Annotated in this window: 56 protein-coding genes; 7 read left to right on the forward strand and 49 right to left on the reverse strand. The window is 43.8% G+C overall.

Annotated features, from left to right (window positions below; genetic code table 11):
- Positions 1 to 307: winged helix-turn-helix transcriptional regulator (locus tag ACWNM1_RS19140; protein ID WP_449602235.1), on the forward strand; the 307-nt coding region annotated here is incomplete at its 5' end.
- A gap of 91 nt (positions 308 to 398) precedes the next feature.
- On the opposite strand, the gene ACWNM1_RS19145 is transcribed toward ACWNM1_RS19140, so the two are convergent.
- From ACWNM1_RS19145 to ACWNM1_RS19230, 18 genes are all read right to left on the reverse strand, one after another.
- Positions 399 to 1283 carry an ABC transporter permease subunit gene (locus tag ACWNM1_RS19145; RefSeq protein ID WP_076298894.1) on the reverse strand — a complete coding sequence of 295 codons (885 nt, stop codon included), beginning with the start codon at positions 1281 to 1283 and terminating at the stop codon, positions 399 to 401.
- Positions 1280 to 2242 (reverse strand): ABC transporter ATP-binding protein, encoded by a 963-nt coding sequence (locus ACWNM1_RS19150; RefSeq protein ID WP_449602236.1) that lies wholly within the window; start codon positions 2240 to 2242, stop codon positions 1280 to 1282. The genes ACWNM1_RS19145 and ACWNM1_RS19150 overlap by 4 nt, the downstream gene beginning before the upstream one ends.
- Positions 2239 to 3360, reverse strand: a complete 1122-nt coding sequence (locus tag ACWNM1_RS19155) for a hypothetical protein (RefSeq protein ID WP_449602237.1) — start codon at positions 3358 to 3360, stop codon at positions 2239 to 2241. Before ACWNM1_RS19155 ends, ACWNM1_RS19150 begins: the two co-directional genes overlap by 4 nt.
- Before the next feature lie 53 nt (positions 3361 to 3413).
- Positions 3414 to 3932 carry a sigma-70 family RNA polymerase sigma factor gene (locus ACWNM1_RS19160; RefSeq protein WP_449602238.1) on the reverse strand — a complete coding sequence of 173 codons (519 nt, stop codon included), beginning with the start codon at positions 3930 to 3932 and terminating at the stop codon, positions 3414 to 3416.
- 173 nt (positions 3933 to 4105) lie between these two features.
- Positions 4106 to 4423: a hypothetical protein gene (locus ACWNM1_RS19165; protein WP_449602239.1), complete on the reverse strand. Its 318-nt coding sequence runs from the start codon at positions 4421 to 4423 to the stop codon at positions 4106 to 4108.
- Positions 4424 to 4570: 147 nt separating this feature from the next.
- Positions 4571 to 6025, reverse strand: a complete 1455-nt coding sequence (gene nagE, locus ACWNM1_RS19170) for an N-acetylglucosamine-specific PTS transporter subunit IIBC (protein ID WP_449602240.1) — start codon at positions 6023 to 6025, stop codon at positions 4571 to 4573.
- Between the two features lie 48 nt (positions 6026 to 6073).
- Complete coding sequence (locus tag ACWNM1_RS19175) at positions 6074 to 6580, reverse strand: PTS sugar transporter subunit IIA (protein WP_449602241.1); 507 nt, start codon at positions 6578 to 6580, stop codon at positions 6074 to 6076.
- A gap of 22 nt (positions 6581 to 6602) precedes the next feature.
- Positions 6603 to 7469, reverse strand: a complete 867-nt coding sequence (locus tag ACWNM1_RS19180) for a PRD domain-containing protein (RefSeq protein ID WP_449602242.1) — start codon at positions 7467 to 7469, stop codon at positions 6603 to 6605.
- 219 nt (positions 7470 to 7688) lie between these two features.
- Positions 7689 to 8075 carry a DivIVA domain-containing protein gene (locus tag ACWNM1_RS19185; protein WP_042187755.1) on the reverse strand — a complete coding sequence of 129 codons (387 nt, stop codon included), beginning with the start codon at positions 8073 to 8075 and terminating at the stop codon, positions 7689 to 7691.
- Positions 8076 to 8168: 93 nt separating this feature from the next.
- Positions 8169 to 8528, reverse strand: coding sequence for a helix-turn-helix transcriptional regulator (locus tag ACWNM1_RS19190; protein WP_042187753.1), 360 nt, complete (start codon positions 8526 to 8528; stop codon positions 8169 to 8171).
- 305 nt (positions 8529 to 8833) lie between these two features.
- The gene (locus ACWNM1_RS19195) at positions 8834 to 9850 is read right to left on the reverse strand and encodes an extracellular solute-binding protein (protein WP_449602243.1); all 1017 of its coding nucleotides are present in this window, start codon (positions 9848 to 9850) and stop codon (positions 8834 to 8836) included.
- Between the two features lie 111 nt (positions 9851 to 9961).
- On the reverse strand, positions 9962 to 11044 hold the full coding sequence (locus ACWNM1_RS19200; RefSeq protein WP_449602244.1) for an ABC transporter ATP-binding protein: 1083 nt from the start codon (positions 11042 to 11044) through the stop codon (positions 9962 to 9964).
- A gap of 23 nt (positions 11045 to 11067) precedes the next feature.
- The gene (locus tag ACWNM1_RS19205; RefSeq protein ID WP_449602245.1) at positions 11068 to 12723 is read right to left on the reverse strand and encodes an ABC transporter permease; all 1656 of its coding nucleotides are present in this window, start codon (positions 12721 to 12723) and stop codon (positions 11068 to 11070) included.
- Between the two features lie 91 nt (positions 12724 to 12814).
- Complete coding sequence (locus ACWNM1_RS19210; RefSeq protein ID WP_449602246.1) at positions 12815 to 13852, reverse strand: ABC transporter substrate-binding protein; 1038 nt, start codon at positions 13850 to 13852, stop codon at positions 12815 to 12817.
- A gap of 22 nt (positions 13853 to 13874) precedes the next feature.
- Entirely contained in the window at positions 13875 to 14663 is a 789-nt protein-coding gene (locus ACWNM1_RS19215; RefSeq protein WP_449602247.1) for a DUF3919 family protein, read from the reverse strand.
- Positions 14664 to 14733: 70 nt separating this feature from the next.
- Positions 14734 to 16140: an ATP-binding protein gene (locus ACWNM1_RS19220; protein WP_449602248.1), complete on the reverse strand. Its 1407-nt coding sequence runs from the start codon at positions 16138 to 16140 to the stop codon at positions 14734 to 14736.
- Between the two features lie 3 nt (positions 16141 to 16143).
- Positions 16144 to 16809: a response regulator transcription factor gene (locus tag ACWNM1_RS19225; RefSeq protein WP_449602249.1), complete on the reverse strand. Its 666-nt coding sequence runs from the start codon at positions 16807 to 16809 to the stop codon at positions 16144 to 16146.
- Positions 16810 to 17025: 216 nt separating this feature from the next.
- On the reverse strand, positions 17026 to 17601 hold the full coding sequence (locus tag ACWNM1_RS19230; protein WP_449602250.1) for a GNAT family N-acetyltransferase: 576 nt from the start codon (positions 17599 to 17601) through the stop codon (positions 17026 to 17028).
- A 121-nt stretch (positions 17602 to 17722) separates the two neighbouring features.
- Between ACWNM1_RS19230 and ACWNM1_RS19235 the strand changes: the two genes are divergently transcribed.
- On the forward strand, positions 17723 to 18613 hold the full coding sequence (locus tag ACWNM1_RS19235) for a GNAT family N-acetyltransferase (RefSeq protein ID WP_449602251.1): 891 nt from the start codon (positions 17723 to 17725) through the stop codon (positions 18611 to 18613).
- Positions 18614 to 18726: 113 nt separating this feature from the next.
- Here ACWNM1_RS19235 and ACWNM1_RS19240 read toward each other — a convergent pair whose 3' ends face one another.
- The 6 genes from ACWNM1_RS19240 to hrpB all read right to left on the reverse strand — a co-directional run bounded on the left by ACWNM1_RS19240 (position 18727) and on the right by hrpB (position 24657).
- Positions 18727 to 19671, reverse strand: coding sequence for a GNAT family N-acetyltransferase (locus ACWNM1_RS19240; protein ID WP_449602252.1), 945 nt, complete (start codon positions 19669 to 19671; stop codon positions 18727 to 18729).
- A 337-nt stretch (positions 19672 to 20008) separates the two neighbouring features.
- The gene (locus tag ACWNM1_RS19245) at positions 20009 to 20203 is read right to left on the reverse strand and encodes a hypothetical protein (RefSeq protein WP_094874120.1); all 195 of its coding nucleotides are present in this window, start codon (positions 20201 to 20203) and stop codon (positions 20009 to 20011) included.
- A gap of 24 nt (positions 20204 to 20227) precedes the next feature.
- A complete protein-coding gene (locus tag ACWNM1_RS19250) occupies positions 20228 to 20356 on the reverse strand; it encodes a hypothetical protein (RefSeq protein ID WP_449602253.1) in 129 nt (42 codons plus the stop codon).
- A 26-nt stretch (positions 20357 to 20382) separates the two neighbouring features.
- Complete coding sequence (locus ACWNM1_RS19255; protein ID WP_449602254.1) at positions 20383 to 21249, reverse strand: NAD-dependent epimerase/dehydratase family protein; 867 nt, start codon at positions 21247 to 21249, stop codon at positions 20383 to 20385.
- 234 nt (positions 21250 to 21483) lie between these two features.
- Positions 21484 to 22068 carry a general stress protein gene (locus ACWNM1_RS19260; protein WP_449602255.1) on the reverse strand — a complete coding sequence of 195 codons (585 nt, stop codon included), beginning with the start codon at positions 22066 to 22068 and terminating at the stop codon, positions 21484 to 21486.
- A 96-nt stretch (positions 22069 to 22164) separates the two neighbouring features.
- Entirely contained in the window at positions 22165 to 24657 is a 2493-nt protein-coding gene (gene hrpB, locus ACWNM1_RS19265; protein WP_449602256.1) for an ATP-dependent helicase HrpB, read from the reverse strand.
- A gap of 157 nt (positions 24658 to 24814) precedes the next feature.
- On the opposite strand from hrpB, the gene ACWNM1_RS19270 reads away from it, so the two are divergent.
- Positions 24815 to 25234: a GNAT family N-acetyltransferase gene (locus tag ACWNM1_RS19270; protein WP_076286431.1), complete on the forward strand. Its 420-nt coding sequence runs from the start codon at positions 24815 to 24817 to the stop codon at positions 25232 to 25234.
- Between the two features lie 119 nt (positions 25235 to 25353).
- On the opposite strand, the gene ACWNM1_RS19275 is transcribed toward ACWNM1_RS19270, so the two are convergent.
- Positions 25354 to 25752, reverse strand: a complete 399-nt coding sequence (locus tag ACWNM1_RS19275; protein WP_449602257.1) for a DnaJ family domain-containing protein — start codon at positions 25750 to 25752, stop codon at positions 25354 to 25356.
- A 248-nt stretch (positions 25753 to 26000) separates the two neighbouring features.
- Between ACWNM1_RS19275 and ACWNM1_RS19280 the strand changes: the two genes are divergently transcribed.
- Positions 26001 to 26480 carry an SRPBCC family protein gene (locus tag ACWNM1_RS19280; protein WP_449602258.1) on the forward strand — a complete coding sequence of 160 codons (480 nt, stop codon included), beginning with the start codon at positions 26001 to 26003 and terminating at the stop codon, positions 26478 to 26480.
- Here the strand turns inward: ACWNM1_RS19280 and ACWNM1_RS19285 are convergent.
- The 4 genes from ACWNM1_RS19285 to ACWNM1_RS19300 form a co-directional block, all read right to left on the reverse strand.
- On the reverse strand, positions 26469 to 27278 hold the full coding sequence (locus tag ACWNM1_RS19285; RefSeq protein WP_449602259.1) for an SDR family oxidoreductase: 810 nt from the start codon (positions 27276 to 27278) through the stop codon (positions 26469 to 26471). The genes ACWNM1_RS19280 and ACWNM1_RS19285 overlap by 12 nt on opposite strands.
- A 138-nt stretch (positions 27279 to 27416) precedes the next feature.
- The gene (locus tag ACWNM1_RS19290; protein WP_449602260.1) at positions 27417 to 28283 is read right to left on the reverse strand and encodes a transglutaminase family protein; all 867 of its coding nucleotides are present in this window, start codon (positions 28281 to 28283) and stop codon (positions 27417 to 27419) included.
- Positions 28280 to 29233 (reverse strand): alpha-E domain-containing protein, encoded by a 954-nt coding sequence (locus tag ACWNM1_RS19295; protein WP_042127228.1) that lies wholly within the window; start codon positions 29231 to 29233, stop codon positions 28280 to 28282. The genes ACWNM1_RS19290 and ACWNM1_RS19295 overlap by 4 nt, the downstream gene beginning before the upstream one ends.
- A 72-nt stretch (positions 29234 to 29305) precedes the next feature.
- Positions 29306 to 30769 carry a circularly permuted type 2 ATP-grasp protein gene (locus ACWNM1_RS19300; RefSeq protein ID WP_449602261.1) on the reverse strand — a complete coding sequence of 488 codons (1464 nt, stop codon included), beginning with the start codon at positions 30767 to 30769 and terminating at the stop codon, positions 29306 to 29308.
- A 353-nt stretch (positions 30770 to 31122) separates the two neighbouring features.
- Between ACWNM1_RS19300 and ACWNM1_RS19305 the strand changes: the two genes are divergently transcribed.
- Positions 31123 to 32010 carry a DUF1835 domain-containing protein gene (locus ACWNM1_RS19305; RefSeq protein WP_449602262.1) on the forward strand — a complete coding sequence of 296 codons (888 nt, stop codon included), beginning with the start codon at positions 31123 to 31125 and terminating at the stop codon, positions 32008 to 32010.
- 127 nt (positions 32011 to 32137) lie between these two features.
- On the opposite strand, the gene ftsY is transcribed toward ACWNM1_RS19305, so the two are convergent.
- From ftsY to ACWNM1_RS19365, 12 genes are all read right to left on the reverse strand, one after another.
- On the reverse strand, positions 32138 to 33136 hold the full coding sequence (gene ftsY, locus ACWNM1_RS19310; RefSeq protein WP_042187710.1) for a signal recognition particle-docking protein FtsY: 999 nt from the start codon (positions 33134 to 33136) through the stop codon (positions 32138 to 32140).
- Between the two features lie 105 nt (positions 33137 to 33241).
- A complete protein-coding gene (gene smc, locus ACWNM1_RS19315) occupies positions 33242 to 36811 on the reverse strand; it encodes a chromosome segregation protein SMC (RefSeq protein ID WP_449602263.1) in 3570 nt (1189 codons plus the stop codon).
- Positions 36812 to 36982: 171 nt separating this feature from the next.
- Complete coding sequence (gene rnc, locus ACWNM1_RS19320; RefSeq protein ID WP_042127220.1) at positions 36983 to 37687, reverse strand: ribonuclease III; 705 nt, start codon at positions 37685 to 37687, stop codon at positions 36983 to 36985.
- Positions 37688 to 37699: 12 nt separating this feature from the next.
- Positions 37700 to 38938, reverse strand: a complete 1239-nt coding sequence (fabF, locus tag ACWNM1_RS19325; RefSeq protein ID WP_076282776.1) for a beta-ketoacyl-ACP synthase II — start codon at positions 38936 to 38938, stop codon at positions 37700 to 37702.
- A 218-nt stretch (positions 38939 to 39156) separates the two neighbouring features.
- Positions 39157 to 39390 (reverse strand): acyl carrier protein, encoded by a 234-nt coding sequence (locus ACWNM1_RS19330; protein ID WP_036686493.1) that lies wholly within the window; start codon positions 39388 to 39390, stop codon positions 39157 to 39159.
- 224 nt (positions 39391 to 39614) lie between these two features.
- A complete protein-coding gene (gene fabG / locus ACWNM1_RS19335; protein ID WP_449602264.1) occupies positions 39615 to 40364 on the reverse strand; it encodes a 3-oxoacyl-[acyl-carrier-protein] reductase in 750 nt (249 codons plus the stop codon).
- Positions 40365 to 40416: 52 nt separating this feature from the next.
- The gene (gene fabD / locus ACWNM1_RS19340) at positions 40417 to 41340 is read right to left on the reverse strand and encodes an ACP S-malonyltransferase (protein WP_449602265.1); all 924 of its coding nucleotides are present in this window, start codon (positions 41338 to 41340) and stop codon (positions 40417 to 40419) included.
- A 37-nt stretch (positions 41341 to 41377) separates the two neighbouring features.
- Positions 41378 to 42367 carry a beta-ketoacyl-ACP synthase III gene (locus tag ACWNM1_RS19345; protein ID WP_139328492.1) on the reverse strand — a complete coding sequence of 330 codons (990 nt, stop codon included), beginning with the start codon at positions 42365 to 42367 and terminating at the stop codon, positions 41378 to 41380.
- An 8-nt stretch (positions 42368 to 42375) separates the two neighbouring features.
- Positions 42376 to 43365 carry a phosphate acyltransferase PlsX gene (plsX, locus tag ACWNM1_RS19350; protein ID WP_449602266.1) on the reverse strand — a complete coding sequence of 330 codons (990 nt, stop codon included), beginning with the start codon at positions 43363 to 43365 and terminating at the stop codon, positions 42376 to 42378.
- Positions 43349 to 43945, reverse strand: coding sequence for a transcription factor FapR (gene fapR / locus ACWNM1_RS19355; protein ID WP_042127208.1), 597 nt, complete (start codon positions 43943 to 43945; stop codon positions 43349 to 43351). The genes plsX and fapR overlap by 17 nt, the downstream gene beginning before the upstream one ends.
- 423 nt (positions 43946 to 44368) lie before the next feature.
- A complete protein-coding gene (gene rpmF, locus ACWNM1_RS19360) occupies positions 44369 to 44542 on the reverse strand; it encodes a 50S ribosomal protein L32 (protein WP_019911234.1) in 174 nt (57 codons plus the stop codon).
- A gap of 69 nt (positions 44543 to 44611) precedes the next feature.
- Positions 44612 to 45124 (reverse strand): YceD family protein, encoded by a 513-nt coding sequence (locus tag ACWNM1_RS19365; protein ID WP_449602267.1) that lies wholly within the window; start codon positions 45122 to 45124, stop codon positions 44612 to 44614.
- 175 nt (positions 45125 to 45299) lie between these two features.
- On the opposite strand from ACWNM1_RS19365, the gene ACWNM1_RS19370 reads away from it, so the two are divergent.
- Entirely contained in the window at positions 45300 to 46538 is a 1239-nt protein-coding gene (locus ACWNM1_RS19370; RefSeq protein ID WP_449602273.1) for a nucleotidyltransferase, read from the forward strand.
- Here the strand turns inward: ACWNM1_RS19370 and ACWNM1_RS19375 are convergent.
- Positions 46528 to 47565 (reverse strand): SepM family pheromone-processing serine protease, encoded by a 1038-nt coding sequence (locus ACWNM1_RS19375; protein ID WP_449602268.1) that lies wholly within the window; start codon positions 47563 to 47565, stop codon positions 46528 to 46530. The genes ACWNM1_RS19370 and ACWNM1_RS19375 overlap by 11 nt on opposite strands.
- A 152-nt stretch (positions 47566 to 47717) precedes the next feature.
- Between ACWNM1_RS19375 and ACWNM1_RS19380 the strand changes: the two genes are divergently transcribed.
- Positions 47718 to 48944 carry a nucleoside recognition domain-containing protein gene (locus tag ACWNM1_RS19380; protein ID WP_449602269.1) on the forward strand — a complete coding sequence of 409 codons (1227 nt, stop codon included), beginning with the start codon at positions 47718 to 47720 and terminating at the stop codon, positions 48942 to 48944.
- On the opposite strand, the gene coaD is transcribed toward ACWNM1_RS19380, so the two are convergent.
- From coaD to ACWNM1_RS19415, 7 genes are all read right to left on the reverse strand, one after another.
- Positions 48916 to 49434: a pantetheine-phosphate adenylyltransferase gene (coaD, locus tag ACWNM1_RS19385; protein ID WP_076282781.1), complete on the reverse strand. Its 519-nt coding sequence runs from the start codon at positions 49432 to 49434 to the stop codon at positions 48916 to 48918. The two genes, ACWNM1_RS19380 and coaD, sit on opposite strands and share 29 nt — an antisense overlap.
- Entirely contained in the window at positions 49418 to 50026 is a 609-nt protein-coding gene (gene rsmD / locus ACWNM1_RS19390) for a 16S rRNA (guanine(966)-N(2))-methyltransferase RsmD (protein WP_060624086.1), read from the reverse strand. Before rsmD ends, coaD begins: the two co-directional genes overlap by 17 nt.
- Before the next feature lie 492 nt (positions 50027 to 50518).
- Complete coding sequence (locus ACWNM1_RS19395) at positions 50519 to 50974, reverse strand: DUF6773 family protein (RefSeq protein WP_449602270.1); 456 nt, start codon at positions 50972 to 50974, stop codon at positions 50519 to 50521.
- 375 nt (positions 50975 to 51349) lie between these two features.
- The gene (locus ACWNM1_RS19400; RefSeq protein WP_081951108.1) at positions 51350 to 51454 is read right to left on the reverse strand and encodes a sporulation protein YjcZ; all 105 of its coding nucleotides are present in this window, start codon (positions 51452 to 51454) and stop codon (positions 51350 to 51352) included.
- A 121-nt stretch (positions 51455 to 51575) separates the two neighbouring features.
- Entirely contained in the window at positions 51576 to 51998 is a 423-nt protein-coding gene (locus ACWNM1_RS19405; RefSeq protein ID WP_449602271.1) for a hypothetical protein, read from the reverse strand.
- Between the two features lie 111 nt (positions 51999 to 52109).
- Positions 52110 to 52394 (reverse strand): holin, encoded by a 285-nt coding sequence (locus tag ACWNM1_RS19410; protein WP_076282784.1) that lies wholly within the window; start codon positions 52392 to 52394, stop codon positions 52110 to 52112.
- Positions 52395 to 52414: 20 nt separating this feature from the next.
- Entirely contained in the window at positions 52415 to 53224 is an 810-nt protein-coding gene (locus ACWNM1_RS19415) for a glycoside hydrolase family 73 protein (RefSeq protein WP_449602272.1), read from the reverse strand.
- Positions 53225 to 53363: the final 139 nt, after the last annotated feature.

The following is a 53363-nucleotide window of genomic DNA, read 5'->3' on the forward strand; positions in this document are numbered from 1 at the left end:
TCCTCGCTTTGAAAAAGCGGTAGACTTGCTAAGTAAACGTTGGGTCGCGCTGATCGTTTTTGTGCTCATGTCAGGTCCACGTCGTTTTGGCGAAATAGAAAGCTGTCTGTCCAATCTAAGTGGTAAAGTGTTATCTGACCGATTAAAAGAAATGGAAATCGAAGGAATTATTGAGCGGACCGTATATCCAGAAATGCCAGTACGCATTGAGTACTCCCTTACTCCAAAAGGAACCGCGTTGGCTCCTATACTCGGTGAAATTGGAAATTGGTCTACGGACTGGATTGAGCTTGGTGTTACAAATTAATCCGACTTATACTAACTTGAAGAGCCCTTTTTGTTCCGTAAATCCGGCAACAAAAAGGGCATTTTAAGTTCTTCGATATATTGTTAAACTGCTATAGATCTTTCCGTTGAAAACGATACAAGCCGATTAAGAACGCGATTAGTGTATAGAAGATCGCATAGACGATAAATGTATTAGATGGGACTGAGGTGAAGTTATCTAACCCAAATAGACTATTGGAAGCGTTAAACATCCCGTTCATTTCGTTAATGCTAAACAGTTCAGCAGTCATTCTGCGCTGTAACCCATCTACAGGCATAAGTAAGGACATTATACCCGTCATATTATTTAGGGTGCTAAGTGCTTCGGGCTTAGATAATAAAGAACTACTTACCTTATCAATCATTCCTCCTAGCCATCCTGCTCCGTAAAGCATCGTCATAAAGACTCCATTCCCAAGGGCTGAGAAGAATCCTGAACCCAGCATAGAAACAGTTATTAGCAACGGTACGATGGAAGAAAAGAGCAAAAATGATTTGAATAACGCTAATCCATCTCTTGGAATTGCGGTATGGGCTTGCGTAATTAGCAATATAGAAACAAATAAAATAAGTGCATAACCTATTCCTAGTGTTACATAACCAAGCCAGCGACCTGCGTACCATTTCCAGCGTGGAATGGGTCTTGGAAGCAAGGCTTGCATCACTCCCTGCTCTGCCTCACCTGAAATGGCGGAAAACGAACTAAAAATAGCTAAAAAAGCAATTACAAATGCTCCGAAGAAAAATCCAAACGATAAAATAAATAAACCATTTGTAAAACGAATAAGGAGTTCTTCTCCGCTAGGAAAACTCGATCCGTGAGACATAGAACTTTGCCCGATCGTACCCGCAATAAACCAAAACCCAATAAGAAAGACCACGGTCATAATTAATGTCAGTACCATTACTCTTTTGCGCATCAGTTCTTTCCAGGTCATACCCATAATAATTCTCATTCGTGTTCACCTCTGTGGCTTAGTCCTGATACAGCATTCATAAACCACTCTTCTAGACGTTCTTGCTGATGTGAAACTTCATATAAGGTCATCCCTTGTTCTACAATTAGTGTATTCAACCACCCCACCTGCTCTTCACTTTCCAGCTCTGCTTCCAACCAAACCGTACTACTGTCTATGGATTCTTCGGTATGGGAAGACACCCGGATCTTCAAGCCTGTCTGATCTTTTAGCCACGACAATAAAATAGGTGCAAAGCCGCCTACTTTAAATCGCCAGCTCATACGCTTGTTTAACACCTCGGACACTTTACCATGCCGGAGAATAACTCCGTTATTAAGTAGCGCCATTCGGTCGCAAAGTACTTCAACATCCTCTAACAGATGAGAGTTTAGAAATATCGTAACCCCTTTTTCTTTTAGATTCTGTAATATACGCCGGACTTCCTGACGTCCGATTGGATCTAGTGCCGATGAGGGCTCATCCAAAAAAACGATAGCCGGATCATTAACAAGTGCACAAGCTAAACCCAGTCTTTGCTGCATTCCCTTAGAGTAATGCTTCACGCGGTCACGTCCACGCTTACCAATTCCAACCTCATCAAGAAGTTGTGGAATTCTCTTATCTGCTACAGACCGCTGCATTCCGCATAGTCTTGCATGCAGCCTCACAACCTCCTCACCCGTTAGCCATTCCTGATAACGATACAATTCGGGTAAATAACCGATTAGTGATTTAGCTTCTAGCGAACCAATCTTATGCCCGAACAGAGTTCCACTGCCACTTGATGGATGAATAAGACCTACAAGCATTTTTACAAAGGTGCTTTTACCTGCACCGTTAGGGCCGAGGAAGCCAAAGGCTTCCCCTTTCCCTACAGTAATACTTACATTTCGACAACCGCGTCCGTTATCATATTCTTTAGTTAGGGACTTGGCTTCAATTGCTGCAGTACTCATGATTCAATCAGCTCCTGAACCTTGGTCATAAGCTTCTCTTTACTCGAATAGAGCTCACCGGACAAATTGAATAGCTGTCCATCCTGAATCCATGTAGCTTGATATACAGGACCGCGGCTGTATTCATAATTGTCAACTATAACTAAAGTGTCACCCACAGTTATTTGCTCCGTATTTTCACCAGCGATTAACGGCATTGGGATTTCTCCGGATAAGACCCTGCTTTGCATTAAGCTAGTCTTCAAGTAATCTGGGAGCAGTGGGAAATTCATTACAGCTTCCAAAGCCTCTTCCACCTTAATAGAAGGATCAACGTTAAGTACAGGCGCATTCATCTGCGACAGACTTGCCCAGTGCGTTTCGTCAGATGAGAGATTGTAATTCACAAATTCCGGGATATGAAGTGTAATTGGTTTACCGTCAATCGATTCGGGCAGCAGATGTTCTGCTCCAATTTTTTTCAGGGCTTTGTTCACTTCGTCCACTTTCAGATTAAGCGTGATATCTTGTGAAGCACCCACCGTAACTGAATTATGCCCTTCCACTAAAGCAGCGGTTTTCGCTGGATAGCCTAGGGTAGCCTTCAGTTGATCCGCAGGCAACTCACCAATGTAAGCCCCGCTAGCGTTTGTAAACTCACCGAATTGATTAATTGATCGATTAAGTTCACCGTCTTCAGCCACCTGTGTGAAAATATTACGCAGATCACTTTCATGAACAACCGTAACCTGCTCCATCCGGAACTGATTCAGAATGGATGCCATTGCTGTGTTTCCTATTGGGGTCGCGAGTATGACTGCAAAAACAGCTACACTTGCAGCTACAACTCCTAGTTTCCGACGACGGTTCATACGCAGTCGACGCGGACGTTGTACTTTCTTATCATGGGTAGTTACAAGTATGTCCTGTACTAACGTGGGAGTTGACTCTGATTCAAGGTTCTCTAGATTTTCTGGCTGACTTAAGTTAACAGAATCCTCAGTTTGGGCTTCCGTATTTTGACTCCATTTTGCCCATTGAGGATTATAAGGCTCATTCTCTAACTTAGTCTGCAGCTTGACCCAGGCTTCGTCTGTACTTTGCTTATCTTTATCTTGCTTTCCTGAATAGTTATTCATTATTGTACCTCCTGATTTTAAAGATTACTTCGTAACTTCTCCTTGAAAGAAGTCTACTTCGTCTGGGGTATCGCCTTCGTTGCATTTTGTCTTAGTTTTTCTGTCGCTCGGTGAAGCAGGGTCCCTACTACTGGAGGCCTTACTCCAAGCTCTCCCGCGATTTCCACATAACTGTACCCCGAGTAGCGAAGAAGAAGCGCTTGTCTGTCTCTTTCAGGCAATTCATTCAGCCAGATGTGTACATCTTCCTGATCTAGCTTACTAATTATGACTTCTTCACCTGAAGGGGGAGTTTCACTAGCATCATAAAGCTGCTCTTGTTTATTCTGCAGTCGCCGTTCCCTTGCTTTTTTGTCCAAATAATCATATCCAATACGAGTAAGGACTCTATGAAGCCAGGCACCCAGCGCTGCTGGATCATCTGGTGGATTACGGTACAATCTCAGAAAAACTTCTTGAGCTAAATCATCAGCCGCCGATTCATCACGTACCAAAGCGGCAAGCTTACGGCGGACAACAGGGTAATGTTCATAAAATATTGTTTTAAAAACTTCAGATTCCGGAATTTCCATCGTGTAAATCCTCCTTATCAGCTGCAGCTATAAGTAAGACGACTGTCAGTACATTTTTGTATCAGAATTCTTCATAATTATCATAACCCAATATAAAACATACAAAAAGACAGCCCCTAATTAATAAGGTAACTGTCTTCATTATTGGTCTTACCTATCTGTTTTGATTCCAATTATCGAATTCGAATATATCGGTTAAGAATCTTCTTGGACAAAATACTCCGCTCCAACTTAAGCTCCAGCAGTTGTTTTTTCCAATGTAACACTTCATCTGATTCTTCATTTTCACGTAACTTCTCAAACAATTTCATGATTAAGATGTTAATGGAATCAAAACGTGACCATAATTCTATCACACTTTCTTCTTGAACCTTAGGTTCTTCCGATACTGTGTTAAGATTCTTTAAGCTCTCTATGATGTCAGCCTGCCACTGTCCATCGTTAATTGCTTTGGCATAATTTAAAAGGTCCAGATAATCGTCGACTGACATATGTACCGACTCCTTTGTATAGTTATACCAAGTATTATACTAGGCATTGTGTATATTGCAACACTTTATACCTGTAAGTATACAAAAAAAACAAGGGCTAGTATGCGGACTAGCCCTTGCTAATAAATTTAAACGGAGAACGTTAAGTTAAAGCAACTTCTCGATTTCCTCTTTGTATTGCTCCGATTTCGGACCAAATACGATTTGTACAGCACCTTGACCAAGTCTCATCACACCGGAAGCGCCGAGTTGTTTCAGTGCGGAATCTTTAACGGCTTTCTCGTCTTTAACGATCAGACGAAGGCGTGTAATACAAGCATCGATATTCTCGATGTTTGAAGGTCCTCCGATGTGCTCAAGAATTTGAGCTGCCTTGGAAGAAGCAGCTGAACCTGTTGCGTTACCTCCAGTTGTTGCTACAAGCGCATCATCATCATCTTCACGACCTGGGGTCTTAAGCTTGAACTTCGTGATGATAAAACGGAACAACACGTAGTACAGAACGAAGAAAGCAAGACCTACAGGGATAAGAACCCATGCATTGGTGGAAAGTTTCATATTCACTAGGTAATCGATCAAACCTGCAGAGAATCCGAAACCAAGCTTGACATCTAGAATGTACATTAACGCCATAGAGAAACCTGTTAACAATGCATGCACCAAGTACAGTAATGGTGCCAAGAACATAAAGGAGAACTCCAGTGGTTCGGTGATCCCTGTCAAGAAAGAAGCGATAGCGGAACCGATGAAGATGGAAGCAACCATCTTACGTTTTTCGGGTTTAGCTGTATGAATAAATGCAAGTGCTGCACCTGGAAGCGCAAACATCATGATTGGGAAGAAACCAGTCATAAACATCCCAGCAGTTTTGTCTCCTGCGAAGAAGCGATACAAGTCACCGTGTACCAACTCACCAGCTGCATTCGTAAAGTCACCAATTTGGAACCAAGCAATCGTATTAAGTACGTGGTGAAGACCAATCGGAATCAATAAGCGGTTAGCTGTACCGAAGATGAATGCTCCAACTGCACCCAGGGATACAACCCAGTTTCCGAAATCACTAATTACATCTTGTATTGGGCTCCAGATCATACCAATTAATACGGCAAGGACCATTGTGGATGCTGCTGTAATGATTGGAACAAACCGTTTACCTGCAAAGAACCCAAGCCAATCTGGCATCTTGATATTGTGATATCTCTTATATAGGAATGCTGCCCATGCTCCGGCAAATATACCTCCAAGCACACCCATGTTCAACACTACATCATCATTGATGAAGGAGAACTGAAGGGGTACGACAGCCAGAATCTTAGTCAGTACCATATATGCAATTACTGCTGACAAGGCTGCTACAGCATCCTTAGCAAAACCAATCGCGACCCCGACCGCAAAGATCAAAGCAAGATTTCCGAAGATAGCATTTGCACCGGCGTTTAGGAATGGAGCAAAATATTGATTAAGGAATCCCCCTACTGTAGCTCCTAGATGCAAATCTTTTTCATAGTTAAGCAAACCAAATCCTTGAAGAATAGCTGCCGCTGGCATAGTAGCAACTGGAAGCATAAGCGACTTACCTAATTTTTGTAGAAAAGCCAACATAACAATATCATCCTTTCGATTCAATAGTAGTAATGCTCTATCAGCCTATTACTTTGAAGCCACTGTTAGAATCAGATCCTGTCCTGCTGTAACCTGACCATAATGTCCGTTCACTTGAGGTGGTGTTTCCTCCGTACTAGTCACGATTACAGGTGAAATTGTGTCACAGCCTGCTGCGCGAATAACATCCAGATCAAATTCGATTAAGGTTTGACCTGCCTTCACTTGATCTCCAGAGGCAATATGACTGACAAACCCGTTACCCTTAAGACTGACAGTATCGATTCCGATATGTAACAGCAATTGCACACCGGAGGAATGTTCCAGAATAACTGCATGACTCGATTTCACGATATGAGCAACCGTGCCATCAAAAGGAGCTTTTAGGATCCCCTCGGAAGGTCTAATTGCAACTCCGCTACCCATATGACCACCAGCAAAGGTTTCATCCGGAACCTCTGTTAATGAAACTGCCTCTCCGCTGATTGGTGCCATGATTTCGATTGTATGTCCAGTAGGTTTCTCTTCTTTTTTTGATTTCCATTTGGAAAACATATGCTCCACTCCTCTAAAGATGTTAGTTTTGTTTAACTAAAGTCTGAAATAACCGGTGTAAGTGCATCGCCAGGAAACACAGCTCTTCTTCCGGGATATCTACACCAAGAGATTTTTGCATCACTTTACCGAGCTTTTGAGATAACTTGTATTCCTCTTTGTATTCCTTCTTAATATGTTTCACAAAAGGATTATCTATTAGTGATCCCTTCAAAATACGTTCCAGAGAAAACCGCAAATGGATCATTAATCGAATATGATTCATACTGCCATGCTCAAAAGTTATATTTCGTTCTTGCTGTATCATGTCCAAAAGTTCACTTACAATATTAGATGCTTTTACTAACTGACCCACCGATACATTGTTAACTGCGGAGTACACATGATAAGTTAGAAATCCAACCTCGTCTTCGGGAATTTGCACTTGAAATTCAGCATTAATCTTCTCTGATGCCTTGTAAGCGATATCAAATTCCTTCGGAAAAGACATCTTAGTTTCTTGTAAAAAAGGATTAATAATATCCATCCCGTTGCGCAGACGGTAAATGGTGAACTGAATGTGGCTCGGGAGTGCCAAATAAATCTTGTCGTTTAATTTGTCAGGAAATTGACTTTGGATATCAGCAATTATTTCATCAGTTATTCTCATCACTTTGGGATCTATGTCTTCCAGCAATATTTGATACTGACTCCAGGATTCGCGGTCTTCTAGACGAAACAATTTCTCAATACGAGGATCGTTTCCATCAATCACACCTGAACCTTTCACAGCAAAACCAATGCCTTTACCGATGATGACATATTCCTTGCCGTTCTTGCTTCCCTGAACCATTACAACGTTGTTCCCAATCACACGCTGTACTTGAAATTGCTCGATCTCCCGCGACAAGCTCATCACTCCTTTCCCATATTATCGTCAATTAGGAACAAAAAAAGCCAAGAAATGTCTCATCGAGATGAAGACAATCCTTGGCTCATGCCCTTAACGGTAACACGCCACTAAAATATAAATGATCATTTATAAACATATCATAAATCATGAACTGTAACTCGTCAATGGTAAATTTATAAATGTCAAGCGCAGCTCCTGAACTCAAAAATTCACGAGTTATAAATAGCTTTCAATTTGGGGAAGCTTTTCTTTAAGCTGACGGACATTGGTCTCCAGTTTTAGAATGACCTCTTCTAATTCCTTAGGGTCGATGCCTCGAAGTACAGGAACCTGAATTACCTCAGTGGCTTTGGTTTCTGATTTTAATTCTCGCATCTCCAGCTGCTGTTCTTGCCATTTATCCATCAGATCAGCAATTGTCGCATAGAAACGCTCGTAATCCTTGATTACGCTATCTAAAAATGTATCCACTTCCTCCGCATCGTAACCACGAAGCTTCATACTGAATTCTTTTTCATGTATGGTTAGAGCATCTAAAGTGATGCCAAGTTGGCTGAAGAGCTTGCGTTGCTTGTCCAACCGACGTTTCATATGTTCATCCATCATTTGTTACCTCCAAGTATATACTGCAATTATCCGGCAGTAACCATTATAACAGGGTGAGCGCATCCTGAAAATATAACTAAAGTTCCAGTTCTAGAAGTTATCCGCAACCGCTTTGTTCAAAATACCTAAGCAGCGGTCAAGATCCGTCTTCACCTGCTTCTTATATAGCTTTGCTTTCTCTTCTCCATCAGTTGTGAAATGGTATAAGACGATTTCTTGAAAATCCACCTTCGGGTCATTTCCTTTTAGCTGTTTAGTACGATATAAAATCCCTTGCTGTACCAGCTCATGTAAGGCGCGATAGATTTCGCTCTGTGGGGGGGAATATCCATGTGCCTTGAAATCTCTACGTAAATCCTCAAGCATTTGGTATCCATACCCGCGATGTTGTTCCACCATCGTTATAAGATACACCTTGATAAAAGCCCGTTGAGCAATCATAAACGCCATATAAACCCTCCTCATGTTGTATTCTTGTTGGTTAATCTTACCTTCTATAACTCTAGTATAAGCACTATTTTCCAACTTTCACAACCTGAAATTTGGTAGGGGTTCACTTTTTCTAATAGGAATAGAAATTTAATAGGGATAAATGATGATTCTCTATAAGAGTTGCTAGATAGAGTTGCATCTTAAGGTTTTCTATTGTGAATTTTTCATATGATGAAAGTTGGTTTTATTGAGTAATAATAACGGCCATTGAGAACTTAACTATAAAGTTCTCGATGACCGTTGAATAATGAGTGAACAATACCTTAGCGTTTATTGGCCTCGTGCCATTTAGCGAGTAATTTCTCTCGGTTCGCAGCAGCGATATCGAATCGATACGTCATCATTAATTTTTCCAGCTTAACAGAAGACAATAGCGGATGAATCTTAATATTCGGCATCACAGGTAAGGAAAATGCGGAATTCATATAATCAGTTTGAGCATCTGTTGACAGTACAAAATCCACCAGCTGCTTAGCAGCCGTCACGTTGTTCCCACCTTTCAAGATCGACACTGCACCTATCTCCCATCCAGCTTGTGGAGGAATAGAAGATTGTATAGCATATCCCGAATTCTTAAATCGAAGCTGGTCGCCCATAAAGCTGATTACAGCAGCAACTTCACCTACTGCAAGCCGCTGCGCAGAACTAATTCCTGAGAATGTAGTTGATGAACTCTGCTTCTTAAGAGCACTCACCAATGCTAGAGCTTGCTCCTCCCCACGTTCTTGTGCAAGTGAGGCTAGCAATGTGTATCCTGTACCTGAGGTTTCTGGGTCCGGAATTTCAATTTTCCCCTTGAGCTCTGGACGTAATAAGTCTTCGTAGCGTTCCGGAAGAGGTAAAGATACAAGCTGAGGATCTTGATTCCAGACCTGCTCATTAACACCAATAGCCAATGCTCCCATGTATATACCTGTCCAATAGCCCATTTTATCTTTATAAATGTCGGGGATCTCATCAGCTACATGCGATGAATAGCGAATTAATTTCCCTTTGCTCTTAAGCTGCTCATGAAGATCAGCAGGCCCACCGAGAACAACATCAATGCCAGTCTTATTGATCGACATCAAATGGTAGCTTGCCTCACCGCCAGACATGCGAATAAGCTCATAAGACTGTCCCGTCTTCTTCTTATATTTCTCCAACAGAATACGCGCTTCATCCTCTTGAAAAATTACATATACTTTGAGAGGCTGATTACTTTTCTGTCCAGGATATAAATATATTAGAAGAAGTATTATTACCGCAACCAATGACATGATAATTACCTTTGTTCTCAATTTAGAACGTCTCCTCCCGCTAAACTAGCCTATAGCCGCCGTTCTATTTAAAATAAGATACGCCAAAAAAGGAAAACGACTGTTTTCCTTTTTTGGAACATCTACTTCAGTTTACGACCTACCCTTTTTAATAATATGAATTTTGTCTATTGCCGCACTCATCCGAACTTGACCATCGAAAGTCTTTTGACCAATATCATATGCATCGACAATCCATTCTTTACCCCATTGATCTGCAAGGAAATATCTTTCCTTTTCTCCTAGAAACATCGAGGATTGAACTACTCCCATGATGTTAAATCCACTAATGTCCGGATGATTTAGTCGCAGTGATTCGGGGCGAACACTCAGAAGAACTTCCTCACCCTCTGTCAGCTTCTCATCTGTAGTAATAGTAACGTTATCCCCTCCAAAACCGTAGCTGACTGTTGCCGTACCCTCTTTACTTTGCACGACTACTGCCTCAATAAAATTGGTAGTACCAATAAAATCAGCTACATATTGTGTACGAGGTTTATAGTATATTTCATGCGGCGTACCATACTGATCAATAGCTCCTTTATTAAAAACCACGATCTGATCTGACATCGACAAAGCTTCCAATTGATCATGTGTAACATAAATTACGGTTAGACCAAGTTCCTGTTGAATCGTCCGCAGTTCAACGCGTACCTCTTCACGTAATTTAGCATCTAGATTACTTAGGGGCTCATCCAGCAGAATAATCGGCGAATTCATCACTAAGGCACGAGCCATAGCCACACGTTGCTGTTGTCCACCAGACATTTCATGGGGATATCGCTCTTCAAGTCCGGATAATTTGACTTGGGCCATAACAGCCATAACACGCTCTTGTACCTCTGCTTCAGGTCTTTTCTTAATATCTAGTCCATAAGCAATATTATCAAATACCGTCATATGCGGGAATAAGGCATATTCCTGGAACACCATTGGAGTGCCCCTTTTATATGGCGGTAGTTCATTAACCAATTTCCCGTCAATCCACACCTCACCATCATCGATGGTATAGAAACCTGCGATGGAACGTAATAAAGTCGTCTTCCCACAACCACTCGGACCAAGGAAGGTGATGAACTTCCCCCGTTCAATTTTTAAGTTAATATTTTTCAAGACATGGTTATTACCGAACACTTTATTCACATTTTTCAAATCTAGTAGTATGTTGGATTCCATCGTGCCCGCTCCCTTCAAAATCATTAGAAATCAAATATTTTCACTTTGGAATGGAAGATCAACTTGATCACTCCCAGTGTACCAAGCGTTGCACCCATCAAGCCCACTGCCACAGCGGCAGCCCAATAATAGGTTCCTGTTTCGGCATAGTTAAAGATCGATACTGCTGCAACAACCCATTTAGGGGTAATTAGGAAGATTATCGTGCTCAAGGTATTCATATTTTTCATAAACGCATAGACAAAGTTCGCTACGACGGTTTTTTGCAACATTGGAAATACAATCGTTGTTAGCGTCTTACGGCTACTCGCACCCAGATTGGTGGCTGCTTCTTCGATCGATTTATCCACTTGTTTAAAAGACGCAGTCAAGCCGCGATAGCCTACAGGCATCTGTTTAAGTAACATCGCAATGACTATCAATGCTGCAGATCCCTGCAAAACAATCGGACCTTTACTAAACGCAACAATCAGTGCAAGACCAACGAATGTTCCTGGAAGCGCAATTGGAAGAACCGCGCTGAAATCTAGTAATTTTTTACCTGGAAAAGGTTTGCGGACTACTATATAGGCGAGCACTAATGCAAGAGCCACCGCCAGTAACGCACTAATTAGCGATAACACTAAGCTGTTCAAAACGGCTGGACTGGATGAACTAAAGACAACTTTCATTATATGATCCAGTGTGAACGTATTATCTCGACCAAAGTTTTTCGTAAAGGCGAAAAGAATGGTGATCGCAAACATCGAAATAATGAACAATGAGATTAAACTGTTAAAAGAGAAAAGTAATGCATCGGTCCTCTTAGATGTAGTGATCCGTTTCAAGCCAGATACCGGCTTACCAGTTATCGTTGAGTAGGAGCCTTTAGATAGAATCTTATTCTGAACCCAGAATACAATCAGTGCAGGAATTACTAGGATAATCCCCATTACCGAAGCTAATCCTGCCTCGTTATTAATGATTTCTCCGTAGATCTCAACAGCTAAAAGTGAATAGTTACCACCAATCAGCTTTGGATTCCCGAAGTCAGCGAAGCAGTTAATTGCCACCAACAAGAATGCGTTAATGACACCTGGAAGTGCAAGTTTCAGCGTAATCGTCCTGAATAATTTAAACCCTCTAGCTCCAAGATTCTGTGCTGCTATCTCCAGATTCGGTGATATAGCGCGGAGCACACCCGTTATAGTCATGTAGGCAAGTGGAAAATAGGATATCGTCTGAACAATCCACAGCCCTGGTAATCCATACAAATCAAGCTCAAAATTAAAGTTGGTATTTAACCATTGTGAGATCATTCCCCCACGTCCAAAAAGCAATAGGAATGCTAAACCACTCATAACCGAAGGAGCTAATAATGGAATAAAGGCTATAAATCGAAAGAACTTCTTTCCTCTGATGTTACTGTAGTGAATCGCATACGCGTATATAAAGCCAAACACTGTTGCTGTAAAAGCGGATAATGATGAGCTAACTACCGTATTTAATAGAGCTTTTCCATAACGGGCTTTACTAAAAAACGTTGCCCAATTATCAAATCCAGATGTAAACACAACGACTACTAGCGGATAAATAACAAATAGAATGAGAAATGCAAAGCTAGTCAGTACAAGTACAAGTGACGATGGATCTTTAAAGAGCCTGTTGATCGACTCCCCAATGCCTTTTTTTTCTTTCATAGGGGGCGACTCCCACCTTTCTGCCATCCAATTTGAGGGGCATTACAGTCACCATATATGGTGCAGCCATGCAATACCCCTACTGGCTCTTTTATTTCAAATCTTTTAATGCATTTTGCAACTCTTTACGCTGCGATGCTGCTTTTAACAAATCATATGCCTCGTTGTATTTCGTTGTTTTAATATCAATGCCACCTTTAGGAATCGGTACTGATGCTTTAACAGATACTGCGTAGGCAGATTGCGTATACAACTCACCCGGTTCATTCGTAAGCATATAGTCCATAAGCTTCTTCGCAGCCTCTGTGTTAGGTCCGCCCTTAACAATGGATAAGGCTCCAACTTCATAACCTGCAGCTTCTGGTACAACACTAACAATTGGGTTGCCTTGGTATTTAATCTTCAACTGATCTCCAAGGAAGGTCACACCAATTGTATACTCTCCTTTCGCAGCTTTCTGAATGGGCTCAATACCAGACTTAGGTCTTTCCTTAAGGTTAGGCAGTAACTGTTTGATATAGTTCAACATCTCATCATCACCCCATACTTGAGCTAGAGAGGCTACTGCTGTATATGCTGTACCCGATGTTGCTGGATCGGACATACCGATTTCACCTTTGAATTTAGGATCGAGTAAATCCTTAAAAGATTCAGGGTATGGATCACTACCGTATTTTTCTTTCCACCGTTCTTCATTAATACCTATAGCGATTGGATTTAAATAAAACCCTGTCCAGAAGCCATCTTTGTCTTTCATATTGTCAGCGATGTCAGAAGCATTCGGAGAAGTATAAGCTTCCAATGAACCTGCCTCTTTCAGTACTTGGTGCGAATCCGCTGGCCCTCCCATCAGAAAGTCGGCTTGTGGATTCGACATTTCATTTTGTACACGGGATACCGCTTCTCCACTTGGCAATCGTAGGATGTCATAGTCAATTCCGGTTTCAGCTTTGAATTTATCCAGAATTTTACGAGCCTCTTCCTCTTGAAAAATGGAATATACGGTAATTTTCTTGATTTCTTTACCGCCAAATACCCCTGATTTATACATGAAGAACCCCGCTACCAACACAACTACTATGACTGACAATAAAATGACTGACTTACTGTTTTTTTTCTTTCTCGCCATAGACTAAACCATCCCTTCAAGATCAGTATGAGGCATTATTTAGTTTGAAATAGACTCTTTGATTAGTCTCATCCAGAAGGTCATAGACCACGAAGTAAGCGCCGTTATAGCGATCCACATGGATCCAGTGCTTTTTCACTCGATAATCATTCGTGAGCTGAATGACAAAGTGAGCATCGGGTGTACGTTGCAAGTCATCAAAATGGCTGAAATCGATAATACGCTCTGCTGCACGAATCTGCGATATCAACGCCTTCCTCTCAACCTGAGTGAGAGCTGTAAGTACTCCCTGCTGTAGTGTGAACACATCATTAATCTTGTTTTCCACAGCAGATCCAATACTCGACGTTGTTAACATCTTATCTATAAGTGTGCTTTGCAGCTTGCGGATAGTTGCACTTACATTAAGCGAATTAACTGACTCCGCACCGAAGTGAAACGCATTCGTTTCCACTTGAAAAGGAATATCTTCTTGATCCAGATAGGCCATCGTTCCCGTCAACAGCAATCTCGGAACCAACTGTTGTGGACGCTGCACTCCTGATGATAACAACCCAGAAAAAGTAGATCTCAATTTCAGTAATTCCTTCGGATCCTCAATGGATATCGTCCCTAAGCCTGGATACGTAATATCCACGCGCATCGGAACGCCTGCAATCCGGTCAAGCTGATCCTCCTGTCGAGGTACAACATGCACTTCATCAAGAGGTATTCGAAAAGTGTAAGCGCACATGCCGATTAGCAGACTGCCTATGATGACTTGTAACAAGATGAGGCGAAACCATGAAAGCCCTTTCTTATCCTCTGGCACTTACTTTAACCTCCTCATATATCAGAAAAATTTTAAATTTGTATCAGTTTTGTAACAGCGCTTACATTTGTTATGTTAAGGGGAATCTCAGCTGAATCTCTGTCCCCTTCTTCTCCAAGCTAGTAATGACGATACTCCCTCCTTGAAGTTCCATAAACTGTTTACATAGCGGTAATCCTAACCCATGTGATTCGTTTGAAATCATACGATCCTGTTTCTCTGCTGAAGGAAGAAATAATATACTTTGCAATTGTTGCGATATCCCTCTCCCGTTATCTATGATACGAACCAGCCCAAAGCCCTCATGCTCTGTTAACTCGATATAGAGATTTGTGCATTCGCTATGCTTGATGGCGTTATCAATCACGTTAAATAGAACTTGCTGAGTTCTCTTGGGATCTAAATTCACTTCACAAGATGAGATCTTTAGCGTGGTAACAATCGCGGATTTTTGAAGGGTCGGCTCTAAGATACGTAGACTATCCATAATGACAGCCCCTAAATCAGTACATTCCAGCTTGATACGCCAAGCCTCATCACCAATCAGGGAGGTCTGTAACAAATCCTCAACCATATTTAACAACCGAGTACTCTCTTTGCGAATATAGGTATTACACTCCTGTATATCATCCTTCTTATTCATTCTCTCCATTAAATCCGAAAACCCGATAATCGAAGTTAATGGTGTTTTTAATTCATGAGTTATGTTATCGTAGAAAGCTTTCTGCTTTCCCTGTTCATACTTTAACATTTTGATATGATGTTGCAGCGCATCCGACATATGATTGAAATCCTTGGCTAATTCTCCTACCTCATCCTGACTACTCGCCTGTATCTTTCTGCTAAAATCGCCAATGGATACAAGCTTAAGCGCCTGCTGCAAGGCATGTAGAGGCCTCACCAACAAAGATGAGAATGAATAGCTGACCATAAGCGAAAAAATTAAACATCCTACAGCTGCAGCGATGAACCATATGCGCATCTGGTTTAATGTCTGTAAATTCTCATGGAGGTCCATTAAATATCGAAATCCACCCACAATTTCACCCTCATACCAGAAGGGAACGGAGTAAATTAGATATTGTGTACCTTCACCTGCAGTTATGACCGTGGCAGCATTCCCGGTAAGCGCTTTCTGAATATCGTTACGTTTAAGTAAGTTTTCTTTATCACTGCTGTTCCCAACAATCGTCTCATCCAGTGCGAATAGTTGTACTTGAAAATTGCTGTTTGAGGCCAAATGCGACGCAATAAAGGGGGCGTACTTACCTGAAAATAATTGTTCTATATTAATTTTCTGATCACTGACAATCTTCAATGCCTCAATACGATGCAAGCCAAAATACTGACTTAACGTCTGGGTATCCCGTTTAATCATACTTTGGTTAAGCGTATAATTAACGATAAAAAACATCGCTGTGAGCAGCATAATAATCGTAACGGCATGCTGAATAAACATTTTATTTCGCAGCCCCATCTTCTATACCTCCAGCTTATAGCCTGTCCCATGTATAGTGGCGATCAGGTGCTCGTTGGGTTTCATTTTCTCCCGAAGACGGTTTACCACCATGTCCACGGATCTTGTATGCCCATAATAGTCATAACCCCAGACCTGATCAAGCAAGTCTTCGCGAGTAAAAACCTTCTTAGGATGAGCACATAAAAGCCACATGAAGTCAAACTCTTTACTAGTTGTCTTAAGCCATTGTTCTCCTATCTTGCAGGTACGTCCATTCTTATCAATTTCAATAGGTCCAATCTTGATCACTTCAGGAGGCGCTACCCTCTTCATTCGTCTCATAACTGCCTTAATACGTTCGATAAGTTCCCTTGTCTCAAAAGGTTTTGTTAGATAATCGTCTGCTCCCAATTGAAAGCCAAGGATTTTATCATTCATTTCATTCTTAGCGGTGAGCACGATTACCGGGACTGACTTATACTGTTGTTGAAGCATTTGAAGAAGCTCGAACCCGGAACGGTCAGGTAACATAAGATCTAACAGTATTAAATCGGCAGACCCTGTTCCAAGTTCATTCCACGCCTTAGTCACCGTTCCTACAGCTTTCGTCTGATACCCTTCCACCTCTAAGCTCAATTTTAGCAGCATTTGAATGCTGGGATCGTCTTCAATAATTAAAATATTCATATGCAGCCCTCTTTTCATTAGATGCTATTTTACACTGAACTTTCACATTTTTAGTTACCCTCTTATAATAGCGGATATCATTCAATACGAAAACGCTTTCCATTTATGTACAAATAGAAATACAAATCAAACAATGAAATAAAAAAACCCCCATTAAATGGGAGTGTTAAATTTGTACTATATTTACTATTTAATATGCCGAATCAGCGATTGCGCTCATAATTGTTCATCTCTGTTTTTCTCTATAAACTCATCCTTCGTCAATCCGAACAATATCAAATCATAATATCGTCCATTTGTGTAAATGACTTTCCGCCGCACGCCCTCTTGAACGCAGCCGACTTTCTTTAACATCGCTATAGAACCTTCATTGCCTTCAAGCGCACATTCATTGAATTTATTTAGTCGTCGCTCGAAAAAAGCATATCTTAAGAGGATGGATATAGCTCTCGTTCCATACCCTTTACCTCGATGATCTCTATCCACTTGCACGCCAATGCTGAACGTACCATTTTTCTCATCAATGCTATTCAGATTTACGCCTCCGACATTTTCACCATGTAAGTCTTCGATCGTAAACATTAGTCTATTCGATGAGAATTCAGCGTAAGTCTCCGCAAAATTTTTAGCTTCGGCAATGGTGGGTGGTAGTTCAACTGCACATTGTAAGAGTCGTCGTGCTGGGGTATCAAAACGATTCGTATAATAGCCTTCCCAATCCCCTTCTTGTATTGATCGTAATCTTATTTTCTCGTCTTTCCAGTAATAATTACTATAATCTATCTCTCTCATTTTCTAGCCTCCAAATCATTTCAGGATTGTTTTTTTATAATAAACATTACTTAAGAACGGTGTAGTAAGATATAACCATTAAACGTGACTATGAAAAACACTTTGGAAAAGAGGCCTACTTATGAGCAACTACCCATTGGTCAGTGATTATAAGCATATCGAAAAATATAAAGAAAGCTTTAATGCCTTAGCTAAATCGATCTTCGGGATTGATTTCTCGCCATGGTATGAACAAGGAGGCTGGAGTGACAAGTATATTTGTTATTCCTACATCGATAGGGACCATGTGATCGCAAATGCGTCCATAAACAAAATGACGATTCTTTTAAATCAAAAAGAGTATAACGCCATTCAAATTGGCACTGTAATGACACATCCTGATTATCGCATGCAAGGATTATCCAGGAAATTAATAGATCATATTATCGCGAAGTACGAACATGAATATGACTTCATCTACTTATTTGCAAACGATAGTGCTTTGGACTTTTATCCTAAATTCGGATTTGAGCGTATGCAAGAAAGCAGCTTTTCTATTAACACTTCTCATCTTAGAAATCAAACATCTAAAACCCACTCTGTTCGGCCCTTATCTATGAATAACTCCGTTGATTTCAGCATGATAAAAAAGTTCGCTGAAGAAAGAGTACCTGTGTCCTCTATACTCAGTGTTATAAACAATGAACATCAGCTGCTGTTTTATTTTATCCTTCCTTTCCATGATTCTTTTTACTATATTGAAGAAGCCGACGTCGTAGTGATCTTTAGACATGAGGAGCATCAGCTTCATATTTTCGATATTATTAGTACTACAAGTAAGGATATCAACGCGATATTGAATAGCATTATTTCTCCTGAAACTGAGGCTATACATTTTTATTTCACACCAGATTATGCCCTTGATCACATGGAGGCAGCATTAATTCACCAGAGTGAGGATACGTTATTTGTACGTCCACTTATAAAAGAACTACCTAAACAATTCATGTTTCCCATAACTTCACATGGCTAGATAGGATGAAGAAGGCTGCCATCCGGCAGCCCTTTTTTAAATTTTAGAAATTATAAATTCCCCGCCTATACTCGCTTAAACGCTTACCGCCCTTATAAGGACGCCGAAAATGTTTATGCTTGATCGTTCACTGGAATATACATGTTCTGTATCTCTTGTACTCCTGGAACAAATCCTAGATTTGTATAAACAGACTCCGCATCATTACCTTCCATGACATATAATCTAAGGAAAGGATACTTATCTTTAAGGAGACTTAGTCCTCTTTTCAACATCAGTGTCGCTATCCCTTTGCCTCTATAACCGGGCATTACACTAATACTATAAACTGCTGCGTAATCCCCTTGTAAGCCCAAGAGACAATTCGCAATTAACTGTCTAGATTTCCTATCATACACAAGCGTTGACGCGGTAAGTAATGCTTCATTCGTATAATTCGGTTCTTCACTTGGAATAAAATCTTCATAGGAAAATTGCTTTCTTCTAGTCGCTTCGAGACTTCCGGCAAAGCTAGCGTAGCTACATTCGGCGATCTGATCTTCAAGAATAAAGCGTTTAGCTCCTTTTCCATCCTCTTCGATCTGTGGACTTTCAATTCTAAATTCTTCGTTCCATTCCACCTCGAAATGATCTGTAGGACGCTGCATCCAGCGACATCTGAACTCATCAGGCCAAAATCCTGCCCGCGCAAATAAATGAACTTGATCCGGTAGAACCTCGAAGGTTTTTATAGGCTCCGTTCGGTCAGACCAATATATCAAAAGCTTTTTGAGAAGTTTAAGCACTACAAATGTATCGTTAAAAGGTGGAATAACAAATAAATGATAAATCCGATTAGGTGACATCCTTACTCCACCTATTTTCGCCTCCCCTTTATAGATCCAAAAAGCATTCTTTTGGGCAGAATTGAACCCATCTTCTCTAAAAAAGCCAATATATTGAATATTATAATAAATGGAGCAATACACTCCCCACTCTTCCGATTCAGCCCTACGAATTGAATAATCATTACTTAGCTCATACGATATTTCATCCTCAGACCATCCCAATAATTGCATGTACAATTCCTCCTCGCTGCTACTTCACCTTCTATTTTCTATAGTATCACTTCTTAAAGTTAATGATTGGTAATAAACACTTATAATGATTATTTACTAAACTACAGCAAGTGTTGATCTCTGATTATAGAAATAGAAACGGCTTGCAATTCGTTATTAAAAAGACCTCAATTGATTAACACAATCATAACCAGAACCTGCGCTCTGATCCGATAAATAACATTGCAGCAATCGGATGAGCGGCATGCCTTCGTTAAGAAAGATACGGATATAACCCTCTAGCTCAGCAAGCTGAAGTCCAATCTATAAAAAAAACTGCCTATTGGCAGTCTTTTCCTTAATAAATTCTAGAGCATAGCCAAATGGCGGTTCCCACAGCGATAATACCTGCTAACGTTACAAATAGGACATACCCTCTCTTTGTTGTAGTAACCGTGTGATTATCATAAAATTCAGGTTTTCGTACGATTCCAAACCATAGATCCGCGATTAAATTCACGACCACTAGAGAGAAATTTTTTATTACCCCCACGTCATCACTCCTTTTCAACGTTAGCTAACCCAGTTTATTATTAATTTCACTTAGTGACTCATTCATTTCGTCCATTTTCTTGATCATCTCATATTGATTGCTAATCATCATGATTAAACCAATAAAGAACAAAATCACAAGAAGTAAACTCATACTGCACTTCCTTTCAGTAGCTGAAATCATTCACTCTGGACATTCAAGCTCCGAGCAAATCCTGACCTCCATGACGGGTACAGTGGACTCCATTCGTACTCCATTCGAGCTTTCGTATTGCAGGCTCCGCGTTCCCATCCTTCTCTGCCTTCTTGAACATTAGGAGCAGGAGCACCTATGGTATCTGAATAAGCTGATAACCACTCCAATCCTTTAGCAGGCTCGTCGTCTACGATGTTCACAGGGCCTGAAGGCCAGTTCAGAGCAAGCACAGCTGCGTTAGCTGCATCCTCCACATGTAGGAATGATACAACTGCATCTGTCGCTGTCATTCGTTCTTGACGAATTTCCTCTGCCATATAGCCATTAGTGTCATACCATGTTCCTTGGCCGTACAACATTCCATACCGCAAGATCACATGATTGGGGATCTCGGCAACTGCTTTCTCTAGTGCGTATATACCTTCAATCGTTCTTCTCCGAGGCTCTAAAGCCTTAAGATCTAAAGGAGTTTCCTCCGTAGCTGGCTCCTCTCCAGCTTCATAAGCCCATGAAATACTTTGTGCAATGATTTGTTCCACGCCAGCTGCAAGGGATGCATCCACAATATTTCGTGTTCCTTCTATTCTTATCCTGGAATTATCTGAGAAATTCCGCTGACTTAGTGAAGTTAGCTGATGGATAACCACTTCTGGCTGCGCTTTGTGAATGGATGCAAATATAGCCTCTCGATCGAAGACATCCGCGATTACCGCCTGTGCTCCACACTGCTCAATAAATACTCTATTTTCTTCCTTATGGGTCATTCCGACAACCTCATGCCCCGCTCCTAATAACTTAGGCAGCAATAGCCGTCCAATTACGCCCGCTGCACCGGCTACAAATATCTTCATCTAAGCCCTCCTTAAGAACAGCCTCTAAATATAAACATGGCTATGTACATCAGACATAACTGCCATGGTATCTGCTTTGTGCATTTTTCAGTTACTTCTCAAAAGGCCCAATTATAATTTGGATTATTATCCATATCATACCACATGTATAATAAAGACTGCACCTCACAGCTTATCGCTAGGAGGTGCAGTCTTTAATGGTTTGTTTATAGTAAAAGTAGGTCGATTTACATTTTAGATTTTATCGCGGTTGTAAACTTCAGCCGTTCGGTCTGCTCTGTTAGCCATCGAATTACCTAGTCGAGTGTCTTCGTTATACAAGCCTTCGTAACGCTGAGCATTTAGTGAGCGGTTGTCTCGGAACACATCATGCGCTTGATACCCTCGTCCATTATCCTCAACAAGCACAAGGATCTTGCCACTTTCAACGTATCCTTCGTACTCTTTTGCCTCATCCTCAGGAATGCCAAGACCGATCAAGCCGCCAACTAAGCCACCTGCACCAGCACCCACGGCTACACCTGTTAACGTTGCCACAATAGGTCCCGCTGCCAGAATAGGACCAATCCCCGGAATTGCGAGCGCTCCGATACCGGCTAGCAGTCCGGTAACACCACCCAATACGCCGCCTGTAGCTGCACCTGTTGCAACACCCTCGGGAGCTTTTGTGCCTGTATCATCCGAAATATGTCTTAGCTCATCGCGATCACGTGTGATTACTGATATTTCATCATTACTGAACCCTTGATTGTGAAGTCCTTCAATTGCTCTGGTTGCTTCTTGTTCTGTATCAAAGATACCTACGATTTTTTTAGTCACTTGAAGCCCTCCTTAGTAATTGTCTTCGTTAGTTAATTACCCTGTAAGCTGAAGACAAAACATCTAATTAAAATTTCAAGTGCACGAAGGACCCTATTATTTCTTGGGACGTGTTCGATTGGTCGGAATAGCTTGCAAGGGGTCGTCTGGCCAATAGTGCTTTGGATAACGTCCTTTTAAATCCTTTTTAACCTCAAAATAAGTGCCACGCCAAAAGCTTGCAAGGTCAGAAGTCACCTGCATCGGCCTTCTTGCCGGTGACAAAAGATGAAGCAATACAGGTACCTTCCCCCCTCCAATTCTAGGGGTGTCTAACTGTCCAAACATCTCTTGCAAACGCACAGCCAGAACGGGAGCAGCTGGATTAGTATAGTCCACGGGCACACGCGAACCACTAGGAACTGTTATATGTGTCGGCGCTTCCTGTTCAAGAAGCTGTCGCTGATTCCAGTCGAGCAACTCCTCAAGCGCACGGGATAACGGGATTCGCTGAAGGTCACGCAAGTTACGCATACCGTGAATGTAAGGTAATAGCCATTCATCAAGCGTCTCAATTAATGCTTCATCAGAGACAACAGGCCAATCTGAACGTAAGGCGTGCATAAACATTAGCCGTTCACGAAGCTGCAGAGGTCCCTTTTCCCACGGTAAAATATCAATCCCATCTTCTGCGATCACACTTAGCAGTACTTTCGTTGTTTCTTCTGTGGAGGGTCTTTCATGTGACGTTTCTTTTAAGACAAGAGCGCCAAGCATCGTTCGGCGGCGTTTCTTCACACTTCCACTTTCTTTATCCCAATACACGTCAGAATCCTCTGTGATGTGATCTATATGATATTTAAGCAGTTGTCCTTCTTCTAGCTCAGCTGCCAGCAAGATTGCACCTTGTGTGGCTCGATCGTCAACAGACGCGGCCACAATATAAGCGGATCGGGCCAGCGGTTGCCCTTCCCGCATGGCCACGCCACGACCGGCTGAGAGCAGAAACGCGCCATCACCGCGTTTCTGCCCGATACGGTCGGGATAGGCGAACGACAGAAGCAGCCCGCAGAGGCTGATGTCGTTCACGGTCCCGCCTGGCGCTGCTTGCAGCTGCGCCAGGAAATTGCGGCTCTCGCGCACCACCGCGCGCAGAGCCGTAGGGTCCGCTCCGCCCGTATCGGCGGAGCGTTCGAACCGGAGCAGCGCCTCTACGCGGAGCGTGAGGTCGCAATCTAGTGCCGCGGGACCCTTGAATAGGTCCCGCTCTTGCAGCAGCGCCGCCAGCCGGCAGGCGAGCGGTGCTGCGTCAAGCTCTGCCGCGCGCAGCAGCATATGCGCGGCTCGTGGGTGCGCGCCAAGCGCGGCCATGCTGCGGCCGTGCGGCGTAATGGCGCCGCCGGCGTCCAGCGCGCCGAGCTGGCGCAGCAGCGCGGTGCCCTGCGCATAAGGCGCAGCGGGCGGCGCGTCAAGCCAAGCTAGCGCGGCAGGATCGCGCACGCCCCACAGCGCCAGCTCCAAAGCGAGCTGCGCAAGATCCGTCTCCATAATCTCCGGCACATTGTCATCCGGAAGACGATTATGCTCCTCCTGACTCCACAGCCTGTAGCATACGCCCGGAGCTGTCCGCCCGGCCCGTCCTCGCCGCTGATCGGCAGAGGCTTTCGATACCGGAACCGTCGTAAGACTTGGCATTCCCGTACGCGAAGAGAAAATCTGCGTACGACGCAGCCCTGTATCAATTACCGTTCGCACACCTTCGATTGTCAAGCTTGTCTCCGCAATGGAGGTCGCTAGTACGACTTTACGTTCGCCGTTTATGGATGGAGCCACTGCAGCGTCCTGCGTAGCCTGTGGTAATTGTCCGTATAAAGGACAAAGCACTATCCCGTCAGGCAGTTCTCCATGTTCCAACTCATTTTGGGTTCTGCGAATCTCCCGTTCACCCGGCAAGAATACAAGTACATCTCCCGGCTGTTCAGCAAGCGCACGTCTCACTGCGGCTGTGGCCGATTTTTCAATCGAAAGATTTCCTGTAGTTGGGGTATAGATAGTTTCCACCGGATAGGTTCGTCCCGGACAATCAACTACTGGCGCATCACCCAGCATAACCGAGACCCGTTCACTATCTAGTGTTGCTGACATAATCAGAATCCGAAGATCATCACGCAGTACTGCCTGAGCTTCCAGCGCCAGAGCAAGTCCCAGATCCGCATGTAGACTACGCTCATGGAACTCATCAAAAATAATCAGACCCACATCCCCTAGCGATGGATCACTCTGAAGCATCCTCGTTAAGACACCTTCAGTCACTACAACAATTCGTGTATTCTTGCCTACCTTAGTGTCGTTCCTCATCCGATAACCTACCGTCTGTCCAACACTTTCTCCAAGATTGGACGCCATGTAAGTTGCGGCTGATCTAGCGGCAAGTCTTCTAGGCTCAAGCATAAGAATGCTTTTACCAGCCATCCATGGCTCGTCCAGAAATGCCGGAGGCGTTCCAGTTGTTTTACCCGCACCGGGTTCTGCGATCAGAACAGCCGCCCTTGTTGAGCGAAGTATGTGTTTCAGGTCTGGAAGCACCTGTATAATTGGAAGCTGTTTCATTATATCTCTCCATCGTTTGTAATAATATGTTATGATTTCCTTTGATGTGGTCTAAACCCTATTCATCATGTGCGAAAAAAATTCAAAGATCAAGACAAACTGTACTTACCATTTCAAGTATATCTTTCTTATATCATAAAAAAGGAGACTTTCTAAAATGCTCGTAACTAAAGCCACTACTTCAGATTTATCTATACTCAGCAAGATCGATAGCATGGTCATTGGCAGCGAAATTCGCAAACCTAAAATCGAACAATATATTCTAAATGAGCAATGTGTTGTAGCATCGATTAACAGTGAGCCTGTCGGTTTTGCTTGTTACGATACCACTTTTTTCGAATGCTGTTTTATTCAGCTCGTAATTGTGAATCCCAATTTCAGACGTCTTGGCATTGCTGGTGCACTTATTCGTTACATTGAAGAACACTCTCCAACACCCAAGCTGTTTACTTCCACCAATGAATCCAATACGATCATGCAGCAAGTATGTCTTTCTCTAGGATTTGTAAGAAGCGGAATCATTGAGAATTTAGACGATGGTGATCCAGAATGGGTATATTTCAAGCAAGTAAAATGAAATACACTTGTGAAACGAAGCACGCAAAAAGGCAGCTCTTTCGTCTCTTTATGGACTAAGAACTGCCTTTTTATCACACTATTTATCCTCATGTCCATACAACAGGACCCTAATAAGCGTTATTCTTCTTCCCTAATTATCTGTTCGTGTATTTGAACACTGTATTGCATAAAAGCAGGATTACTATCTAAGCCTCGTTCACGCAGAAGCTCCTGCAGACGCAGCCTTTTCAAAGACAATTTTGCCCGTATTGCCTTGCCTTCACTAGTTTCAGGGCCTCCGCTATTGTGGCAGGCAGCAAGCAGCCCTTCGAGGGTAACGCATTCTGCACGCAAAGATACTTCCTCGGGCACCAGCCCGGAATTCTTCATAATTTTAAAAGACATGCGTAATTCTTCTGGCACGCCCGATAAATCCTCAAGCTCCAGTGGCTTGCCATGCCCAGGTAAATCTCCAAATTCCCCATTACGCATAGATTCCTGAATCCGCTGCTCAACCAGCCAGGACATCATCCCCATATACGCACCTCCTTCACCAATACCACTACTATGATCTATCCCGCCTAAGCAAAAGTATGGTAAGCAGAATTGCGTCTATTTTAGCATAAAAAACTGTAGATTTACATCAAACTGCCGCTACATATTACAGACGCCTAATCAAACCGTACAATAGTTTTTTTTCATACGAACAATTGTTATACTCGTTTTAATAAGCCTCAACTCAATAAAAAAAGGACTACAGCAGTAGTCCAAAGGAGAAATATAACATGATAGCTAACCTCAAAAAAACAGATGATCATTATGTCGCTCGTTTCGAACGTCAACTAAAACATCCCACATTAGAAATATGGTCCTTTCTAACAGAGAATGAGAAGCTTGCTTTATGGTTCACTGAATTACGTGTTGAAGACCTGCGTGAAGGTGGATTAATCAAGTTTGATATGCAAGACGGAACCTTTGAGGAAATGACGATTACCGCCCTGCAACATGAATCTGTTCTTGAATTTACGTGGGCTGAAGATTCCGTTCGCTTTGAGCTATATCCTAATACAGAAGGATGTTTACTCGTCTTGAATGAAACGATCCGAACGCTCACGCCGCACACACCCAGAGATTTAGCTGGCTGGCATGTATGTCTGGACGTGATCCAGCATCTTCTGGATGGTACGACGCTGGAGTCACGAAAAGCTGAATGGAACGTTTGGTATGAACGATACCGAGAAGCGATCTCTAAATTAGGACAATAAGGACTCTGCTCCATCAATCACAATTTGTGCACCTGTAATATGAATAGATTCATCAGAAGCCAAAAAAGAAACTAGATCGGCAACATTATCCGGTTTACCCGGCCCATCCGCCAGCGGCTGCGCACCATCCGGAAATTCAATCGGAATGACGATCGCTTCTACTTCTTCGTTCATTTCAGTGGTTTCATCTATATTGGTAGCAATCGCCCCGGGGCAGATCACATTCACTCGAATTTTAAACTTAGCCAGCTCAAGTGCAGCCATTTTGGCAAAAGCTACTTGTCCAGCTTTGGTAGTACTATACGTAGACCACCCAAAGCTGGCAAATCTAGTATTCCCATTGATGGAGCTAGTGATAATAATGCTACCTTTCCCTTTATCCTTCAGATGAGGAATCGTATATTTCAAGGTCAAAAAGGTCCCCGTCAAGTTCACCGACATCGTGCGCTCCCAATCACTCAGGCTCAGTTCCTCTATTGGTCCCACCGCACCATTGATTCCCGCGTTAGCGAATACTACATCTAAGCCGCCGAACTGTTCGACAGTCCTGCGAACGGCTTCCTCCATCCCTTTTTCATCTGAAGTATCTACCTCTATGGCCAATGCACAATCTTTGCGAAACTTGTTCAGCTTATCCGCCAAAGATGAGGTACGTTCAAGATTCAAATCAAAAAGCGCTACATTAGCACCTTCCTTCGCCAGCTTAATAGCGGTAGCCCGACCAATTCCAGAGCCCGCTCCAGTTATAATTGCAGTTTTTCCAATAAATCTTTGTTTCTTAGCTATGTTTGGACTCATATGTAATCTCTCCTTTAAAATCTCTTAGTGATGTACTATGGATCAAGATTACCCAAATACATATACACTGGAATCATCTTCACAAAAAAACTCCCCGTTCAAAAGCTTGAACAGAGAGTTTCATCTATAATGATCCATTTAAATGTCCAGCTTCCGCACATCCACTTTCACGGTCAGAGTGCCTGCTCCACCACGATATACACCTTTTACAGGTACAATATCTTTGTAGTCCCGTCCGTGACCTAACTTAATGTAACGCCAATTGACCTCAACATTATTCGTCGGATCGAAACCAAGCCAACCTGTACCCGGAATGTGAGTCTCCACCCAAGCATGTGAAGCTTGCTCAAAATTAGCATTGCTCCCTTGCAGATCACCAACAAAATGATATCCACTTACATATCTGGACGGCAGACCGACACTACGGCAGACAGCAATCATTAGATGAGCATAATCCTGACATACACCGCGTTTAAGCTTCAGTGCTTTTTTTACCGTAGTATTTACACTTGTAGCCTCAGGGTCATAGGTGAACTGTTCATAAATCGTCGCAGATAATTTAAGAATCCATTCATACATATCCTCTGCTTCATTAAAAGGGTACTGTGAGGCAAACTCCACTAATTCAGGCGTCACCTCGGTATAACGAGTCGGCAAAATAAACTCAATATAACGGTTCTGAAATCCCTCGTCATTTAACAATCTAATTTGTTCTTCAAGAGATGTTCTCGGGAGATCTGTCCCCTGAGCTTTATCCAGTGTAACTACAGTAGCTTTAGTGTGGATGACCATCTCCGTATGCGGCTTATTAACCGAATAGGCATGGACCCGATTCCCGAAGAAATCCTCATAGGTTAATAGATTTGCTGGCGGGTAAATATCCACTTCATGGTGGTAACAGGATTGGCGATAATTCGTGCGTGGCGTGAGTCTGATCTCATTGACACTGTCCGTAACCGGCTCTGGATAGCTGTATGTGGTGGTATGATTGATTTGAATCTTCATACAGACACTCCTTCTCGCCGAAAAAAGGCGCCCTCCATTGTTTTACCAAGTTTTTGACAGGATATCACCAGCGATTTAAGCACATCTTCCACTAGCTCGCCGGACATTTCTTCTTTTTCCATATAATCCAGCTCTGCTTTAAGCTTACCCGCTTGCCGGATAACCTTCTCATGGCCTGAACCTTTCTCTGATGAATCCAGTTCAAGCTTTGCTAAATGCTCTTCCAGCTGATGAAAAGAAAAACGAATGGAACGCGGAAATTTGGGATTCGCAATTAAGAAATCTAAAATACTCTCCGGGGACATAGCATCTGCATAATAACGTCGAAACGCCTGGTATCCACTAACAGATTTAAGCACCGCCTGCAACTGAGTATAAACCGCGTTAAGCTCCTTAAATCTGCATGCGGCAATGACTGCCTGCAAGATACGAGTTGTATTCTCTGCCCGCTCTAGAAACCGTCCGCTCTCAATGAAATGCCACTCATTCCCTCTAAGCATTACCGACTGCTCTGCTCCGAGAAACATAGCTGTACGCTCCTTAACCTGCTGATAGAACTGATGTGGGCCGCTCATAATATCTGCAACAGACCGCTCACCAAGCCATAGGTTGAAGCTATTGACAACATCCCATAATTCACTTGGAAGCTGTTGACGGAGTGTTCGCAGATTATTTCTGGCATGATGTACACAAGAGAATAATGAATTAGAATTGCCTAGATCAAGTGTTATGAAAGATAGGACATCCTGTTCGGAAAAGGTTTCGAACTGCTGCATATATTCACCTCGAACGCCTAGCGCATCGATTAACCTTGACCATTTATGTCCTTCTTCATGAAAATCCTCTTCCTGCTGGATATGATAATGAACATTGATTAGCCGCGCATGATTCTCTGCCCTTTCAATATATCTGCCGATCCAGAACAAAGCTTCAGCATTTCGATTCAGCATCTCCAGCCACTCCCTTATTTAACAAATTGATGCTGCATTTTGTTAATCATCAACAAGCCTCACTAGGTTGAATCAAGCCATGACCCAAGTATCTTTTACGCCACCACCTTGCGAGGAGTTTACGACCAAAGACCCTTCTTTCATAGCCACCCGTGTTAATCCCCCAGGTATAACATGTGGCTTACGGTCAGCACCCATTAATACAAAAGCTCGAAGATCGATATGTCTCGGTGCCATTGTTCCACCTGACAATACCGGTGCTCTAGATAGAGACATGATCGGCTGCGCAATATAACGTTCCGGGTCAGCGATAATCTTCATTCGAAATTCAGCGAGTTCTTCTTTCGTAGCTTCGCTTCCGATCAACATTCCATATCCCCCGGATAAAGAGGTTTCCTTAACAACCATTTCAGATAGGTTCTCAAGGACATATAAACGTTCATCAAGCCTGCCTAGCAAATAGGTCGGGACATTCCCAAGAATCGGTTCTTCATTCAGATAATAACGAATCATATCCGGTACATAGACATACATCGCTTTATCATCAGCAACACCAGTCCCCGGGGCATTAGCAATCGCTACATTCCCTGCCCGATACGCATTCATCAGACCCGCCACCCCTAGGAGTGAATCCGGCTGAAAAGCTAACGGATCGATGAAATCATCATCCAAACGGCGATATAGTACATCTACGCGGCGAAGTCCGTTCATTTCTTTCAAATATATTTTGTGATCCTTTGCAACCAAATCTCGTCCTTCAACCAAATGTATACCCATCTGTTGTGCTAGAAAAGCATGCTCATAATAAGCAGAATTGTATTCCCCAGGTGTAAGGAGTGCTATAACCGGATCTGACTTTCGTGAGGGTGATAGACTGCGAAGAACGGATAAGAAACGATTCAAGCTATGTTCAACATCTCGGATGGAGCTGGCAAAGGACAATTCAGGAAACAACTGATTCATAAGGGTTCTGCCTTTAAAAAGATATGAAAAACCTGAAGGCGTTCGTAGATTATCTTCAAGCACATAATATTGCCCATCATGATGGCGGATCAGATCGATTCCCGAGGTAGTGAGGTAGGCTCCACCAGGCACCCTTAGACCAGCCATTTCTGGCCGGAAATAACAGTTGGAGATGATCATACGCCTTGGGACTATTCCATCCTTTACGATGTACTGCTCATGGTAGATATCATGAATGAACAGATTCAAAGCCGTGATACGCTGAATAATTCCAGCCTCTAGCCTCTCCCATTCATTCTTAGGAATAATGCGTGGAATCATATCGAAGGGAATCGTACGCTCCATGGGATGATCCTGAGCCGGATTGTATAGCGTAAAAGTAATTCCTTCCTCCATCATTCTGCGCTGCATCAAATTCTGTTTACCCTGCAGCTCTTCGGAGCTCATTCCGGAAAACATGCGATTCACATGTCTGTAATGCGGCCGGACATTTCTCTTATCTGCATACATTTCATCGAAAAAATGTTGCAGCGGATACGGAGACAGACCTGGCAGAGGATCTAATTTGGACATGAGCCCGACTCCTTTCGATAAATGTTATCTTTACTAACAACCTATACTTTAATTTCTGAAAATATCCATGAAAATATTGTTTTGTATTCCCATAATACGTAAATTCTATTGCCGATGTCAATATATATAACAGAGAAATGTGATCTCTGAATATTTCCGGGTTTTGGAATCGCTTCCTTTCTCTCTTATATAGGTTGCCGGAGCTGAAATGTAGTTTCTTCATTGAATTGTATGCAGGAGTAGTGACAAGCATTACTATTATGAATTTTTCATATGTTGGTTTTTTTATATAGTTGTCTGGGAAGGTGATTTCAGTTATATGGTATAATTTGGAGCGTTAGGAGAGTGAACAAATGAAGCACAAATATACTATGACGATGGAGCAGGAAGAGGCTAGGCGGAATCATATTTTTATTTTATTTGGCTTATCAGAAGCTGGTTCGATGAAGGTTGCACTTAGTCGTGTAGGTAGTCGTCATTTAATAAGAGTACTTTCATTTAATGAGACGTTCTCTGCTGGACCGCTGTGCAAATTACATAATGATGAAGGGTGTCATGCCCGTGAGTTATGGTTTCAGGAACGATTTCCGGATCAGGGTTATCATCTTAATCCCCAGCATAAACTGGAAGCCATGATTCAGACCTTAAAAGAAATTCCCGAGGAGAAAAAAATCACTATTTGGTGCGGAGACAACTCCCATGATCAGACAGGTTTACGATTTGCACTTTCTGTTCTTAGTGAGAGGAAGCAACCTATTCATGTTATAAATCCAATCGAAGGTTATGGGGAGCTTCCAGGGATTGTTGAACAATTTAGTATTGGCTTATCTCCCCAGTCTCTGGGTCAGCTCCCAAACGAAGCTGTGCAAGCTATTATCAAAAACACCGAAAATACAGAGCCCCTTACCTCCGCGCAGAGAAAACAGTATGAACTGGAGTGGCAAGAAATCAGCAACACTGAGGATATGCTTCGAATCTGGTCCAATGGTCAGCTAACGAATGTTCCCGAAACATACTATGACGAAGACATTCTATCCTTAATTCTGCAACTGCAAAGGAATGAACAGGGAGATCATTTCGTAAATGCAGGACTTATTGTAGGTGCAATTATAGGGCAGTGGAATTTATTTATCAGTACCTCATTTATAGAATATCGCTTCTGGAAGCTTATTAGTGAGGGAAAGCTGTTATTTAAAGGGATACCCTACGCGATGCATTTGTACTTTTTAAGAATTCCTTAGAGGTCACTACATTAACAACTAACAAACATTTTATTAAAAAGGAATGCCCTCATAAACTAAATATAGCTTCGAGGACATTCCTTGTAAATATGACTTCTTTATGATCATGTGTAGGGATGGATTACACTTACTCTTCCGATTCTTCTGACTCTTCCTCGGCAATTAATCCGGCAAAAAGAGCATGCACGAACTGCTGAGAATCAAATGGCTGCAAGTCTTCCATCTTTTCTCCGAGCCCTACGAGCTTCACTGGTAAGTTCATTTCCTGACGAATGGCTACTACAATTCCGCCTTTAGCTGTACCATCCAGCTTCGTCAAGACGAGCCCTGTTACCCCACTCTTTTCACCAAATAGCTTGGCTTGAGTAAGCGCATTTTGACCTGTGGTCGCATCTAGCACCATCAGTACTTCATGCGGAGCACTAGGAATTTCTCTTTGAATAACGCGGAAAATCTTGTTGAGCTCTTCCATCAGATTACTCTTATTCTGAAGTCTGCCTGCCGTATCGCAAATCAAGATATCTACATTCCGCTGCTTAGCCGCTTGAACAGCATCGAACATAACAGCGGCTGGGTCAGAGCCAGCTTGTTGCTTAATTACGTCTACGCCAGCACGTTGACCCCAAACTTCGAGTTGTTCAATCGCTCCGGCACGGAACGTATCCCCTGCGGCCAAAAGAACTTTTTTACCCTCTTGTTTGTAACGATGTGCTAGTTTACCGATCGTAGTCGTCTTGCCTACTCCATTTACCCCAACGAACAAGATAACTGTAATGCCATCCGGATTTTCCTTCAGGCTGTTATCGTCATCACCGCGCAGCAATTCCATGAGCTTACGGGACAAAATGGGTTGCAGCTCAGCGGCATCTTCAATTCGCTTTTGCTTCACTTCGGCGCGCAGATCCTCGACAAGTGTCATTACTGTATTAACACCTACGTCCGCACCAATCAAGATTTCTTCCAGCTCTTCGTAGAACTCTTCATCTATTTTTTTACGGCGGATAATCAGGTCTGCTACCTTCTCGACAAAGCCTTTACGGGTTTTCTCTAATCCGTCGCGGAATTGCTTGGTTACACTTTCCGTTTTGCCGGAAATGCTTTCTTTTAACTTCCTGAAAAAGCTCATTTGTTTCCTCCTAAAAGTTTTGTGAGCGACACTTCATTGATTTAACTTCGTACAAAACTCGCTTCGAAAGCAGATACTTAAAAAAATCACCATTTCGGCAAGCCGTTAAGCGATCTCTGCTTCCTCATCCTCTAAACGTACAGAGACAAGCTTAGATACTCCGCCTTCTTCCATCGTCACTCCGTAGAGCACATCCGCCTCTTCCATCGTTCCTTTGCGGTGTGTAACGACGATAAATTGCGTTTGTTCCGAGAACTCACGCAAATACTGCGCAAAACGTACGACATTCGCTTCATCTAGCGCAGCCTCTACCTCATCCAGTACGCAAAACGGAACCGGCTTCACTTGCAGGATGGCAAACAAGAGGGCCATCGCAGTTAAGGCGCGTTCCCCACCAGATAGGAGCTGCAGGTTTTGAAGCTTTTTACCCGGTGGTTGGGCTACAATATCTATACCTGTTTCAAGCATATGTTCTGGATCCAGCAGCATGAGATCAGCTCGACCGCCTCCGAACAGCTTCGAGAATACCGTACCGAATTGTTTACGGATCGCATCAAAGGTCTGTTTGAAGCGTTTGGACATTTCATCTTCCATCTCACGGATAACTTGATACAGGGTAGTCTTGGCTTCGACCAGGTCATCTTTTTGTCCACTGAGGAAGGTATAACGCTCATGAACACGCTGATATTCTTCAATCGCACCTAAGTTCACTTCGCCCAATGCAGAAATACTGCGTTTCAGACGCTGTACATCCGCTTGTGCGGCAGGCACATCTTCGGGCACAGGATAACGTTGCTTCGCTAGTTCATAGCTTAGCTCATAATCATCACTCAACTTACGAAGAATATTATCAAGTTCAACATCGAGACGACCCACAGAAACTTCAGTAGAACGCAGCTTGTCCTCCACGACTCTAAGTGCCTGACGCTGATCCTTGGTCTTGCCCTCCTCTAGCTCAAGCTTACGGGTTAACGCCGAACGTTCCGCCCGAGCTAGATCCAAAGTACCGGCTGTCTCTTCCTTCTTCAGACGATAACTATTCAAATCTTCTTTCTGTTTCACGGTTTCCAAAGCATTACTAGCCAAATCCTGTTCGATCGTATGTAACAGATTACGATTCTGGCGCAGCTCTTTATCCTGTGATCCCGCATCTTGCCTTAGACGACGTAATTGCTCCTCCAAGGAGAAAATCTCCTGATCGAGCTTGCCTTCCGAAACCTTCATACTGGTCAGCTTACCTTGCAACTCTTCCTTAGCGGATTCATTCGCTTTACGCGCCGATTCGGCATTACGGATACCCTCATGAGCTTCCTTCTCTTCCTTCTCGAGACGTTCAAGCTCAGCAGAGGCTTGTTTCCGAGTCTCCTCAAGCGTGCGGACCTCACTTTCAAAGCCGCTACGTTCCGCGCCTGTGCTCTCCACTTGTTCCTGCACATGCCCAAGCTCCTGTTCAAGCTGCTTCAAATCGCCAGAAACACGTTGCTCTTCCAGTCTCTTCTCATCACCATCACGGCGCAGGTCCTCTAGCTTCACGCTAGCGTTTTCCTGCTCTTCACGAAGTCTGGCTATGCCTTGTTTCAGCTTAACAATCTGACGCTCGCTCTCTTCGATCTCACTGCTCAGCTGATCCAGCTGGCGTTTACGACTAAGTAAGCTATTGTTCTTCTTATGCTGGCTACCACCAGTCATCGAGCCCCCGGCATTGACTACATCACCCTCTAGCGTAACCACACGATAACGATACTGGCATCTAGCGGCGATGCGGTTGGCCTGCTCCAGGCTCTCAGCAATAACTACATTACCAAGCAAACTGCCAACAATACTTGCATACTTATCATCGTATCCAACGAGTTCGGAACCAATTCCAACAAAACCTTCAGCATCTTCCACCATTCCTCGGTCGCTACCGGAAATTTGGCGTGGCCGGATAACATCGAGTGGTAGAAAAGTAGCTCGTCCCAATTGACGTTGCTTCAGGAAAGATATCGCTTGACGAGACACGCTCTCATTATCCATAACCACGTGTTGCAGCGATGCTCCCAGCGCAGTCTCAACAGCCATTTCCAGCTTCTCCGGAACGGAGATGAGTTCAGCAACCGCACCATGCACACCGTTAAGCTGCCCTTTACGAGCTCCTTTGAGAACTTCTTTAACCCCAAGCATAAAGCCATCGAAATCATCCTGCATTTCTTTCATGGTCTCGTGACGGGAGACTTGTGCTTCCCGCTTCTGTTCCCACTTTCTCAGACCTGATTGCGTCTCTTCAATCAGTTTCTGACGTTTACTAAGTTGTTCACTTTCAGTAATATAAGCACCACGAAGATTGCTTAGTTCCTTTCCAAGCTGGGCAATCTTGTCTTTTAGCCCTTTCTGGTTAGCAGACAGCTCATCATGCCGTGCAGTCCATTTGCCGCTTTCTTCTTCACTGCGGCTCATACGACGCTCCAGGTTCTCCTTCTGTTGATCCGCGTAACGAATTTCGTTACGTGCATTCGCCATAAGGTTCATTAACTCCAGGAGTGCACTTTTCAGCTTCTCCTCCTGGCTCTGACTAATACCGTCAGCGACACCTTCGAGTCTCGCCTCTTCCGCTTCGATCTGTTTCCGAAGCTCAACAAGCTTAAGCCGGGATGCTTCGAGCTTAGCTTCTAAATCTCCAAGCTCACGCTGTCGATCCGCAGAACGCTCACCTACAGAACCTAATGTAAGCATTAACTGTTCACGGTTGCTCTCAAGATTACGCTTGCGTTCCTTCAACACTTCCCCGTAACCTTCGCTCTTCTCATAAGCCTCACTATAACGGAGCAATTGCTCTTGCTGCTTCTCAATCTGTTCTTCTAACGCGCGCAGTTCAGCACGTCCGCTTTCCAGCTTCGCATCATGAGCAGAGACAACTGTAGATAGCTCTAGTTGCTCATCCTTTAAAGTTTCGAGCTTAGCGTTACCTTCCTGCCATGCTGTATGAATGCCTTCAATCTGATGCACATAGACTGAAATTTCCTGATGCTTCAGTTGTTCCCGAAGCTCTTTAAAGCGAATAGCCTTCTCCGATTGATCCTTTAGGGGACCAATCTGATCCTCAAGCTCACTAATCAAATCGTGAATACGAAGCAAGTTTTGCTCCGTGTCGTCAAGCTTTCGACTTGCATCTTTTTTGCGCGATTTATATTTTACAATACCCGATGCCTCTTCAAAGATGCCTCGCCGATCCTCGGAACGAGTACTCAGAATCTCTTCAATCCGACCCTGTCCGATAATCGAATAAGCCTCACGCCCGATACCGGTATCCATGAACAGCTCTGTGATATCCTTCAGTCGGCAGGATTGCTTATTAATTAAATATTCACTCTCACCACTACGGTGAACACGCCGAGTCACTGTAACTTCGCTGAAATCCAATGGAAGCGTGTGATCCTCATTATCGAGCGTAAGTGATACTTCACCATAATTCACAGCTTTACGAGCGTCACTACCGGCAAAAATAATATCTTCCATCTTGCCGCCACGCAGTGATTTAGCACTCTGTTCGCCGAGTACCCAGCGTATGCCGTCAGAAATATTGCTCTTGCCGCTTCCGTTCGGACCCACTACGGCCGTTATTCCGCGCACAAATTCCATTTCTGTTTTGTCGGCAAATGATTTAAAACCAGCTAATTCTATCCGTTTCAAAAACATACTTGCCTATCACCTCTGACCCATTATACCATAGCGTTTATTCGCCTAAAATAGCTTCAAAATCAAGCTTGGCTATTCTTTCGAAAAAGAGCAGCAACGGTCTGAGCTCCGCCTAAACGCCGGTATTCAGACCTTTGCTGCTCTCCTCCGCTTGTCCACATGATGCAAAATTCAGGCACCATCTTCTTTCAGATGCAACAGTGCAGCTGCTGCAGCCTGCTGCTCTGCTTCCTTCTTCGAGCGGCCGCTCCCTTTACCAAGTGAACGGTTAGTCATTAACACTTCAGAGACGAATTCACGCTCATGCGCGGGTCCCCGTTCTTCAATGATCCGATATTCCAACGTACCCATATTGTGCTGCTGAATTAGCTCTTGCAGTTCCGTCTTATAATCGGTCATCTGCATTTGCAGTTTCCCATCCGTCTCCACAAGTGGAAATACGTGATTATCAAGAAAAGACCGTACAGTTTCCAGCCCTTGGTCAAGATAAAGCGCTCCCACGAAGGATTCGAACACATCAGCCAGCAGGGCCGGGCGAGTACGTCCGCCCGTAAGTTCTTCCCCTTTTCCCAGCAGTACATAACGGCCAAAACCTAAACTCTCAGCGAACTTAACCAGCGAAGGCTCGCATACGATAGCGGCACGTAGCTTGGTCAGTTCCCCTTCAGGTCGATCTGGCAACAAATTGTACAAATATTCAGAAACCGTCAGCTCCAGTACAGCATCCCCTAGAAATTCGAGACGCTCATTGTCCTGATGCTGATTGAAACGGTGTTCATTCACATAAGATGCATGGGTAAAGGCCTGCTTCAGAAGCACAGAATCGTGAAATTGGATTTGAAGTTGCTGTTGTAACTGCTTCAGTTCTCCTTTCACCGCGCTGTCCCCTTACTGATTATATTTTTTTAGAATAACTGTTGCGTTATGTCCCCCGAATCCAAATGAATTCGACATTACAATATCAAGATCCGCTTTACGTGGAACATTTGGTACATAATCCAAATCACATTCCGGGTCTTGGTTGTCCAAATTAATCGTTGGAGCAATCATGCCCTTTTGCAAAGAAAGTCCGCAGATAATAGCTTCAACTCCACCAGCAGCACCTAAAAGATGACCTGTCATGGATTTCGTTGAGCTAATAGCTACTTTATAGGCATGTTCGCCTAATGCTTTCTTAACAGCAGCCGTTTCTGATCGATCTCCTACAGGCGTTGAAGTACCATGTGCATTGATGTAATCAATATCTTCAGGAGAGATACCAGCATCACGGATTGCCATCTTCATGCAGCGTGCTGCACCATCTGGATCCGGTTCAGTCATATGGTGAGCATCAGCGCTTAGACCATAGCCAATTACCTCAGCATAAATCTTCGCTCCACGTTTCTCAGCATGTTCAAGGGATTCCAGAATCAAGATCCCAGCGCCCTCTCCCATAACGAAACCATCGCGATCTACATCAAATGGCCGACTAGCCTTCTCCGGCTCATCATTACGAGTGGACATCGCTCTCATTGCACAGAATCCTGCCATTCCTGTTGGACGAATGGTCGCTTCCGAACCACCGCAGATCATAGCATCCGCGTCTCCACGTTGAATCAGACGGAATGATTCCCCAATGGAATGACTTCCTGTAGCACAGGCCGTCACTGTAGTCGTATTCGGTCCCTTTGCACCGAGGTTAATCGACAGCTGCCCAGAACCCATGTTAGCGATCATCATCGGGATAAAGAACGGGCTAACCCGTTTTGGCCCTTTTTCAAGCAACAGATTATGATTGTCTTCCCAAGTACCAAGACCACCGATACCCGAACCAACAGATACACCGATCCGTTCAGCATCGATATCTTCACCGATCTTAAGTCCACTGTCTCTCAATGCATCTTCACCGGCAGCCACTGCAAATTGTACAAAACGGTCCATCTTGCGGGCTTCCTTGCGGCCAAAAAGCGCCTCAGGATCAAAGTCTTTAACTGATGAAGCAATTTGCGTAGTGTATTCACTGACATCAAACGCTTCAACCATCGATACACCTGATTTACCGCTCATCAGATTATCCCAGAACGTCTCCAAGTCTTTCCCCAGTGACGTAATTACGCCCATCCCGGTTACAACCACTCTATGACTCAAACACAATCACCCCATCTATAGGCTGTATACATTATATTCAGTACTTATATACTGCAAATTATTACTATATGAACAGCGATCACCGCATCATTAAAGCTTCCGCGGTTCTGTTATAATCCCTATGAAGCTGCACATGGCAACCTGTAATACATCTTTAATGCTGTATAAATGAGGAGAAGCCCCGCCCAAGTTGGAACGGGACTCTCAATCATATGACTCTAGGTATGAGATTGTATGTACTTCACAACTTCACCCACGGTCGTAATCGTCTCTGCATCTTCATCAGAGATTTCCATGTCGAATTCATCTTCCAATTCCATAACCAATTCTACTACATCAAGAGAATCAGCACCTAAATCATCTTTGAAAGACGCTTCTAATGTTACCTCAGCTTCATCGGCACCTAAGCGGTCGATGACAATGCGTTTTACACGCTCTAATACATCGGACATCCGGTTCACCTCCTCTTTTGGTATTATACGAGATATGAGATCAAAATACCATAGACCGCAAAAAACGCTTTCCTGATCCCTCACATTTCATATTTAAAACAGCGTAATTTCTCCCAAGCATAAAACCCTTCGGCGTCTTTATAAGGACGGTAAGTGTTTAAGCGAGAAATATAAGGATAAAGTATAGTGTGAAACTTATACTTTCTTATATTTTCAAAGGAGTATTACATATACATCCCGCCATCCACGTGTAGTGTCTGGCCGGTCATATAAGCGGCGCCTTCTGAAGCCAGGAATACAACTGCCATAGCTATCTCTTCCGGACGCCCAAGGCGAGCTAGTGGAATGCCCTTCTCTAGCTCACTGCGAACCTCTTCAGAGAGCTCACGTGTCATATCTGTATCAATAAACCCAGGAGCAATACAGTTGACAGTGATGCCCCGCGAAGAAAGCTCAAGAGCCGATGCCTTCGTTAAACCGATGACACCAGCCTTAGCTGCAGAGTAATTAGCCTGACCAGGGTTACCTGTCACGCCCACAACCGAGGAAATATTTATGATTCGGCCATAGCGCTGTTTCATCATCGGACGTGTTGCTGCCTTAAGGCAATTAAACACACCTTTCAGATTCGTCTCGATCACTTGATCGAACTCTTCCTCTTTCATGCGCATAATCAAGTTGTCCCTAGTAATACCGGCATTATTGACAACAATGTCAATACGTCCCCAGGTATTAAGAACCTCTTTCACAAGGCTCTCGGCCTGTTCACTATTGCCGACATCTCCACGGAGTGCAATACCCTCCGAGCCAAGCTCGACAATACGGGCCACAGTCTCCTGTGCCGCCGCTTCACTTCCTGCATAGTTCACGGCCACCTTTACACCGTGTTCTGCAAGAGCAAGCGCGATACTACGACCAATCCCACGTGAGCCGCCAGTTACAAGGGCTGTTTGGCCCCGCAATGCTGAGAACATAGTCTAATCCCCTTTCAATCATGATGCTGTTGTCAAAATGTTAAACCATTTCTTACAAAACAGTTTGGACACTTTCAAGTGTATTAATGTTGATTACTTTGACTGTTTTATCTATTTTGCGGATGAGACCTGCCAGAACACTGCCAGAACCAATCTCTACAAAAGTGTCAACACCATCTGCAATCAACCATTCAATACTGTCCTGCCAAAGCACAGGAGAATACACCTGACGAACAAGCAGTTCGCGAATTTCTTCGGGATCTGTTACCGGTGATGCAGTGACGTTAACGATGACAGGTACATTTGGAGTATTGAAGGTTACTTTCTTCAACTCTTCTGCCAAACGATCTGCAGCAGCTCTCATCATAGAAGAGTGAAAAGGTCCACTTACTTCTAGCGGAATTGCCCGCTTGCCACCAGCTTCTTTAACACGCTGCACAACACCATTAACGCCTTCCTGAGATCCGGAAACAACGATCTGACCTGGACAGTTAACGTTAGCCAGTTCTACAACACCATTCTCTTCAGAGATAGTTTGGCATAATGCTGCCAGCGCTTCACGTTCTGCGCCAAGTACTGCAGCCATTGCACCTTGTCCTCCTGGAACAGCTTCTTCCATGAAACGGCCTCTCAAGCGTACAAGTGTTACAGCATCTTCATATGACAACACACCCGCAGCTACTAGTGCACTGTATTCACCAAGGCTATGACCAGCAACATAATCCGGCTTCAAACCTTGTTCACGTAGAGCTTCAAGATAGGCTACGCTTGCTGTAAGAAGCGCTGGTTGCGTGTTTACTGTTTGCTTCAACTCACTGTCCGGCCCTTCAAAAATCAGCTTACTTAGTGGAAATCCGAGAACTTCATCCCCTTTCTCGAACACTGCACGGCTGTTTTGAAGAGCATCATAAACATCCTTGCCCATTCCAACTGCTTGTGCTCCCTGTCCGGGAAAGACGAATGCAATTTTACTCATAAGTATGAACTCCTTCCCGTATATCGGTCTTAGCTTATTACCAGATCAATACAGATGCGCCCCAAGTCAAGCCACCGCCGAATCCAACCATCAGGACGGTGTCGCCTTCTTTCATACGTCCTTCTTCCGCCGCTTCAACAAGCGCTAGTGGAATGGAGGCAGCCGAAGTATTAGCATATTTATCAACATTAATCACACATTTCTCTGGTGGCAAATCAAGACGCTGCATAGCGGATTGAATGATACGAATATTCGCTTGGTGAGGTACGAACAAATCGATATCTTCCTTACCCAAACCAGCTTTAGTAAGCACACGCTCTGTAGCTGAGCCCATTACACGAACAGCAAATTTAAAGACTTCGCGGCCATTCATATAAATGAAATGCTTCTTATCTTCAACAGTTTGCTGAGAGGCAGGCAAGCGCGAACCGCCGGCTTCTAGCTTAAGCAAGTTCCCTCCAGAGCCTTCAGCACCCAGATCAAAGGATTGGAAACCACGACCTTCCGGAACCTCACCAATGATAACTGCACCTGCTCCATCGCCAAACAAGACACAAGTATTGCGATCCGTATAATCTGTGATGCGGGATAAAGTATCCGCACCTATAATAAGTGCATTGTTGTACATTCCGTTCTGAATAAAGCCAACCGCAGTAGCTAAGCTGTATACAAAACCAGAGCAGGCTGCTGACAAGTCAAAAGCCGCAGCGCCTTTAGCACCCAGTTTATCCTGCAAAATACAGGCTGTAGAAGGGAAAGCACTATCAGGTGTTACTGTTGCAATAATAATAAGATCCAAATCTTCGGCTTTCATTCCAGCGGAATCAAGTGCCTTGAGTGCTGCTTCATACGCTAGATCAGAAGTTGCCTCGTGAGGCGCAGCAATATGTCTCTCGCGGATGCCTGTCCGACTTACGATCCACTCATCGTTAGTCTCCACTATTTTTTCCAGATCGCTATTTGTCAATATTTTCTCAGGTACATATTTCCCAGTTCCTATAATTCCAACCGGTCGCAACTGTCTCATGTCGTCACTCACTTCCCGCTAATTTCCTTGGATATACTTGGCACAAGATCGGCTTGTAGAGCAATCCGCGCTTGTCTTACCGCATTCTTAACTGCATTTCCATCAGAAGATCCGTGACCCTTAACTACCAATCCGCTAAGACCGAGTAGTGGTGCACCACCGTGCTCTTTGTAATCCATTTTACTCTTTAAAGCTCTAAGCTCCGGCATCAGCATAGCCGCGCCAAGCTTAGTCTTCAGAGAACGACTAAATTGCTCCTTGAGCAAAGAGAACAAAGCACCCGCCGTACCCTCAAGAGACTTTAGCAAAATATTACCGGCAAATCCATCGCAGACAAGCACATCGCAATTCCCTGTCAGTACGTCACGTGCCTCAACATTACCGATAAAATTAATGCCTGGTAAGTTCTCAAGCAGCGGATAAGCTTCTTTCGTCAGTTCGTTACCCTTTCCAGGCTCCGTCCCTACATTCAGAAGTCCCACACGCGGCTTAGCAATACCATGAACCTTGCTCCGGTAAATGCTGCCCATCAGCGCATATTGTACCAGATGTTCAGGCTTCGCATCCATGTTAGCACCAAGATCAAGAGCCAGTACCCCAACATCGTCAAGCGTTGGAATCATAGGCGCCAGTGCAGGACGTTCAATTCCCTGCATCCGGCCAACTACGAGTAGTCCTGTGGTCATTAGCGCACCCGTGTTACCCGATGAAATCATAGCATCTGCTTCACCTTCACGCACCATTCGTCCAGCTACAACCATGGATGAGTCTTTTTTACGACGAACTGCCTTAACCGGCTCTTCATCAGAACCAATGACGTCTCCTGCATGACGTATTGTCAGATTAGATGGCTTGTCTTTGAGTAGCGGCTCTAATCTGGCTTCGTCACCAACGAGCACAATCTGCGTATCTTTCCATTCCGCGGCCGCGGACAACGCCCCCTCGACATTACACTCAGGAGCGTTGTCCCCGCCCATGGCATCAATGGCGATCAGCACTATGGTTACCCCCTTCACTGTGTTCATCATTTGCGGACCGATACACTATAAAATGGCCCTGAAACACTAGTTCTTCTCCGACATAGGTGAATACGTCCACCTCTGCTTTGCCACCCCTACCGGCGAGTGACCGCACCTGTGCTTTGGCAATACACTTCTCACCTAGCTGAACTGTGCGTACAAAACGTATATCGGCTGAAGCGGTCAGAGCAATTTCATCGTTGATTACGGCAACCGCAAGCGAGTTCGCTTGAGCAAACACATAGTGACCACGAGCGATCCCATTTCTAGAGAACACATGATCTTCGCGAATCTCAAATATCGAAATCCCACTCTTGTCCAATTGTAAATCCACAATGTCTCCGATGACTTCATCCGCAGGCAAAGAGCGCACCTGATCATAGGAGTGCTCTGCCATTTGCTTCATTCGTTCACGCAGTTCCGGTATCCCCAGCTCCATTCGGTCCAACCGAATCGTCTGAATGCTAACTTTTAGCTGACGAGTCAACTCCCGATCCGTTACAAAAGGATTACCTGCGATTATATGTAGCAGCTGTTGCTGACGTTCTTTCTTGGACATCCGCTCGATTGCGGCTCACCTCCTGGCACGTGCCAAGCATAAACGCCTTCGGCGTCCTTATGGACGATAAGCGTTTAAGCGAGAAATATAAGACATCAAGTATAGGTGCATAACTTATACTTTCTTATATTTTAAAGAAAGCATTCGGCCGCTTGAATGGCCGCTGTTATATTAGGTCAAATAACCTTAAACATTATTTAGAACCAGGTACTAATATGTAGTATAAAGCATGCCGCACCAAAAATAAAGCATTGACTTCTGGGCGGCTTATGTTTGGATAAGCATAAACGCCTCAGCGTCCCTAATAGACGGTAAGCGTTTGTGCAAAAAATATAAGGATAATGTATAGCGTGAAACTTATATATTCTTATATTTCAAAAAAAATAGTACTTCACCGATAGTGAAGTACTACTTATTCCGAAACTATTGTTTGATGATTTCTCTTGCTTTGTAAGTTCCGCAAACTTTACATACGTGGTGAGCCAATTTCAACTCTCCGCATTGTTCGCATTTCACCATGCCCGGCACAACCAACTTAAAGTGGGTGCGACGTTTGTCACGGCGTGTTTTAGACGTTCTACGTTGTGGTACTGCCATGTGTTCCACCTCCTTGTGATATTTCTGTCAGCCTGCTCCTCAGAGCAGAATGTGTTTTGTTGTAATGTTTCATTTGAAAAAGTCTTTCAACCCAGCGAGTCGAGGATCGATCACTGTGTTGTCGCAACTGCAGGTGCCTTCGTTCAAGTTCTGTCCGCATTTCTGACAAAGACCAAGACAGTCTGCCTTGCACAATACCGAATCCGGTAAGTGCAGTACGAAATTTTCTTCCACATAAGGAATAAGATCCACAACCTCATCCTTGACGTAAATGAGTTCCTCATCTTCGTCATCATCTGGAAGAACTGGCTGCTTAAGCCACTTGAAAGTCTCAGCAAAAGGAATGTTCAAATCACTTTTGACCTCCGTGAGACAACGTGAACATAAAATGTCCACATCTCCACTCAGTTTTCCCACCACGTTCACACAATCGGTTCCCGCGGGCAGCGCTTTAAGGTCCACTGAGAGCGGAGCAACAGCTAGAATATCCTTGCGCCCTTTGACTACCTCGCTGACATCCACAACATCGTGAATATGTAACGGTTCGTCGGCATTCGCTAATTTGCGAAAGTGAATCTGCATAACTTATCACTCCCAAACAAACAAAATTTATTATACCTAGTATTATATACCTTTGTCAACCATTTTCCCTTTATATTGTTTCAGAAATTGGAGAGAATTATGATATAACTATTAGTGTAAATCAAAATGACAGTATATGCGAACTGATAATGGTTACATACGGAGGGAAGCAGCAGTGACAACAGTTGGAATAATAGCAGAATATAATCCATTACATAACGGACATGTCCATCACTTCACCGAAGCCAAAAGACTATCTGGCGCTGAGCGCGCCATTGTCGTCATGAGCGGTCCCTTTACTCAGCGCGGCGAGCCGGCGGCGGTAAGCAAGCAAGCCCGGACAGAGATGGCGCTACGAATGGGCGCCGACCTCGTCATTGAGCTGCCGGTGGCCTATGCTGTACAGCCGGCAGAATGGTTCGCCTTCGGAGCAGTTGCACTGCTGGAAGCGACCGGGGTCGTGGACAGCTTGTGCTTCGGCTCCGAAGCCGGCACTTTGGGTTCGCTGCTTCCTCTGGCCAAGTATCTGGCAGAGGAAAGCAGCGAACTTCAGAGCGAGATCCGCCGCCGCATGGCGCTCGGAGCGAGCTTCCCCGCCGCGTACAGCGCAGCGGCGGCGGCGGCCTTTGAAGGGACTCTCCATGAAGAGGAGAGTCCCGGCGATGCTGACGAGCTGCTGCGCCAGCCGAATAACAGCCTTGGCTTGCATTATCTCATCGCTTTGCAGCGGCTAAATAGCAAGATCGAGCCGCTAACTGTTCCGCGAACGGCAGCCGGATTCCATGATCCTTTGCAAGTTGGCTCATCGATCGCAAGCGCCACTGCTATTCGCAAGCTGCTGCAAGAAGGCGGCTCTCCAGCAGCATACATGCCGGAATATAGCGTGTCCATATTAGAAAGAGAGCATGCAGCAGGTAGAGGTCCTCTGGCATTGGAGCATTTCCGAGCTCCCCTCCGTCACCTGCTCTCTACACGTAACGCTGCCGAGCTACGAACCATCCAAGACATGAATGAAGGCTTGGAGAATAGAATCCTTCGTCTTATGCCCGATCTTGAGCAATTCTCGATCTCGGGTTTGCTTCAAGCCCTTAAGAGCAAGCGTTATACGCATACACGACTGCAACGTCTACTACTACACATTTTGCTAAATCATACAAAGGAAGAAATGACCCCTTCTGTACTAGCGGAGGGGCCCGGATATATTCGAATCCTTGGTTTTAGAGAAAGTGGACGAACTCTCCTCAAAGAGATGAAACAAAAAGCAACCTTACCCATCATCATGCGGCCGTCACTGTGCTCCCATCCACAACTTGAGCGAGACCTTCAAGCCGCGTCTGCTTTCGCAGGAGCTTTTCGAGAACCTTACAGAACCGATATGTATCGCGATTATTTGGAACCTCCGGTCATGGTTTGACCGGTAGTTCCTCCATATACTTCAGTGCTTCATCCAGTGTCGATACGGGTACCAACTTCATCGATGTGCCGATTTTATCAGCTTTCGTTTTGGCTTCGTCGTAATTCTTAACAGGAACGAAAAAAATCTCCGCCCCTTCTCGATCTGCAGCAACAATCTTATGCTTCACTCCACCGATAGCACCTACCTCACCCTCAGCGTCGATCGTGCCCGTTCCTGCAACCCTATGACCTTTGGTTAAATCACCAGGCGTAAGACGGTTGTAAATCTCCATAGTGAACATCAGACCTGCAGAAGGACCGCCAACATTCGTATCCACAAAGCTGACCGCTTTGCCTTGTTCTTTAGGTTTTACCTTTTGAACTGCAGCTATAGTGACTCCAAAACCCGGTCGAACTGCAGTACCATCTTTATCTTTGATCTCAACAAGTGTCACTTGTTCCTTTACTTCCTTACCGTTTCTTTGTAAAACAACAGCGACCTGATCACCGATTTTTTTTGTTGAAAGTAAAGCAGAAAGTGCTTCTGGATCAGGCACCTTCTGGTCTTCTACACTTATGATTCTGTCACCGGGCTGGAATTGTCCTTTATTACTGGCAACCGGAACTGAAAAAACATACAAATAATCCACAACATCCTCATACGGAATTCCTGCAGCATGATAGGCCGCCTGAACGGAGTAAGATTGCGAGCTGTTCATATAAAAAACCTGCTCCGCAGCATACTCATCTTCAGTCTTATCTCCTAACCGTGTTTCTTTCCGCACAACCTCTGAATTGGAGTTAAAAACAGTGGCGACCAGCAACGCCACATTAGCATAACTAGCGGATACTGTAGTCATCATGAAGGTTCCTTCTTCAGCTGGATCAGCATTTTCCACTTTAATCATAGGGGCAACTTCAGAGGCACTACCCGGTTGATATACAATGTACGGGGTGTTCATAAAAACAAATACATACACGATAACTACAAACGTAAAGAGGTAAGCTGTGGCACGGAATCCCGGCCGATGCTTCAACTGCTTCACTACTCTTCCCTTCTTTCCCACGGCACATTTAGGATATGAATGTTTGAACTTCATTACCGCTTCGACTAGTGGTTTGGCATGATGGTTGTCTACTCTGCATAAATTGATAACACATCCGCTATGCCTTAAGTTATGAAGAGGTGATTCTAGAAATGAACAATACAAAAATTCGCCGGCTAGCTAGTCGCTCCACACCTTTTTTATCTGGGGTGATCGCAATCCTGTTAGCCATTGCCATCATCATCTCCCCAGAAAGCTCTTTCGAGGCTTCTCTCCAAGGGTTAAAGCTCTGGTGGACACTCGTATTCCCTGCACTTCTACCCTTCTTGATGCTGTCTGAGATGCTAACCGCTTCGGGCTTCGTACATGGTTTCGGAGTGCTCCTGGAACCATTGATGAAAAAGGTCTTTCGACTGCCTGGCGCGAGTGGCTGGACTTTGGCGCTTGGAATCACCGCTGGATTCCCCGGTGGGGCCGGAGGTGTAATGCAGCTTCATAAGCAGGGCAGCATTTCGGACAAGGAAGCCGCTCGTCTTGCTTCACTTACGCATTTCGCCAGTCCAGTAACCCTGCTCATTGTGATCGGTGTAGCTTTCCTACATAGTCCTACAGCAGGTTACTTTCTACTTGCTATCCACTGGGTTTCAGGACTTCTGGCCAGTTATACAGATGCTCTGTTAAATGGCCGGCTAGACAATCCGCAGCCTTCTGTAAAAGAAAGCACGAATACCAAACGACCTTCTTTATATAGTCGTGTCCAACTTGCAGCCACTGAAGCCAGATCAAGAGATGGCCGAAGCTTCGGTAGACTTCTTGGGGAGTCAGTAGCTACAGCGGTACAAAATTTGATGGTTGTGGGCGGTTACATGATTATGTTCGCCGTGGTCATCAATATCATTACTACGGTACTTCCTGCATTACCAGCTGCTCTACCAGCAGGCTTGCTGGAGGTTCATTTAGGAGCCGACGCCATAAGCAAAGGGCTCACGAGCATCGGCGCCGGATCAACAGGAGTATTAGGCTTGGCCTTACTTTCCGCTGCACTTGGCTGGAGCGGACTCTGCGCACAACTGCAAGTACTGACAATGCTTAAAGAGGCAGGTGTCCGATTCCTCCCCTACGCTGTCGTTCGACTGATGCATGGCGTTTATGCTTTTTTATTAACACTGCTACTATGGAAACCACTTTTAGTAATAAGTGAGGCTGCTTTGCCTGCGCTCGCTGATTCACAATCCATACCAAACAGAACCATTAATGTAACTGCCATATGGAGCTCTTTTCCACAGTTGCTTAGTTTGCAATCGCTTCTGCTAATCATCCTACTGGCATTATCCGCAACGATATATCTCGTTAGCGCTTTTCGCCATCGGCTCGATTAAATTTAAGCTTCATCGCCTGTTCCACCTCAGGCGTCACGAAGTCAGACACATTCCCACCAAAATGGGCAATTTCTTTTACAACGCTGGAGCTTAAATAGGAATATTTCGGATTAGTCATCATAAAGATCGTTTCCGCATCCGGATCCAGACTATGGTTGATGGATGCGTTTTGCAGTTCATATTCAAAGTCAGTTACGGTACGAATACCACGTACAATGACTTGAGCATCTTTTTGACGAACATAATTGACTAATAGATCCCTAAAGCTGTCGATTTCCACATTGGGAATATCAGCTGTTGCCTGTCTTAAAAGCTCTGTCCGCTCTTCTACAGTAAACAGCGGGTTCTTACTCAAATTATTAAGCACCGTTACGATTAAACGGTCGAATTGCTTGGATGCGCGCCGAATAATATCCATATGTCCCATAGTCACGGGATCAAAGGTGCCTGGATAGATGGCAACACGTTCTTTTCTAATTTGCTGACTCATTCTCTACCTCCTCACCAGTCTCGCTTTCCACAGAAGGATTAGCTTCATACTGATAAATAGAAATTGTCGTTTCTCCGTATACGGCCTGACGCAGCCTATAAAATCCTGGGATATCCTCAGGATAGGCATAACTTGATTCATGCTCCAGAACAATGATTGCGTCCTCTTGCAGCATTCCTTTTTCTACCATAGATAGCATCAGCTCATCTCCATGCTTCAATCGGTAGGGAGGATCTAGAAAGACTAAATCAAAAACACGTCCCCGCTTCTCCAATGCACTGAGTGCTCTTCCTGCTTCATTTCGGTACACTTGCGCACTCGCTTCAAGATTAGTCGCTTTCAAATTGGCACGAATGGTGTCAATACTCTTGGGATCCATATCTACAAATACGGCGCTTTCCATCCCCCTGCTTAAAGCTTCGATACCCAAACCACCTGTACCTGCGAACAAGTCCAGTACCGCTCCACCTTCAAAATATGGACCGATCATACTGAATACAGCTTCCTTCACCTTATCGGTTGTAGGTCTTGTTCCACTTCCCGGCACACTTTTTAGTGGTCTTCCTTTTGCACTTCCCGATACCACTCTCACCGTCAATCACCCGCTCTATGTCTCTGTTTGTTATACCCAAAAGGGCATAAGTCCACGCCTATCGTAACACATTTGCGCGATGAAATAAAAAATATGTCTAGATATGAAAAATGGAAAGATCAAGACTATTCCGATAAATAAGTCTCCCTTATGTATAAGACTGGGCTTCCAGGGACATCATGTAATTATCGACACCACAAATGTCGTAGACAACCGCGGAGCAGGCTTACGTTTCCCCATAAGCTCTTCGTCCGGTTTCTCCTCTCCCATGAAAGGGGCCCTAGAGATAGGGCCCCGAATTTATGTTAAAGACATTAAAAGTTATTTTTATATATGTAATAATCAATACAAAATTACTAGTATCGGACAATGAAAGACACCCGCCGCCCCCTTAAGGTTGACGGGTTCGCTTAATGTTGTCCTGTCTGGAAACCATCAGATCGTAGGCTTGATTCCTCGCTATCTTAAAAATCTACTAAAAATCCGCGCATTTCATTCAACTGTATCATCACTACCTAATTCATCATCGATTTGCTGTTGTCTTTTTTTGTTTATATTCCGTAACACTAGGTGTGTAAGAAAATAAACAATTGTAAAAGATACAAAGATTAAAATATTATTCCTTACATTTCTTTCTCCCGCCAAAACTATAAGCAACGAAACACAAATTCCGCCTGAAATAATGCTGTTTATAAGCAGCTTTTTGTTTGTGTTTCTTTGGGAATCCCAAATATCAACACCAACAGACAAGTGCCGTATCGTTATATATATTCCACTACCAATCAAACAGAAAAACTCGACTGCAAATTGCTCAAACGGAGCATTCATTATGAATTGTTGAATCAGTACTGAAATCAGCAAACAATATACTAATATTTGATAAGCATCACTCTGAATCGTTCTTCTTTGAGATACAATTCGTTCATCATTCATTTTACTTTTTTTCATTATTATCCCTCCCTATAACCAGAATTATAATATATTTATTACATAATGCAATTTATATATTGCATCTATATGTGAATAAAAAGCAAACTCACACAATAAATTCGCTAAAGAGTATATACATCACAAAAGGACTACCTTTCGGCAGTCTTTTGTCAGACAGTCATGTTCGGGGTTACATGATAGAAATAAAAGCTTCCCACCGATACGACAATGATTAATAATACAATAATGGAAGAAATCCCGATCAGCATTTTTTATGTACTTCAATACGAGAGTAGAATCCTAATTACTTTTGCTGTGCATGGCATAAATTGAAAAGTACCATAAAGAAAGTCTGCTTCCAGCACGAATGCCAGAAGCAGACTTTTTATATCTTTAGAATATGCATGCGCTCGTAATAATTACCAATAAGATGAACAATACCAAAATCGCGCCTGTGGAAGTAAAAGCGCCACCAACCCCGCCAAATTCTGCACCCATGAGAAGACCTCCTCCGTATTTTAGAATACATCATAAGATATGTAATCATCTTCTTAGAAGATTGGGCGAACAGTTAAAAAAAAGACCCCACTGGCAACCAGTGAGGTTAAATGCTCTGCAATTAATCAGAAACTAAAATACCGTCAAAGCTTTCTGGACCCACACGAACTGTGCCGAGTAGATTAGATGAAACAAATGCTGTATAAGTGAGTTGAGGTGTGATTGCAGGTAAGAAATCGTCTGCTGAAAAGGTTATGACTTGCGGAGCCAAAATACTTAGACCAAAAGTTGAAGTAGCAGAATATATAAGCGGATCGGTTGGCAAGGTTCCTCTTACAATCGTAATTGTGATTCCTACTAAAGCTAAAGGAAGCGTTACAGAGATCGTTCCTTTAAGCAGCACACGCGGATTTGTAGTCACTCCAGCAGTTAACAACCCAATCTGTCCAAACAACTGTGGAGTATTTAGAACTGTTATAGGAATAGCTATAGAGTTGGCTAGGCTGGCATTTTGCGACGTTCTTCCATCAAGATAAGTTCCCATCGTTGCACCCCCTTTATAATTGACATAAGATAATATATTAGGGTTCTCGATAGATTGCATAGTCACAATACCTGTATAAAACGATTGTTTTATATACCTGATAGGCTGAGTCTATTTATCGTCTGTTTTAGTTCCATCCCTTTTGTTAAAAGCAAGCTCGAATAACCCCGTCGCCGAAAGTCCTGCTAGCCCTCCAGCCCAAAGCCGCAGGATCAGATTCATATCAGTGAACGGATAGGCCACTGCTCCAACCAGCAAGCCAATAGCTAATCCAACAACCGGTACAATATTCCGCGGAAGTTGCACGCTATTCTTCACAAGTTGTACAAGTGCCATTACAAAAACAGCCAGCACAGAAGCAAAGGCAAGCACACTGTTGAGAGCATCATTATACATGGTGTTTAATCCTCCTTATTTCATTTTCCACTACCAGAAACAAGTAAGCCTGCACGGTTCAGCACTGTTATTATGCGATAGAAGTCATAACTGCCACCTGACGGTGTATCCAGCAGCCCTGCAGCACTCGCTGCTTTCACTGCCGCTTCAGCCCATGGAGGTACATTCATCACTGCTCGGCCTTCGATTAAAGTCACACGATCTGAAAGCTTAGTAATCGACTGGCCTTGTTCCTGCATTCCTGTTTTTAGCGTATCCTTGCTATCCGTAAGGCTCACAATAACAGCACGCAATTCCTTTATTTCCATTTCCAGACTAACCAGCCTTTGTTTATCCTCTGCCGACATTTCGTCATCACCTTCCTTAGCTTCATCATCATATTTATACAGATTGTAGGTATTCATGATTTGGATTAGCTTTGCTGCATAGTTTGGGTCGGAAGCATAGCCAGCGGCAGCAATCTCTTGTGCGGCTACCTTGCCACTAGCACCAAGCACTTTGCTGTAAAGATTACGATTCCACGAAACACCATTCACAATCAACACGGAATGATCCGCAACAGATTCTCCCCAGTTGTTATAGGCCCGAAAAAGAGCTTCTACTTTAACAGCTTTACCATTAACATATTCAGTAGTTTGCACAGTAATACTACCGGCTGGTCCGCTACCTTTAATCCCAAACAAATTGTTGGCCTTAACAGTCAATCCGCTGCTGCCAAAGCCTGATTCTAGCGCCGCTTGAGCTATCGTTAGCGATGCCGGAACCTTGCTGATCTGCATGTCCTTCACAGCAAAATTTGCGATCTTCGCAATAAACTCGGTCTCCGTCATTTCATCACTTCCTCTCCTTTTATTAAATGCTGAGCATAATGAAATGCGTGTGCATATCCCTACTAATAGAGCGTCATTGCTAGATTCCATTCAAAATAAACGTCAAAACACGCGCCCAAAGAGCGCGTGTTTTTATTTG

The sequence above is a fragment of the Paenibacillus sp. Marseille-Q9583 genome (assembly GCF_976954365.1).

Coding starts and splice junctions, on each gene's coding strand:
- ACWNM1_RS19145 (WP_076298894.1), bottom strand. CDS start 1,283: ATGAGAATTATTATGGGTATGACCTGGAAAGAACTGATGCGCAAAAGA.
- ACWNM1_RS19150 (WP_449602236.1), bottom strand. CDS start 2,242: ATGAGTACTGCAGCAATTGAAGCCAAGTCCCTAACTAAAGAATATGAT.
- ACWNM1_RS19155 (WP_449602237.1), bottom strand. CDS start 3,360: ATGAATAACTATTCAGGAAAGCAAGATAAAGATAAGCAAAGTACAGAC.
- ACWNM1_RS19160 (WP_449602238.1), bottom strand. CDS start 3,932: ATGGAAATTCCGGAATCTGAAGTTTTTAAAACAATATTTTATGAACAT.
- ACWNM1_RS19165 (WP_449602239.1), bottom strand. CDS start 4,423: ATGTCAGTCGACGATTATCTGGACCTTTTAAATTATGCCAAAGCAATT.
- nagE (WP_449602240.1), bottom strand. CDS start 6,025: ATGTTGGCTTTTCTACAAAAATTAGGTAAGTCGCTTATGCTTCCAGTT.
- ACWNM1_RS19175 (WP_449602241.1), bottom strand. CDS start 6,580: ATGTTTTCCAAATGGAAATCAAAAAAAGAAGAGAAACCTACTGGACAT.
- ACWNM1_RS19185 (WP_042187755.1), bottom strand. CDS start 8,075: ATGGATGAACATATGAAACGTCGGTTGGACAAGCAACGCAAGCTCTTC.
- ACWNM1_RS19190 (WP_042187753.1), bottom strand. CDS start 8,528: ATGGCGTTTATGATTGCTCAACGGGCTTTTATCAAGGTGTATCTTATA.
- ACWNM1_RS19200 (WP_449602244.1), bottom strand. CDS start 11,044: ATGGAATCCAACATACTACTAGATTTGAAAAATGTGAATAAAGTGTTC.
- ACWNM1_RS19205 (WP_449602245.1), bottom strand. CDS start 12,723: ATGAAAGAAAAAAAAGGCATTGGGGAGTCGATCAACAGGCTCTTTAAA.
- ACWNM1_RS19210 (WP_449602246.1), bottom strand. CDS start 13,852: ATGGCGAGAAAGAAAAAAAACAGTAAGTCAGTCATTTTATTGTCAGTC.
- ACWNM1_RS19220 (WP_449602248.1), bottom strand. CDS start 16,140: ATGGGGCTGCGAAATAAAATGTTTATTCAGCATGCCGTTACGATTATT.
- ACWNM1_RS19225 (WP_449602249.1), bottom strand. CDS start 16,809: ATGAATATTTTAATTATTGAAGACGATCCCAGCATTCAAATGCTGCTA.
- ACWNM1_RS19230 (WP_449602250.1), bottom strand. CDS start 17,601: ATGAGAGAGATAGATTATAGTAATTATTACTGGAAAGACGAGAAAATA.
- ACWNM1_RS19235 (WP_449602251.1), top strand. CDS start 17,723: ATGAGCAACTACCCATTGGTCAGTGATTATAAGCATATCGAAAAATAT.
- ACWNM1_RS19240 (WP_449602252.1), bottom strand. CDS start 19,671: ATGCAATTATTGGGATGGTCTGAGGATGAAATATCGTATGAGCTAAGT.
- ACWNM1_RS19250 (WP_449602253.1), bottom strand. CDS start 20,356: ATGAGTTTACTTCTTGTGATTTTGTTCTTTATTGGTTTAATCATGATG.
- ACWNM1_RS19255 (WP_449602254.1), bottom strand. CDS start 21,249: ATGAAGATATTTGTAGCCGGTGCAGCGGGCGTAATTGGACGGCTATTG.
- hrpB (WP_449602256.1), bottom strand. CDS start 24,657: ATGAAACAGCTTCCAATTATACAGGTGCTTCCAGACCTGAAACACATA.
- ACWNM1_RS19270 (WP_076286431.1), top strand. CDS start 24,815: ATGCTCGTAACTAAAGCCACTACTTCAGATTTATCTATACTCAGCAAG.
- ACWNM1_RS19275 (WP_449602257.1), bottom strand. CDS start 25,752: ATGGGGATGATGTCCTGGCTGGTTGAGCAGCGGATTCAGGAATCTATG.
- ACWNM1_RS19280 (WP_449602258.1), top strand. CDS start 26,001: ATGATAGCTAACCTCAAAAAAACAGATGATCATTATGTCGCTCGTTTC.
- ACWNM1_RS19285 (WP_449602259.1), bottom strand. CDS start 27,278: ATGAGTCCAAACATAGCTAAGAAACAAAGATTTATTGGAAAAACTGCA.
- ACWNM1_RS19290 (WP_449602260.1), bottom strand. CDS start 28,283: ATGAAGATTCAAATCAATCATACCACCACATACAGCTATCCAGAGCCG.
- ACWNM1_RS19295 (WP_042127228.1), bottom strand. CDS start 29,233: ATGCTGAATCGAAATGCTGAAGCTTTGTTCTGGATCGGCAGATATATT.
- ACWNM1_RS19300 (WP_449602261.1), bottom strand. CDS start 30,769: ATGTCCAAATTAGATCCTCTGCCAGGTCTGTCTCCGTATCCGCTGCAA.
- ACWNM1_RS19305 (WP_449602262.1), top strand. CDS start 31,123: ATGAAGCACAAATATACTATGACGATGGAGCAGGAAGAGGCTAGGCGG.
- ftsY (WP_042187710.1), bottom strand. CDS start 33,136: ATGAGCTTTTTCAGGAAGTTAAAAGAAAGCATTTCCGGCAAAACGGAA.
- smc (WP_449602263.1), bottom strand. CDS start 36,811: ATGTTTTTGAAACGGATAGAATTAGCTGGTTTTAAATCATTTGCCGAC.
- ACWNM1_RS19330 (WP_036686493.1), bottom strand. CDS start 39,390: ATGTCCGATGTATTAGAGCGTGTAAAACGCATTGTCATCGACCGCTTA.
- fabG (WP_449602264.1), bottom strand. CDS start 40,364: ATGTTCTCAGCATTGCGGGGCCAAACAGCCCTTGTAACTGGCGGCTCA.
- fabD (WP_449602265.1), bottom strand. CDS start 41,340: ATGAGTAAAATTGCATTCGTCTTTCCCGGACAGGGAGCACAAGCAGTT.
- ACWNM1_RS19345 (WP_139328492.1), bottom strand. CDS start 42,367: ATGAGACAGTTGCGACCGGTTGGAATTATAGGAACTGGGAAATATGTA.
- fapR (WP_042127208.1), bottom strand. CDS start 43,945: ATGTCCAAGAAAGAACGTCAGCAACAGCTGCTACATATAATCGCAGGT.
- rpmF (WP_019911234.1), bottom strand. CDS start 44,542: ATGGCAGTACCACAACGTAGAACGTCTAAAACACGCCGTGACAAACGT.
- ACWNM1_RS19365 (WP_449602267.1), bottom strand. CDS start 45,124: ATGCAGATTCACTTTCGCAAATTAGCGAATGCCGACGAACCGTTACAT.
- ACWNM1_RS19380 (WP_449602269.1), top strand. CDS start 47,718: ATGAACAATACAAAAATTCGCCGGCTAGCTAGTCGCTCCACACCTTTT.
- coaD (WP_076282781.1), bottom strand. CDS start 49,434: ATGAGTCAGCAAATTAGAAAAGAACGTGTTGCCATCTATCCAGGCACC.
- ACWNM1_RS19395 (WP_449602270.1), bottom strand. CDS start 50,974: ATGAAAAAAAGTAAAATGAATGATGAACGAATTGTATCTCAAAGAAGA.
- ACWNM1_RS19400 (WP_081951108.1), bottom strand. CDS start 51,454: ATGGGTGCAGAATTTGGCGGGGTTGGTGGCGCTTTTACTTCCACAGGC.
- ACWNM1_RS19405 (WP_449602271.1), bottom strand. CDS start 51,998: ATGGGAACTTATCTTGATGGAAGAACGTCGCAAAATGCCAGCCTAGCC.
- ACWNM1_RS19410 (WP_076282784.1), bottom strand. CDS start 52,394: ATGTATAATGATGCTCTCAACAGTGTGCTTGCCTTTGCTTCTGTGCTG.
- ACWNM1_RS19415 (WP_449602272.1), bottom strand. CDS start 53,224: ATGACGGAGACCGAGTTTATTGCGAAGATCGCAAATTTTGCTGTGAAG.